The sequence below is a fragment of the Pseudochrobactrum lubricantis genome (assembly GCF_041929865.1).
GTDB classification, from domain to species: domain Bacteria; phylum Pseudomonadota; class Alphaproteobacteria; order Rhizobiales; family Rhizobiaceae; genus Pseudochrobactrum; species Pseudochrobactrum saccharolyticum.
Window position 1 is genome coordinate 692,058 of record NZ_JBHEEE010000001.1, and the last position, 57,671, is coordinate 749,728.

Annotated in this window: 52 protein-coding genes, 1 tRNA gene, 1 other RNA gene and 1 pseudogene (2 of these 55 cut by a window edge); 28 read left to right on the top strand and 27 right to left on the bottom strand. The window is 51.9% G+C overall.

Translation table 11 applies throughout. The annotated features are described in order from the left end of the window. Nucleotides 1-1,046: the beginning of a DNA translocase FtsK gene (locus tag JNC80_RS02940; RefSeq protein WP_445482804.1), read on the bottom strand. It extends 1,531 nt beyond the left edge of the window; 1,046 of the gene's 2,577 nt are visible here — the first part of the coding sequence; the start codon lies at nt 1,044-1,046; the stop codon falls past the left edge of the window. Nucleotides 1,047-2,286: 1,240 nt separating this feature from the next. On the opposite strand from JNC80_RS02940, the gene JNC80_RS02945 reads away from it, so the two are divergent. Beyond that, nucleotides 2,287-3,936 (top strand): FMN-binding glutamate synthase family protein, encoded by a 1,650-nt coding sequence (locus JNC80_RS02945; protein WP_116087131.1) that lies wholly within the window; start codon nt 2,287-2,289, stop codon nt 3,934-3,936. Between the two features lie 143 nt (nt 3,937-4,079). Here the strand turns inward: JNC80_RS02945 and JNC80_RS02950 are convergent, their stop codons facing one another. Next, nucleotides 4,080-5,345, bottom strand: a complete 1,266-nt coding sequence (locus JNC80_RS02950; RefSeq protein ID WP_376709460.1) for an NAD(P)/FAD-dependent oxidoreductase — start codon at nt 5,343-5,345, stop codon at nt 4,080-4,082. A 151-nt stretch (nt 5,346-5,496) separates the two neighbouring features. Between JNC80_RS02950 and JNC80_RS02955 the strand changes: the two genes are divergently transcribed. Then, the gene (locus JNC80_RS02955; RefSeq protein WP_376709461.1) at nt 5,497-5,709 is read left to right on the top strand and encodes a hypothetical protein; all 213 of its coding nucleotides are present in this window, start codon (nt 5,497-5,499) and stop codon (nt 5,707-5,709) included. A gap of 153 nt (nt 5,710-5,862) precedes the next feature. On the opposite strand, the gene JNC80_RS02960 is transcribed toward JNC80_RS02955, so the two are convergent. Together JNC80_RS02960 and JNC80_RS02965 are read right to left on the bottom strand one after the other, a co-directional pair. Then, nucleotides 5,863-5,938 (bottom strand) — tRNA-Ala (locus JNC80_RS02960). 265 nt (nt 5,939-6,203) lie between these two features. Continuing rightward, nucleotides 6,204-6,596, bottom strand: a complete 393-nt coding sequence (locus JNC80_RS02965) for a TIGR02300 family protein (protein WP_028233465.1) — start codon at nt 6,594-6,596, stop codon at nt 6,204-6,206. Between the two features lie 349 nt (nt 6,597-6,945). On the opposite strand from JNC80_RS02965, the gene aroA reads away from it, so the two are divergent. From aroA to JNC80_RS02985, 4 genes are all read left to right on the top strand, one after another. Beyond that, nucleotides 6,946-8,298: a 3-phosphoshikimate 1-carboxyvinyltransferase gene (gene aroA / locus JNC80_RS02970; RefSeq protein ID WP_376709464.1), complete on the top strand. Its 1,353-nt coding sequence runs from the start codon at nt 6,946-6,948 to the stop codon at nt 8,296-8,298. Between the two features lie 5 nt (nt 8,299-8,303). After that, entirely contained in the window at nt 8,304-8,945 is a 642-nt protein-coding gene (gene cmk, locus JNC80_RS02975; RefSeq protein ID WP_376709466.1) for a (d)CMP kinase, read from the top strand. 176 nt (nt 8,946-9,121) lie between these two features. Next, nucleotides 9,122-10,822 carry a 30S ribosomal protein S1 gene (gene rpsA, locus JNC80_RS02980; RefSeq protein ID WP_022710244.1) on the top strand — a complete coding sequence of 567 codons (1,701 nt, stop codon included), beginning with the start codon at nt 9,122-9,124 and terminating at the stop codon, nt 10,820-10,822. A 274-nt stretch (nt 10,823-11,096) separates the two neighbouring features. Next, nucleotides 11,097-11,840, top strand: coding sequence for a glycoside hydrolase family 108 protein (locus JNC80_RS02985; protein WP_376709468.1), 744 nt, complete (start codon nt 11,097-11,099; stop codon nt 11,838-11,840). Between the two features lie 141 nt (nt 11,841-11,981). Here the strand turns inward: JNC80_RS02985 and JNC80_RS02990 are convergent, their stop codons facing one another. After that, nucleotides 11,982-12,998 (bottom strand): YeiH family protein, encoded by a 1,017-nt coding sequence (locus JNC80_RS02990; RefSeq protein ID WP_376709469.1) that lies wholly within the window; start codon nt 12,996-12,998, stop codon nt 11,982-11,984. A gap of 105 nt (nt 12,999-13,103) precedes the next feature. Between JNC80_RS02990 and JNC80_RS02995 the strand changes: the two genes are divergently transcribed. Further along, nucleotides 13,104-13,991: a LysR family transcriptional regulator gene (locus JNC80_RS02995; RefSeq protein ID WP_376709470.1), complete on the top strand. Its 888-nt coding sequence runs from the start codon at nt 13,104-13,106 to the stop codon at nt 13,989-13,991. Here JNC80_RS02995 and JNC80_RS03000 read toward each other — a convergent pair. The 5 genes from JNC80_RS03000 to ffs form a co-directional block, all read right to left on the bottom strand. Beyond that, complete coding sequence (locus JNC80_RS03000; protein WP_376709471.1) at nt 13,975-15,252, bottom strand: lytic murein transglycosylase; 1,278 nt, start codon at nt 15,250-15,252, stop codon at nt 13,975-13,977. The two genes, JNC80_RS02995 and JNC80_RS03000, sit on opposite strands and share 17 nt — an antisense overlap. A gap of 60 nt (nt 15,253-15,312) precedes the next feature. Next, a complete protein-coding gene (gene recR, locus JNC80_RS03005) occupies nt 15,313-15,918 on the bottom strand; it encodes a recombination mediator RecR (protein WP_075654014.1) in 606 nt (201 codons plus the stop codon). Between the two features lie 81 nt (nt 15,919-15,999). Then, a complete protein-coding gene (locus JNC80_RS03010) occupies nt 16,000-16,323 on the bottom strand; it encodes a YbaB/EbfC family nucleoid-associated protein (protein ID WP_022711615.1) in 324 nt (107 codons plus the stop codon). A 73-nt stretch (nt 16,324-16,396) separates the two neighbouring features. Continuing rightward, nucleotides 16,397-18,241: a DNA polymerase III subunit gamma/tau gene (locus tag JNC80_RS03015; protein ID WP_376709633.1), complete on the bottom strand. Its 1,845-nt coding sequence runs from the start codon at nt 18,239-18,241 to the stop codon at nt 16,397-16,399. Between the two features lie 221 nt (nt 18,242-18,462). Continuing rightward, an RNA gene (gene ffs / locus JNC80_RS03020) (signal recognition particle sRNA small type) lies at nt 18,463-18,559 on the bottom strand. A gap of 158 nt (nt 18,560-18,717) precedes the next feature. Between ffs and JNC80_RS03025 the strand changes: the two genes are divergently transcribed. Both JNC80_RS03025 and nudC read left to right on the top strand, forming a co-directional pair. After that, nucleotides 18,718-19,128: an HIT domain-containing protein gene (locus tag JNC80_RS03025; protein ID WP_028233805.1), complete on the top strand. Its 411-nt coding sequence runs from the start codon at nt 18,718-18,720 to the stop codon at nt 19,126-19,128. A gap of 23 nt (nt 19,129-19,151) precedes the next feature. After that, the gene (gene nudC / locus JNC80_RS03030) at nt 19,152-20,099 is read left to right on the top strand and encodes an NAD(+) diphosphatase (protein ID WP_376709472.1); all 948 of its coding nucleotides are present in this window, start codon (nt 19,152-19,154) and stop codon (nt 20,097-20,099) included. A gap of 49 nt (nt 20,100-20,148) precedes the next feature. Here nudC and JNC80_RS03035 read toward each other — a convergent pair whose 3' ends face one another. Both JNC80_RS03035 and JNC80_RS03040 read right to left on the bottom strand, forming a co-directional pair. After that, nucleotides 20,149-21,015: a prephenate dehydratase gene (locus tag JNC80_RS03035; protein WP_376709473.1), complete on the bottom strand. Its 867-nt coding sequence runs from the start codon at nt 21,013-21,015 to the stop codon at nt 20,149-20,151. Between the two features lie 49 nt (nt 21,016-21,064). Continuing rightward, nucleotides 21,065-21,808, bottom strand: coding sequence for a 3-deoxy-manno-octulosonate cytidylyltransferase (locus JNC80_RS03040; RefSeq protein WP_376709474.1), 744 nt, complete (start codon nt 21,806-21,808; stop codon nt 21,065-21,067). A gap of 181 nt (nt 21,809-21,989) precedes the next feature. On the opposite strand from JNC80_RS03040, the gene JNC80_RS03045 reads away from it, so the two are divergent. The 8 genes from JNC80_RS03045 to JNC80_RS03080 all read left to right on the top strand — a co-directional run bounded on the left by JNC80_RS03045 (nt 21,990) and on the right by JNC80_RS03080 (nt 31,811). After that, on the top strand, nt 21,990-22,670 hold the full coding sequence (locus tag JNC80_RS03045) for a c-type cytochrome (protein WP_116088717.1): 681 nt from the start codon (nt 21,990-21,992) through the stop codon (nt 22,668-22,670). A 69-nt stretch (nt 22,671-22,739) separates the two neighbouring features. Continuing rightward, complete coding sequence (locus JNC80_RS03050) at nt 22,740-22,964, top strand: alkylphosphonate utilization protein (protein WP_028233806.1); 225 nt, start codon at nt 22,740-22,742, stop codon at nt 22,962-22,964. A 146-nt stretch (nt 22,965-23,110) separates the two neighbouring features. Beyond that, nucleotides 23,111-24,922: an extracellular solute-binding protein gene (locus JNC80_RS03055; protein ID WP_376709634.1), complete on the top strand. Its 1,812-nt coding sequence runs from the start codon at nt 23,111-23,113 to the stop codon at nt 24,920-24,922. Between the two features lie 91 nt (nt 24,923-25,013). Then, nucleotides 25,014-26,915 carry an extracellular solute-binding protein gene (locus tag JNC80_RS03060; RefSeq protein ID WP_376709475.1) on the top strand — a complete coding sequence of 634 codons (1,902 nt, stop codon included), beginning with the start codon at nt 25,014-25,016 and terminating at the stop codon, nt 26,913-26,915. A gap of 60 nt (nt 26,916-26,975) precedes the next feature. Further along, entirely contained in the window at nt 26,976-28,070 is a 1,095-nt protein-coding gene (locus JNC80_RS03065) for a microcin C ABC transporter permease YejB (RefSeq protein ID WP_022711624.1), read from the top strand. After that, nucleotides 28,070-29,206 carry an ABC transporter permease gene (locus JNC80_RS03070; RefSeq protein WP_022711625.1) on the top strand — a complete coding sequence of 379 codons (1,137 nt, stop codon included), beginning with the start codon at nt 28,070-28,072 and terminating at the stop codon, nt 29,204-29,206. The genes JNC80_RS03065 and JNC80_RS03070 overlap by 1 nt, the downstream gene beginning before the upstream one ends. Beyond that, nucleotides 29,203-30,846: an ABC transporter ATP-binding protein gene (locus tag JNC80_RS03075; protein WP_376709476.1), complete on the top strand. Its 1,644-nt coding sequence runs from the start codon at nt 29,203-29,205 to the stop codon at nt 30,844-30,846. Before JNC80_RS03070 ends, JNC80_RS03075 begins: the two co-directional genes overlap by 4 nt. Further along, nucleotides 30,843-31,811: a 2-hydroxyacid dehydrogenase gene (locus JNC80_RS03080; protein WP_376709477.1), complete on the top strand. Its 969-nt coding sequence runs from the start codon at nt 30,843-30,845 to the stop codon at nt 31,809-31,811. The genes JNC80_RS03075 and JNC80_RS03080 overlap by 4 nt, the downstream gene beginning before the upstream one ends. A 35-nt stretch (nt 31,812-31,846) precedes the next feature. Here the strand turns inward: JNC80_RS03080 and JNC80_RS03085 are convergent, their stop codons facing one another. The 14 genes and pseudogenes from JNC80_RS03085 to JNC80_RS03150 all read right to left on the bottom strand — a co-directional run bounded on the left by JNC80_RS03085 (nt 31,847) and on the right by JNC80_RS03150 (nt 45,412). Continuing rightward, a complete protein-coding gene (locus tag JNC80_RS03085; RefSeq protein ID WP_376709478.1) occupies nt 31,847-32,275 on the bottom strand; it encodes an aconitase X swivel domain-containing protein in 429 nt (142 codons plus the stop codon). After that, nucleotides 32,275-33,534 carry an aconitase X gene (locus JNC80_RS03090; protein ID WP_376709479.1) on the bottom strand — a complete coding sequence of 420 codons (1,260 nt, stop codon included), beginning with the start codon at nt 33,532-33,534 and terminating at the stop codon, nt 32,275-32,277. Before JNC80_RS03090 ends, JNC80_RS03085 begins: the two co-directional genes overlap by 1 nt. A gap of 109 nt (nt 33,535-33,643) precedes the next feature. Then, nucleotides 33,644-34,135 (bottom strand): GNAT family N-acetyltransferase, encoded by a 492-nt coding sequence (locus tag JNC80_RS03095; protein WP_376709480.1) that lies wholly within the window; start codon nt 34,133-34,135, stop codon nt 33,644-33,646. Then, a complete protein-coding gene (locus tag JNC80_RS03100) occupies nt 34,132-34,908 on the bottom strand; it encodes a molybdopterin-synthase adenylyltransferase MoeB (RefSeq protein ID WP_376709481.1) in 777 nt (258 codons plus the stop codon). The genes JNC80_RS03095 and JNC80_RS03100 overlap by 4 nt, the downstream gene beginning before the upstream one ends. Before the next feature lie 91 nt (nt 34,909-34,999). After that, nucleotides 35,000-36,163, bottom strand: a complete 1,164-nt coding sequence (recF, locus tag JNC80_RS03105; RefSeq protein ID WP_376709636.1) for a DNA replication/repair protein RecF — start codon at nt 36,161-36,163, stop codon at nt 35,000-35,002. A gap of 20 nt (nt 36,164-36,183) precedes the next feature. Then, nucleotides 36,184-37,302: a DNA polymerase III subunit beta gene (gene dnaN / locus JNC80_RS03110; RefSeq protein ID WP_022711632.1), complete on the bottom strand. Its 1,119-nt coding sequence runs from the start codon at nt 37,300-37,302 to the stop codon at nt 36,184-36,186. Nucleotides 37,303-37,548: 246 nt separating this feature from the next. Further along, nucleotides 37,549-39,009, bottom strand: a pseudogene (gene dnaA / locus JNC80_RS03115) (chromosomal replication initiator protein DnaA); the annotation flags it as partial. A gap of 1,183 nt (nt 39,010-40,192) precedes the next feature. Beyond that, nucleotides 40,193-40,459 carry a 30S ribosomal protein S20 gene (rpsT, locus tag JNC80_RS03120; protein WP_075654002.1) on the bottom strand — a complete coding sequence of 89 codons (267 nt, stop codon included), beginning with the start codon at nt 40,457-40,459 and terminating at the stop codon, nt 40,193-40,195. A gap of 261 nt (nt 40,460-40,720) precedes the next feature. Further along, entirely contained in the window at nt 40,721-41,494 is a 774-nt protein-coding gene (locus JNC80_RS03125; protein WP_376709482.1) for an enoyl-CoA hydratase, read from the bottom strand. A gap of 47 nt (nt 41,495-41,541) precedes the next feature. Then, the gene (gene mutM, locus JNC80_RS03130; RefSeq protein WP_376709483.1) at nt 41,542-42,429 is read right to left on the bottom strand and encodes a bifunctional DNA-formamidopyrimidine glycosylase/DNA-(apurinic or apyrimidinic site) lyase; all 888 of its coding nucleotides are present in this window, start codon (nt 42,427-42,429) and stop codon (nt 41,542-41,544) included. After that, nucleotides 42,422-43,660 (bottom strand): phosphopentomutase, encoded by a 1,239-nt coding sequence (locus tag JNC80_RS03135; RefSeq protein WP_376709637.1) that lies wholly within the window; start codon nt 43,658-43,660, stop codon nt 42,422-42,424. The genes mutM and JNC80_RS03135 overlap by 8 nt, the downstream gene beginning before the upstream one ends. Before the next feature lie 86 nt (nt 43,661-43,746). Further along, nucleotides 43,747-44,382 carry a TadE/TadG family type IV pilus assembly protein gene (locus tag JNC80_RS03140; RefSeq protein ID WP_022709196.1) on the bottom strand — a complete coding sequence of 212 codons (636 nt, stop codon included), beginning with the start codon at nt 44,380-44,382 and terminating at the stop codon, nt 43,747-43,749. Then, entirely contained in the window at nt 44,379-44,942 is a 564-nt protein-coding gene (locus tag JNC80_RS03145; RefSeq protein ID WP_376709484.1) for a TadE/TadG family type IV pilus assembly protein, read from the bottom strand. Before JNC80_RS03145 ends, JNC80_RS03140 begins: the two co-directional genes overlap by 4 nt. Nucleotides 44,943-44,995: 53 nt before the next feature. Beyond that, on the bottom strand, nt 44,996-45,412 hold the full coding sequence (locus JNC80_RS03150) for a pilus assembly protein N-terminal domain-containing protein (RefSeq protein ID WP_022709198.1): 417 nt from the start codon (nt 45,410-45,412) through the stop codon (nt 44,996-44,998). 205 nt (nt 45,413-45,617) lie between these two features. Here JNC80_RS03150 and JNC80_RS03155 point away from each other — a divergent pair, with 205 nt between their 5' ends. From JNC80_RS03155 to JNC80_RS03190, 8 genes are all read left to right on the top strand, one after another. Continuing rightward, nucleotides 45,618-46,115: an A24 family peptidase gene (locus JNC80_RS03155; RefSeq protein WP_376709485.1), complete on the top strand. Its 498-nt coding sequence runs from the start codon at nt 45,618-45,620 to the stop codon at nt 46,113-46,115. A gap of 147 nt (nt 46,116-46,262) precedes the next feature. Further along, on the top strand, nt 46,263-47,072 hold the full coding sequence (cpaB, locus tag JNC80_RS03160; protein ID WP_376709486.1) for a Flp pilus assembly protein CpaB: 810 nt from the start codon (nt 46,263-46,265) through the stop codon (nt 47,070-47,072). After that, nucleotides 47,072-48,598, top strand: coding sequence for a type II and III secretion system protein family protein (locus tag JNC80_RS03165; protein WP_376709488.1), 1,527 nt, complete (start codon nt 47,072-47,074; stop codon nt 48,596-48,598). Before cpaB ends, JNC80_RS03165 begins: the two co-directional genes overlap by 1 nt. A 13-nt stretch (nt 48,599-48,611) precedes the next feature. Beyond that, nucleotides 48,612-49,328 (top strand): CpaD family pilus assembly protein, encoded by a 717-nt coding sequence (locus JNC80_RS03170; protein WP_376709489.1) that lies wholly within the window; start codon nt 48,612-48,614, stop codon nt 49,326-49,328. A 91-nt stretch (nt 49,329-49,419) separates the two neighbouring features. Next, on the top strand, nt 49,420-50,697 hold the full coding sequence (locus JNC80_RS03175; RefSeq protein WP_376709490.1) for a CpaE/TadZ family protein: 1,278 nt from the start codon (nt 49,420-49,422) through the stop codon (nt 50,695-50,697). A 22-nt stretch (nt 50,698-50,719) separates the two neighbouring features. Further along, the gene (locus tag JNC80_RS03180; RefSeq protein WP_022709204.1) at nt 50,720-52,183 is read left to right on the top strand and encodes a TadA family conjugal transfer-associated ATPase; all 1,464 of its coding nucleotides are present in this window, start codon (nt 50,720-50,722) and stop codon (nt 52,181-52,183) included. A gap of 93 nt (nt 52,184-52,276) precedes the next feature. After that, nucleotides 52,277-53,281: a type II secretion system F family protein gene (locus JNC80_RS03185; protein WP_376709491.1), complete on the top strand. Its 1,005-nt coding sequence runs from the start codon at nt 52,277-52,279 to the stop codon at nt 53,279-53,281. A gap of 12 nt (nt 53,282-53,293) precedes the next feature. After that, nucleotides 53,294-54,292, top strand: coding sequence for a type II secretion system F family protein (locus tag JNC80_RS03190; protein ID WP_220158792.1), 999 nt, complete (start codon nt 53,294-53,296; stop codon nt 54,290-54,292). A gap of 65 nt (nt 54,293-54,357) precedes the next feature. Here JNC80_RS03190 and JNC80_RS03195 read toward each other — a convergent pair whose 3' ends face one another. Then, nucleotides 54,358-55,197, bottom strand: a complete 840-nt coding sequence (locus JNC80_RS03195; RefSeq protein ID WP_376709492.1) for a tetratricopeptide repeat protein — start codon at nt 55,195-55,197, stop codon at nt 54,358-54,360. A gap of 178 nt (nt 55,198-55,375) precedes the next feature. Here JNC80_RS03195 and JNC80_RS03200 point away from each other — a divergent pair, with 178 nt between their 5' ends. The 3 genes from JNC80_RS03200 to JNC80_RS03210 all read left to right on the top strand — a co-directional run. Then, nucleotides 55,376-56,794, top strand: a complete 1,419-nt coding sequence (locus tag JNC80_RS03200) for a leucyl aminopeptidase family protein (protein ID WP_376709493.1) — start codon at nt 55,376-55,378, stop codon at nt 56,792-56,794. 108 nt (nt 56,795-56,902) lie between these two features. Beyond that, nucleotides 56,903-57,253 (top strand): MarR family transcriptional regulator, encoded by a 351-nt coding sequence (locus tag JNC80_RS03205; protein WP_116088694.1) that lies wholly within the window; start codon nt 56,903-56,905, stop codon nt 57,251-57,253. Next, nucleotides 57,250-57,671, top strand: the beginning of a protein-coding gene (locus tag JNC80_RS03210; RefSeq protein ID WP_376709494.1) for a C40 family peptidase. 439 nt of this gene lie beyond the right edge of the window; only the first 422 of its 861 coding nucleotides appear in the window; its start codon is at nt 57,250-57,252; its stop codon lies beyond the right edge, outside the window. Before JNC80_RS03205 ends, JNC80_RS03210 begins: the two co-directional genes overlap by 4 nt.

Below are 57,671 nucleotides of genomic sequence, written 5' to 3' on the forward strand. Positions count from 1 at the left end.
ATTACAGTTCCGGTTTCAATCGCTGTTGGCGAGAAAATCGACAAGTTGATCGAGGCCGACGGATTGCGCGGCGCAGGAGCGGCAGCGAATGTTACCGGTGCAACAGTTGGTGCGACAGGCGTTTCTTCCTGTTCTGCCACAGTTTCCTGCACCAGATCACAATCTTCCACCACAGTTTCAGCAACTGCTTCAGCAATTGTTTCAGCAACTATTTCGGCTGGCATTTCTGCAAGCGGCTCGGCAGCAACACCCACAGCTTCTTCTGCTACCGGTACGGACACTGCATTCAGCGGCGGCTGCATATTCAATGCCTGTGTGGCAATTGAATAGACCGGCATCTGATAACCGGACAGACCAAAACTAAAGGATGGCAGGAACGGATTGCTGACAGTCTGTGCAGGCTCCGCCGCAACAGCAACAGTTTCTGCAAGCTCAGCCACGGCTTCCGCAATCGGTGCCGGTGTTTCAGCTTCAATCTCAACTGCGGCTTCTGCAACAGTTTCCGCTACGGTTTCAGCAATCTGTGCTTCTTCATGCGCCGGCCGCCATTCAACGGTGCGGAACATGCTCAGAATTGATTTTTCTTCCGCAACCGGTGCCGCTTCCGCAACAGGCATCACGGCTACAGGTGCCAATACAGGTGCAGGCATTTCTGCCGGTTCTGTCACTGCCTCAACAACAGCTTCCGCTGCAGGGGCAATTTCCGGCAATCCGGCAAATTCCCAGAAGGCAAAATCAGACAAATGGCTCAGCTGCAAACCGCCCTGCTCTGTCTCAGTAACCGGAGCAACAGGTTCAGCAAACACAGGCTGCTGCAGCTCAGGCAGATACGAAACCACAGCATTGACCACTTCGGCTTCCGGCACGATTGAGACCACCGGCGTCGGCACGGTACCGGCCAGAGGTGTCGCAGCTTCAACATGCGGTGCAACCGGAACAACCGGCAGGCGCAAACGCGCAGCAACAATCATGCTTGAAGGCCCGCGCAAAACCGGCGCAGTACGAACAGGCTGGGCAGTCACAGGAGCGGCGGCGGCAGTCTGCATGACAGGCGTTACGACCGCTTCTTTCTGCACAGGGGCAGATGGCTGCACTTCTTCTTCCGCACCGAATTCTTCAATCAGCTTGGCGCGCAAACGCTGCAATTCATTTTCAGGTGTGCGGGTAAAACGCACATTCTCGGCCAAAGCAAAAGCATTTTTCCAGACCTTTTCGCCGGAGCCGAATTGCTCACGTACAGACAAGCCCTGATAGGCCACATGCGGATTAGGCACGGTCATTGTCGGATTGGCCGGTTTCGGATGCACAGGAGCAGATACGGCCTGCGGCGCGGCAGGCACAGCTGCTGCAACAGGTTCCTGCGCAGCAGGCTGCGCGACCGCAGTCTGTTCTTCTGCCTTTACGGATCTGTCCTGATCCATCCAATGCTTAACCGCAAAATTGTTGCTCATCTGCTTACTCCTAAGCGGGTATGACGGGGTAACGGGCACAGGGGCGGCAGTCGATGCTGCCGGTGCGACTTCTGTCACAACCGCCGGAGCATAGCTGAGAGGGGCAACGGAGATTATTTCCGCCACCTCTGATTCTGTAACGACATGTTCCGCTTGCGGCTGTGATACGGGTGCAGGAGCGCCAGAAGCAGATTGTTCCGGCCTCTGTATTTCCTGCGGCTGGGATACCGGTTCACGCATGTCAGCGGAAACCGCAAAGCGGTCAGTCGTTGCAATGGAGAAATTGGATCGGGGAATACGCATGGACCTGAAAAACCAAAAATACGCTACTGAGTTCTGTCCACAAAGTAATAAAAAATGAAGGTTAATAAGTTCCTTCCAAATCGCATTTGTGATCGACCGGAAAAGACGAAAATCAGCCGTCTCTCTTGCGTGAAATGTTAAATTTATAAAATACTTTCAAATATATAGCGGATGAGTAACGCAGGATTTCGATGCGCAACAATATTTCTGCACTGCCTTCACACGCGTAAACCACAAGCAAAGGCGCAGCAGTCAGGCATTATGAGCCGGCCGGTATAATTTGCAGCTTCTCACAGCAACCGATTATGGAAGAAAATACTCCGCAAAGACCAGTGTTAAGCAGAAAACAGAGCTGTTTTCTGCTTAATCACAATGAATTGCTCAAATTTTCCCTCAAATCCCTGCACATCAAAGCAATAATCCCTCTCGCAATCGCTGAACGGGTGGGCTAAGGAGACGCCAACCGGTCGGGCAACCGACTCTTTCCCGTGAAGAGCGCCCCGTTCAGGCTCATATAAAGATGGTGACAATCATGCTCTCTTATCAGCGTTATGCAGTTCTCACTTGTGTTGCGCTCCTGACCATTGCCTCTTTTATCGGGGCAGTCTTTTACAGCGAATGGCTCCTTATCATCACTGCCGTCTCAAGCTCACTGCTTGGGCTGGGCGTCTATGATATTTTTCAGTCCAAACACGCAATTCTGCGCAATTACCCGATCATCGGGCATATGCGCTTTATTCTCGAAAGTATCCGTCCGGAACTGCGCCAGTATATTATTGAAGGCGACCGCGATGAGGAACCGTTCAGCCGCGAAATCCGCGGTCTAGTTTATCAGCGCGCCAAAGGCGTTGAGGACAAACGTCCGTTCGGCACGATCGAAAATGTCTATAGTTCCGGCTATGCATGGCTGACCCATTCTGCTGTTCCCATGGTGATTAAGGATACGGATTTCCGTGTCCGTATCGGCGGCTCTGCCTGCAAACAGCCTTATGATGCCAGCCTGTATAATATTTCGGCCATGAGCTTCGGTGCGCTTTCTGCCAATGCCATTCTTGCTTTGAACAAAGGTGCGAAAATTGGTGGTTTTGCCCATGATACCGGCGAAGGCAGTATCAGCCGTTACCACCGCGAAGGCGGTGGCGATCTGATCTATCAGGTTGCATCCGGTTATTTTGGCTGCCGTAATGATGACGGCACATTCTCACCGGAGAAATTTGCCGTTCAGGCCGCTGATCCTCAGGTCAAAATGATCGAGCTGAAAATCAGTCAGGGCGCAAAACCCGGTCATGGCGGTATGCTGCCAGCCAAGAAAATCTCACCGGAAATTGCTGAGGCACGCGGCATTCCGATGGGCAAGGATTGCATCTCACCGCCTGCCCATAATACTTTCTCCACACCGATCGGCATGATGAAATTTATCGGTCAGCTGCGTGAACTCTCCGGCGGCAAGCCTGTCGGCTTCAAACTGTGTATCGGTCACCGCCGTGAATTCATGTCGATGGTCAAGGCCATGCTGAAAACCGGTATTTATCCTGATTTCATCGTCGTTGACGGTAAAGAAGGCGGCACCGGCGCGGCTCCGCTGGAATTTGCCAACCGTGTTGGTATGCCGATGCTTGAAGGTCTGACCTTTGTCCATAATACGTTGCGCGGTGCAGGTATCCGTCACGAGATCAAAATCGGTGCGGCCGGTAAAATCGTCTCGGCCTTTGATATTGCCCGTACTTTTGCTCTGGGCGCTGACTGGTGTAATTCGGCACGCGGCTTCATGTTTGCTGTCGGCTGCATTCAGGCACAGTCCTGTCACACCAATACCTGCCCTGTCGGTATTGCCACGCAGGATCCGTTACGTCAGCGTGCGATCGATGTCGGCGATAAGAGCAACCGTGTTGCACGTTTCCACCGCAATACGATGCATGCTCTGGGTGAGCTTGCCGGTGCGGCTGGTCTTAGTGATCCGCGTGACTTCATGCCTTATCATTTCATGTTCCGTCAAAAGGACAATGAATTCCTCGACGGTAATGAAGTCTATCCGTATCTGCCAAACGGCTTTCTGGTCTCCGGCCCTGAAATTGAGGAGCTGTCTGACTGGTACAGCCGCTGGGATCGCGCTTCTGCAGAAACTTTTGCGCCGCCGGAAATCCCGCATGGACCGTTTATGCGCCGAAAAATCGCTGCCTGATATTAAAAATCCCGCCCATCTTTTGCTTTCACGCATTGTCCGACGCATCACAGCAGGAAAAGAAATCAGTCCGGCGAACTGATTTCCCTGCGGAGGCGCTTCGCACTTTTGCTGGAAATGCTTGGGGCGGGATTTTTATATCTTCAAACTTCAGGATCACGCATGGTTTCTTTTTGCGTGATGAGACGGGCGCTTTGTAATCCGCTCAGATAAATCCAGAGCCAACTCCACGCGACTGCAAGTCGTGAACGCGTTCCGATCAGAAAATAGATATGGGCAAGCCCCCATATCCACCACGCCAGAATGCCTTTCAGCTTGAATTTTCCGAATTCGATAACAGCAACTTTTCGGCCGATTGTCGCCAGATTGCCCTGATGGCGATATGTGAATATTTCAGGTGCAGGCGCGCCTTTCAGCATGGCACGAATGCATTTTGCAACAAAGCTACCCTGTTGTTTGGCAGCGGGAGCAATGCCGGGCACGGATTGATCCTCACCCCATTTGACCAAGGCCGTATCACCGATCACAAAAATTGACGGATCATCCGCAAGCCGCAAATCCTTAGTGACAACCACCCTGCCCGCACGATCCGATTCTGCTCCAAGCCACTGCGCAGCAGGCGACGCCTGCACACCGGCCGCCCACACGATTGTACGACAGGCAATCGGCTCCTCACCGATTGTAATACCACTCTCATCACAGGCTGTGACCGGCACACCGGTACGAACGGTGACACCGAGCTTTGTCAGTGCATTGCGGACATAACCGGATAGATCTTCGCTGAAGCTCGGCAAAACACGCGCTCCGGCTTCTACCAGCAGAACTTTAGCCTGACGTGTATCAATACGGCGAAACTCGCGCGGCAGCGTGTGATGGGCAAGTTCTGCAATCATACCGGCCATTTCAACACCTGTCGGCCCCGCACCGATCACCGCGAATGTCAGCAATGCTTCACGCTTGGCCGGATCCGCCTCCAGTTCCGCCTGCTCAAAAGCCAGCAACATGCGCCTGCGGATTGTCGTTGCATCTTCCAGTGTTTTCAGACCCGGCGCAAAGGCTTCCCATTTATCTTTACCGAAATAGGCGTGGCGTGCACCCGTTGCCAGAACGAGTATGTCATAAGGCAATTCAGCACTGTTGCGCAGGCGCACTGTTTTATGAACACGGTCAATACCGACAACCTCATCAAGCAAAGTTGTCACTTCCGGGCGATCACGGAAAAGATGCCGGATCGGCCATGCTATTTCAGATGTTGCAAGCACGGTGGTTGCAACCTGATAGAGCAAAGGCTGGAAAAGATGATGATTGCGGCGATCCACCAAAGTAATGTCAATATCAGCATTTTTCAGCCCGTGAACGACCTGCAGGCCAGCAAAACCCGCACCAATAACCACAAGCTTCTTTTTCATAACGCATCCCGTTCTGCATGAGATCTGTTCGGCTGAAAACATACCACCTATTTTGCCACTATGCTGCATTAACCATGCCTAAGGCATAGCTAAATGAGCAGGAAGTTCCTAAAAGCAGGTCTGAGCAACAAGGATGACTGGAAGCAAGCCAATGAATTTGAGCCTTTTTAAGAATCTATGCAAAGACGGTAAATTCAAAGAAGCACTCGCCTTGGCGACAACCGGCTACGAGGACGACAGGCTTGCCCCTACCCGTTTCTCCATGGATAAAAAAAACGGAAATCCGATCTTCTACCGAGGCAACAAGCGCGTAGAACTGAACGCCGATAATGAATGGCAAATCTCAAAGAACCTGAATTTCTGATGAAGCTCTGATCTTAATCAGAAGGTTTTCATGTGACTGACGCCAGTTGGTTCCTTTTCAGACAAGGCAGAACCCTTGATCGGAATATGGAGAATCAAACAGAGCATCTTTTTCAAGACATTGTTTTATTGATAAATATGTTTTGTGATTTTTTGGTGGAGCCAAGCGGGATCGAACCGCTGACCTCTTGCATGCCATGCAAGCGCTCTCCCAGCTGAGCTATGGCCCCATTCCCGATCATGTTTTTGAAACATGCCGACCTGAGTGTCGGTTCCGGTGGTGCGAAGCAGATTGTGATCTGTTCGTGACGGCTACATAAATTGCCTTTTACGGAAGATCAAGAGCAAAAATCAAACTCTTTCAAAGTTATTCAAATTATTTGCAAATCCCGCAGCAAAACATCATTTCCGCAGTGCAAAGGCACTAAAAAACAAAATGCCCTGCACTGGTGTCAGTGCAGGGCATTTGCAATTCAGGTTCGGAATGACCGGCGATCAGCTTTCGTCGTCGTCGCCAACACCGCCGCCACCGCCGAGAAGACCGGACATATCATCATCGTCTTCGTCTTCGTCATCTGTGGTCAGGAACGGATCATCGTCATCGCCGAGATCCACATCATCGTCATCATCCAGATCAGGAATGTCGTCGCCTTTTGCTTCATCATCCGCATCTTCCAGAGATACGAATTCCGGTGCATCCAGTGCTGTATCCAGTTCTTCGGTTTCTGTCTCTTCTTCTTCCACGCGGGTATCAACGCTGGTTTCGAAATAAGACAGCGGATAGGATTTGCCTGTATAAGGAGAAACAATCGGGTCCTTATTCAGATCATAAAATTTCTTGCCCGTTTCCGGATCGATACGTTTTGTGCCAAGTTCAGATTTTGCCACGTCAAGCCTCATAAGTTGTGCCGGCTGCGGCATCCGCACATCTCCTGAAACAAGAGATAAAACCGGAAAGCCTTTTCGGTGTTTTTTGGTGCATAAACGGATTTCGATGCCTTTGTCAAAGCTAAAGACACATGTTTTGCTGAATCATGCTGCTTTGCGGTATTTCGTGGCGAAAATACGCCGCTTTTTCCGCACAATGCCGCACAGGCTTCCGCCCGCATAAATTCCGCTCAGTTTGCAGGATGACCTGCGGCTAAACCTATGCTAGACCTTTGCCACCTCGATTGACCGCGCTGTCTGAAACGCGCTTAAAGCTTAAAAAACGGCAGCATAAACTGACTGTAATATTATGTCTCACTCTCAAGTTTCCAAACCCGCAACCTCCCGTCGCTCACGCGACCTGAAGGGCGATATCCGTATTCCGGGCGATAAATCGATTTCTCACCGTTCTTTCATGTTCGGCGGCCTTGCATCGGGTGAAACCCGCATTTCCGGCCTGCTGGAAGGCGAAGATATTCTGGCCACCGGTAAAGCCATGCAGGCTATGGGTGCGCAAATCCGCAAGGACGGCGATATCTGGATCATCAACGGCACCGGCAATGGCTGCCTGCTGGAATCAGAAACCCCGCTGGATTTCGGCAATGCCGGTACCGGTGTACGCCTGACCATGGGACTGGTCGGCACCTATGATATGAAAACTTCATTTCTGGGCGATGCATCCCTCACCTCACGTCCGATGGCACGTGTGCTCAATCCGCTGCGTGAAATGGGCGTACAGGTTGAAGCCGCTGAAGGCGACCGTCTGCCGCTGACATTACGCGGCCCCCGTACCGCCAATCCGATCCGTTACCGTGTACCAATGGCCTCGGCTCAGGTAAAATCGGCCGTTCTGCTGGCCGGTCTCAACACGCCGGGCGTGACCACGGTTATTGAACCGGTGATGACCCGTGACCACACAGAAAAGATGCTACAGGGTTTCGGCGCGGATTTGAGCGTTGAAACTGACAAGGACGGCGTACGTCATATCCATATCACCGGTCAGGGCAAACTCACCGGCCAGATCATTGATGTGCCGGGCGATCCGTCCTCAACCGCTTTCCCGCTGGTTGCTGCGCTGATTACCGAAGGTTCGGATATTATCATCCGCAATGTGCTGATGAACCCGACCCGCACCGGCCTGATTACCACTTTGCAGGAAATGGGTGCCCAGATCGACATTCTCGATCCGCGCCTTGCAGGCGGTGAAGATGTGGCTGACCTGCGTGTGCGTTCGTCAAAACTAACGGGCATCACCGTGCCGGTTGAACGTGCACCGTCAATGATCGACGAATATCCGGTTCTGGCTATTGCCGCCGCATTTGCGGAAGGTGAAACCATTATGGATGGTCTGGATGAATTGCGTGTCAAAGAATCAGACCGTCTTGCAGCGGTTGCCCGTGGTCTTGAAGCCAATGGCGTGGACTGCACAGAAGGTGAGATGAGCCTGAGCGTTCGCGGCAATCCGTCCGGCAAGGGTTTTGGCGGCGGCACTGTTGCCACCCATCTCGATCACCGTATTGCCATGAGCTTCCTTGTGCTTGGTCTGGCCTCTCAAAAACCGGTAACGGTTGATGATGCCACAATGATCGCAACCAGCTTCCCTGAATTCATGGATCTGATGCGTGGTTTGGGTGCGGATATCAGCATGGCCGGAGCCAAATAACCGCAATGCAGGATAAAGCTTTTATCATCGCCATTGACGGGCCTGCAGCTTCCGGCAAAGGAACGCTGGCCCGCAATCTTGCCAAGCATTACGGTTTTCACCATCTGGATACCGGCCTCACCTATCGTGCAGTTGCGAAAGCCCTGATTGATCAGGGCTTACCGCTCGATGATGAGGCCATTGCTGCGCGCGCTGCACAGGAACTCGATCTCAAAGGGCTGGATCGCACTGTGTTGTCCGCCCATGAGATCGGGGAGGCAGCCTCGAAAGTGGCCATCATGCCGGAAGTGCGCCGTGCCCTTGTGGAAGCGCAGCGCAAATTCGCAGAAAACCTGCCCGGCACTGTGCTGGACGGCCGCGATATTGGCACGGTTGTCTGCCCTGATGCACCGGTGAAACTCTATATCACCGCTTCAGCGGAAGTGCGTGCAGAGCGCCGTTTTAATGAAATGCGTGCAAAAAACGCGGATGCGGATTATAATGAAGTTCTGGACGATCTGAAGCGCCGTGATGAGCGCGACATGAACCGCTCTGCTTCGCCTTTAAAACCTGCAAGCGATGCGCACTTGATCGATACCAGTAAAATGGATATAGAAGCGGCATTTCTAGAAGCTAAAAAGCTGATAGATGCTGCATTGCGCGCCTGACATTGGTCTGAATTTCAGAAAAATCGTCGAATTGTGCGTCTTTTATATAAAAATTGTCTGTTTTCAGGCCATGCGCCGGATTGTTCTTTTTAAGAACGGCTTGTCTTCAGACTTTCTCGAAACACCAACCCCCGGCGCCGTATCGCGTGAATTTCACGGATACATCAGGAGTCTACATGTCAGATTTTAACCCGACACGCGAAGATTTTGAAGCTCTGCTGGCTGAGTCCTTCGCCAATAATGACCTTGCAGAAGGTTATGTTGTTAAGGGCCGTATTGTTGCCATCGAAAAAGACATGGCAATCATCGATGCAGGTCTCAAAGTTGAAGGCCGCGTGCCGCTGAAGGAATTCGGCGCTAAGGGCAAAGACGGCTCGATGAAGCCGGGCGACGAAGTAGAAGTTTACGTTGAGCGTATCGAAAACGCGCTTGGCGAAGCTGTTCTGTCGCGCGAAAAAGCTCGCCGCGAAGAAAGCTGGGTTCGCCTCGAAGAGAAATTCGGCAAAGGTGAGCGCGTTGATGGCGTTATCTTCAATCAGGTTAAGGGTGGTTTCACCGTTGATCTCGATGGTGCCGTTGCGTTCCTGCCACGTTCACAGGTTGACATTCGTCCGATCCGCGACGTGACCCCTCTGATGCACAACCCGCAGCCGTTTGAAATCCTGAAAATGGACAAGCGTCGCGGCAACATCGTTGTGTCCCGCCGTACCGTACTGGAAGAATCCCGTGCGGAACAGCGTTCTGAAATCGTTCAGAACCTTGAAGAAGGTCAGGTTGTTGACGGCGTTGTTAAGAACATCACCGATTACGGTGCGTTCGTTGACCTCGGCGGCATCGACGGCCTGCTGCACGTTACCGACATGGCATGGCGCCGTGTAAACCATCCGTCCGAAATCCTGACCATCGGTCAGCAGGTTAAGGTTCAGATCATCCGCATCAACCAGGATACACATCGTATTTCCCTGGGCATGAAGCAGCTGGAAAATGATCCTTGGGATGGCATCGGTGCGAAATATCCGATCGGCAAAAAGATCACCGGTAACGTAACCAACATCACTGACTACGGTGCATTTGTTGAAATCGAACCAGGTATCGAAGGTCTGATCCACGTTTCTGAAATGTCCTGGACAAAGAAGAACGTACACCCAGGCAAAATCCTGTCGACCTCTCAGGAAGTCGAAGTTGTTGTGCTCGAAGTGGATCCGGTCAAGCGCCGTATTTCGCTCGGTCTCAAGCAGACCCTCGACAACCCATGGACAACCTTTGCTCAGAAATACCCAGCCAACAGCGTTGTTGAAGGCGAAGTCAAGAACAAGACCGAATTCGGCCTGTTCATTGGTCTCGACGGCGATGTAGACGGCATGGTTCACCTGTCGGATCTCGACTGGAACCGTCCGGGCGAACAGGTTATCGAAGAGTTCAACAAAGGTGACGTTGTTAAGGCAGTCGTTCTCGATGTAGACATCGAAAAAGAACGTATCTCCCTCGGCATCAAGCAGCTGACCGGCGACAGCGTTGGTGAAGCAGCTTCTTCCGGCGACCTGCGCAAAAACGCAGTTGTTTCCTGTGAAGTAACCGGCATCACCGATGGCGGCATCGAAGTTAAACTGGTTGACCACGACATCGAAAGCTTCATCAAGCGTTCGGATCTGTCCCGTGACCGTGACGAGCAGCGCCCAGAGCGTTTCTCCGTTGGCCAGAAAGTTGACGCACGCGTTATCTCCTTCGACAAGAAAACCCGCAAGCTGCAGGTTTCCATCAAGGCTCTCGAAATTGCTGAAGAAAAAGAAGCAGTTGCTCAGTACGGTTCCGCAGACAGCGGTGCATCGCTCGGCGACATTCTTGCAGCAGCAATGAAGAAGTCCGAAAACAACTAATATGGATTAAGCAGGACTTGTCCTTGTGATCTGAGTCCTGTTTCATTCCAGAGTTGAAAATCCCCCGCCGGAGCAATCCGGCGGGGGATTTTTTTATTACAACAATACAAATACAAAACAGCAATATTAAAATAACAACAAATGAAATAATTTCACACTTTAAATAAACAATTTCACACGCGTTTTAAATTGAGTTAATATACTTATCGTACTGCAGTATTTTTATATTTTATACATTGATTTTTAAAAATAAATTTCAACGAAAGGAAACACCATGGCAAAAGGGACATTTTTAAACGTCTTGCCATATGTCTTCGAAGAAGAAGGAGGATATGTTAATCATCCGGCAGATCCGGGTGGCCACACCAATATGGGGATCACTCTGGCTACCTTATCCGCATGGATGGGAACAAAGGCATCTGCTGCCGATATCCGCAATCTCAGTCAGAAGACAGCAGCCGACATTTATAAGAAAAATTATTGGGATAAAATCGCCGGCGATGTGCTGCCCGCCGGTATTGACTATGCAGTATTTGATTTTGCCATCAATTCCGGCCCTGCCCGTGCCGCGAAAGCACTGCAGAAAATTGCCGGAACCTCTCAGGACGGGATTATCGGCGATCAGACACTCAGCGCACTCAATCTTCGCGACCCTGCCTCTGTCATCAATAATCTCTGTGACCTGCGGCAGAACTGGCTGCAAACACTCTCTGCCTTCAAAACTTTTGGCAAAGGCTGGACCGCCCGTGTCAAACGCGTACGCAACCGTTCCCTTGCTCTGGCCAATGAAGCTTCCGGCCAGTCTAAAAAAACAAAACCAAATCAGCCGCGGGAAACAAAAATTTCAATCCCGCCAATCCTCAAGAAACCAGAAACGCTGGCACCGCTCAGCGGTGCAGTCACCGGCATCACCGCTATGGCCTCCGGCAATGGCCCCGTTCAGATTGCTGTCGCGGTTATTCTGGTTGTTCTGACCATTGCTGTTCTGTGGTATTTCCTCAGTCGCAGAAAGAACTGAAACGTGGGAACCGGTTTCGGAGAAGATACGCGAGAGAAGAAACAGAGCATTTCCAATGATTCAAGATAAACCGGAAATGCTCTGTTGCCCGCCCGTTTAAAAGCGGGCGGGCAATATGCGTTTAAGAATTTGATGCAAAAATCAGGCCACGCCCAGCAGAGCAATCAGTGACAGGCTGATTGCTCCCAAAGCCAGCAGGGAGAAGACAGCGGTCAGCGTGACACGGCCACCGGCCTTCATCACCGTACGCACATCCACACCCAATCCCAGACCGGCCATAGCAATTACTGTCAGCGCTGTACTTGCTTCATGCAGCGGTGGCAGCGCCGCTTGCGGGATCAGAGACAGGCTGCGCAGCGCCATCATTCCGAGAAAACCGAGAATAAACCATGGTACCATCTGCGACAGCTTCGGACGGGCACCACCTGACTTCGCGCCGATTACACCGATTGCCACAATAACCGGCCCCAGCATCAGCACACGCACCAGCTTGACCAATGTACCGATCTGCACACTCAATGCGGCCACAGGGGCTGTTGCGGCCAAGACCTGCGGCACCGCATAGACTGTCAGGCCTGCCAGAATACCATATTGCGCGGCAGACATATTCAGCAGCGGCACCAGCAAAGGCAGACACAAAACAACGACAACACCCAGCACAGCTGTAAAGGCAATCGACGAGGCCACATCATCACTATTTGCACCGATCACCGGTGCTGTGGCGGCGATTGCCGAGTTACCGCAGATAGAATTACCGCAAGCCACCAGCACAGCCATGCGATGCGACAGGCGCATCATCCGGCCGATTGAATAGCTGATACCAATCGACAGCATCACAACGCCGGCAATCCCGCCAATCAAAGCTGGCCCTGCCTGCATCACCGCTTCCGCACTGATGGATGCCCCGAGCAGCACAATCGCAATTTCCAGAACCATCTTGGATGAGAACTGGATGCCTGCATGATACCGGCCGGAAAGGCTGAACAGTGAACGCACTGCGGCGCCTATCAGAATAGCCAGCACGATTGATTCCAGCCATGCCCGCCCGAAATAGTGCGCCTCGATATATTCCAGAGTATAGGCAGCGATACTGACCAGAAGGCAGAGCATAAATCCGGGTAAAATGCGGGAGAAATTAGAACGAAGCTTGTGTGGCATGACTGCTATTCCGATAATTTTTCCAATTCTATCGCTTATTTCAACCATTCATTCCATTTGAAAATATGGTATATTTCATTCAGTAAAATCGAACGATTGAGCGCCATGACCCTTGAACAATTACGGATATTTGCGGAAGTCGCCCGTCAGCAGCACCTGACCCGAGCGGCCGAAAGCCTGCATCTGACACCATCAGCGGTCAGCGCAGCGATTAAAGCGCTGGAAGAGCGCTATGCAACGCAACTGTTCAACCGCATCGGCAGACGCATTGAGCTGAACGAAACGGGGCGTATTTTTCTGCATGAAGCCGAGGCCGTGCTTGCCCGTGCGCAGGCTGCCGAATTGACACTAACCGAAATTACCGGCCTGCAGCGTGGCAGCCTGCATATTTATGCCAGCCAGACTACGGCCAGCTACTGGCTGCCGCCACTGCTGGCACGGTTTCATACCGCCTATCCGCAGATTGAACTGAAGCTCTCCATCGGCAATAGCGAGCAGGTGGTTGAAGCTTTACGGGAGGGACTGGCAGATGCGGGATTTATTGAAGCAGAGACTAATGACGCGCTGCTGCATAAAGAACCGGTTGCCTATGACGAACTGATTACAGTCGTCAATCCCGCACATCCGTGGGCACAGCTTGAAACTTTGCCGGCAGAACAACTGAGCGAAAGTTTCTGGATTTTGCGCGAACAAGGCTCGGGCACCCGCGCCGTCTTTGAAACTTACTTGCGCGAGCAAGGCTGCGATCCGGCGAATTTACCGCTGGCGCTGGAACTGCCGTCCAACGAGGCAATCTGCTCCGCACTGACAGCAGGCAATTACGCTACTGTGTTGTCCGCCCTAGCAGCCCGCCCGCATCTGGCAGCAGGCACATTGAAACAAGTGCCGTTTACGCTGCCACCACGGCAATTCTGGCTTCTGAACCACCGCGAGCGCTACCAGAGCCATGCCTTTAAAGCGCTATATAAGATGATTATCAGCGGATTGCCTTGACCAGCGCCTTATCAGGAAAACAGGTGGCAGGCTGGCCGTTCTTTGCCTGCCAGACACCGATAGAGCGACGGGTTTTAAATCCGGCCAGACCATCCGGCTTGCCGACATCATAGCCCTGCTTTTGCAGACGTTTCTGCATATCAGCGACATCGGAGCGATAAAGTCCACCGACAGCACCCCAGCCTTGCTGAAAATCACCGGCACCATAGCTCATCCGGTCAGAGACATGACCGATGAACAGCGCATAGAGATCGCTCATATTATAGTTTTTCAGCACGTAGAAATTCTGCGTCACAATAAATGCAGGCCCGTGGCGACCGGCAGGCATCAGCAGAAAGCCCTCCTGCCCCATTTCCTGTGCAGGGAACGCCTTGCCATTCACACGAGTGACACCCAGTGCCGACCAGTCTTTGAAGCTCTTACCCTGATCCGGCCCTTCCAGTGAGCAGGAGACATTTTGCGGCACATTGACCTCAAAGCCCCAGTCGCGGCCTTTCTGCCAGCCGAAATGCTGCAAATAGGCAGCAATAGAAGCCAGTGTGTCCGGCACGGAGTTCCAGATATCGCGCCGTCCGTCACCGTCATAATCGACGGCATGTTTTAAGTAAGAGGTCGGCATGAATTGCGGCTGACCGAGCGCACCCGCCCAAGAGCTTTTCAGATGTGCACTATCCATATAGCCCTTCTGCACAATTTCGAGCGCTGCCAGTAATTCCGCACGGAACATATCCTTGCGGGTTGCCATAAAGGCTTTGGTCGCAAGCACTTCAAAACCGTTGTAAGGAATTTTTACCGAGCCGAAGGCTGATTCACGTCCCCAGACAGCGACAACAATACCGGCAGGCACGCCGAAATCACGCTCGATTTTCGCTAACAGGCTCTTATGGGCATTGAGCTTCACCTTGCCATTGCTGACAACGGAATCAACTGTGCCTTTGCGGAAATAATTGGCGGGTGAACCGAATTCAGACTGTGTCTGCTGTTTTGGTGTTTGCGGCTTGGTGCCGGGCGGTACCAGATCAGGCAGTTTCCAGTTCAGCTGCACACCGGATAAAGACTGATTGAACACGCTGCGGCTGATACCGCGCTGTTGCGCCTGCGGCCACAGATCATTCTCCAGCCATTGCTGAAAGGCCGCATTGGTTTTGGATTGGAGTGCAGCAGAATAAGTCTGCGCCTGCGCCACTGTCGTGGTGAGAGGTACGGCAGCACCAAACAGGCTGAACACCACAAGAGCCTGACGGAGGAAAGTCTTCTGCATGGCTGCTCCTGTTATACAAAATCCACCTGAAACTTGGATAAAAAATCGGTAGGTCAGGTTTTATAATGTTGTTCTGGCGCGCAAAGCCGCTGCCAATGTCCCCTCGTCAAGATAATCCAGCTCGCCACCGACCGGCACACCATGAGCAAGACGGGTGATTTTCACATCCATACCGTCGAGCTGATCGGTGATATAATGCGCTGTGGTCTGCCCTTCGACCGTGGCATTGACGGCAAGAATAATCTCTTTAATCTCACCGCCGGTGACGCGCTCGATCAGACCTTTAATATTGAGATCATCCGGCCCCACACCATCAAGCGGCGACAAACGGCCGCCCAGCACATGATAACGCACATTCATGGTGCCAGCGCGCTCCAGCGCCCAGAGGTCGGATACATCTTCAACAACGATCAGTGTGGAAGGATCACGGCGCGGATCTTCGCAGACTGTACAGGGATCACTGGTATCCACATTTCCGCAGCAGGAACAGATACGTACCTTTTCTGCAGCTTCCTGCATGGCAGAGCCAAGCGGCACCAGCAATGCATCTTTTTTCTTAATCAGATGCAGCGCGGCACGGCGTGCAGAACGGGGCCCGAGCCCCGGCACACGGGCAAGAAGCTGGATCAGACGTTCAATTTCAGGACCGGCGATTCGTTTTGACATAGTGAAGACTTAAAACATTTAACGCCCGAATAGAATCGGGCGTTAATTTATAATCACATGATGTATGGATAATCTGTCGCCTTAAAACGGCAGTTTCATGCCCGGAGGGATTGGCAGACCGGCGGTCAGCGCCTGTGTCTTTTCAGCCATCATTGCTTCCAGTTTGGCTTTTGCATCATTATGCGCAGCAATAATCAGGTCTTCCAGAATTTCGCCTTCGCCTTCTTTGAGCAGCGACGGATCAATTTTCAGGCTAGTCAATGTACCCTTGCCAAGCAGGGTCAGGCTGACCAGGCCACCACCGGAAGTAGCGCTGACTTCCATCTGCGCGATTTCTTCCTGCATAGCCTGCATTTTGGCCTGCATTTCTTTTGCTTTGCTCAGCATCCCCATCATGTCACGCATGTGGCAGAACTCCTCGAATTACTCTTTTTCAATAAATGGTTCATAGCTTTGGTCGTTTCAACCGCAGCTATAATTAATCGTCATCATCCAAATCGCCGCTATCCACGCCCGGATCCGGCATTTGCATTTCCAAATCCGTGTCGTCATCCGGCGTGGTAATACGCACGTCGATGATTTTAGCACCCGGAAATTTCGCAAGAATCGCCGCCACATCCGGATCAGCGCGGGCATCTGTCACCAGCTCTTCGCGTCTTGCGGTTTCTACCTCAGCCACGGTCTGGCCGCCACCATCACGGGCAACCGAAACCATCCAGCGCTCCCCCGTCCAGTCAAGCAAGCGCTGAGCCATATCTGTAGCCAGTGTTTTCGGCGCATGTTCAGTCAGCGCAATTTCCATACGATTCTGGCCGATGGAAACCAGCCGTACGAAATTTTTGACCAACACTTTGAACTGCAGATCACGCTTATTGCCTGCCAGATTGACGATGTCATTCAGGTCGCGGATGCGCACTGCCTGCGGAGCAGGTTCTGCTTTTGGCTGGGCAATGGCTTGCGGCTGCATCACCGGCTGTGCAGTTGGCTCTGCCAATCGAAGAGCGGCGCCACCATTATTTTGACGCTGCACCATCTGGCCGGAAACCGCATCAGCGGAAGCATAAGCAGTAGTCCCACCACCGGAGCCATTACCACCGCCGCCTTGCGGAGCCGATGGTGCAGAACTGCCGCCAGTGTGGCCATTGGCAATAGCTTTCAGCGCCTCGTCCAGTGTCGGCAGATCAGCAGAATGCGCCAAACGGATCAGCAACATTTCTGCCGCTTGCACCGGACGTGATGAGGTTTCCACCTCATGAATACCTTTGAGCAACATCTGCCAGCAGCGCGACAAGGCGCGGATCGACAATGTTTTGGCAAATTCAGCACCACGCACCCGCTCATCTTCCGATAGCGACATATCCTGCGCAACTTCCGGTGTGAAACGCAGGCGTGTGACCAGATGATTGAAATCCGCAAGATCGCTCAGCACAACGGAAGGATCAGCACCCACATCATATTGCGCGCGGAATTCTTTCAGCACACCCGCCACATCACCGCGCATCAGCATTTCAAACAGGTCAATAATGCGCGCACGGTCGGCAAGGCCGAGCATTTCACGCACAGTCTGGCTATCGACTGCGCCGTTGCCATGCGCAATCGCCTGATCAAGAATCGACAGGCTGTCGCGTGCAGAACCCTCTCCGGCACGGGCAATCATCGCCAGTGCTGTGTCGTCAGCCTGCACATTTTCAAGGCCGGTGATTTTGCGCAACAGACTGGTCAATGTGCCGGATTCAATGCGGCGCAGATCAAAACGCTGACAGCGCGACAGAACAGTAATCGGCACTTTGCGGATTTCTGTGGTCGCAAAAATAAACTTCACATGCGGCGGCGGCTCTTCCAATGTCTTCAGCAGGCCGTTGAAAGCCTGATTAGAGAGCATATGCACCTCATCGATGATATAGACTTTATAACGGGCAGAAACCGGACGGTAACGCACCTGCTCAATAATCTCACGAATATCATCAATACCGGTATGCGAGGCAGCATCCATCTCGATCACATCGACATGGCGGCCTTCCATAATCGCCTGACAGTGCTCACCCAATTCGGTCAGATGCACACTCGGCTGATCAATCGTATCGGTTTTATAATTCAGGCCGCGCGCCAGAATACGCGCCGTTGTGGTCTTACCCACCCCACGCACACCGGTCAGCATCCATGCCTGCGCAATACGTCCTGCTTCAAAAGCATTGGTCAGGGTGCGCACCATCGGCTCCTGACCATAAAGATCATCAAAATTCTGCGGGCGGTATTTACGGGCGAGAACGCGATAGGCGTTGTCTGCCGGTTTATTATCCATGGATTTCGCGCGCTCCTTCAGATCCCGTCTTTAAAGCATTTCCAGCAAAAGTGGGAACCGGTTTTGCTTGAGGCAAATGCGTAAAACAATAATTAGAGCGGTTCCAACAGTTCATCACAACTGGAACTGCTCCAAGCTTCACTGCTGTAGCACAGATCGTCAGCCGATTGAAAACAGAAAGCGGTCTCTCGGAAAACTTAGCTTTTCCGTGCACAACAATCTGATTTTCAGGGGAGAAAAAGGTGGGAGGCTGGCACGATGACCCGTGCCGAGCTCGTTAGGGCTGCTTCCTTCCGGACCTGACCCGGTTGGCGAGTGGTACGTCCACCACCAACCTCCCGCGCTTCATATCGGAAATTTGAACACAAAATGCAAGGCTCAAATAAGCTGAGATAAAAAAATATAGATTATTTTCATGCATTTTATGTTTGAATAGTTCCAGACTAACCGCAAAAACTGCCGGACAAGAACAATATCCCTCACAAAGGCACCGCATCATGCCAGATTTCGCCCTCGATCAACGCCTGCAAAATGACAGCTTTCCTATCGGCCCGCTTGGCCTGTGCCAGCTTTTACTGATGAATGACAAGCGTTGGCCATGGCTGATCCTTGTGCCGCAACGTGCGGATATGTCTGAAATTCACGAGCTGACCCCGCTCGATCAGACCATGCTCAGCTTTGAGACTTCTATGGTTGCCGAAGCCATGAAAACAGCGACCGGCTGCGAGAAAATCAACAGTGGTGCGCTCGGCAATATTGTGCGCCAGCTGCATATTCACATTGTTGCACGCAACAGCGGTGATGCGGCATGGCCGGGTCCGGTCTGGGGACATGGCACACGTGAACCTTATACGGACGAAGAAGCAAGCAAGCTCATCAGTGATTTGCGCGACCGTCTTTCTGCCTGATTTTGGCTGCCTGAGTTTATTACATGACAGATAATAACCATGGTCTTGGCTTTGCCGGCAGGACACTTGACCCGCAGGCCGAGAAACGGGACGAAACAAGTTTAGCCAAAGCATTGGCTGATCCGGATGCGCAATTTCTGCTTTTTGCCGGCAATAAGATTATTTTGAAGCAGGACGCACCGGAACAGCGTGCCTTGTTCAGCCATGCGGAGCGACGCGCCCTGCAAAATGGCGCGGATTTATCTGCCGGTGACAATCTGATTTTGCTGGGTGAAGCAGAGGGCATTGCCTATTTTGCACTCGACACCGGACTGGGCGCGGAGGCACTTCCTGCGCCTTATGAAGCCTCGGAATATCGCGCACTCTATACGCATCATCTTTTGCCACCTGCGCTGAGCGGTATGGTTGCGCAAGGGGCTGCGCTTCTTGCATGGCATAAAACCCATCGCTTTTGCGGGCGGTGCGGCAATCGGACAGAAATGCGGATCGGCGGTTTCAAACGGGTATGCACCTCCTGCAATGCCGAGCATTTTCCACGCACTGATCCAGTGGTGATTATGCTGGTCACCCGCAAAACCGACAATAGCGACGCTTGTCTGCTTGCACGAAGCCCGCATTTTGCTCCGCTGACCTATTCCTGCCTTGCCGGTTTTGTGGAACCGGGTGAGACGATTGAAAATGCTGTCCGGCGTGAAGTGCGCGAAGAATCAGGCCTGCCCGTCGGACAGGTCACTTATCATGCCAGCCAGCCATGGCCGTTTCCCTATTCCCTGATGATCGGCTGTTTTGCGCAAGGCTTGTCCGATCAGATCACGCTCGACTATGAGGAGCTGGAAGACGGACGCTGGTTTACCCGCGATGAGGCAAGAGCAATGCTGGATAATGTCCATGCTCAAGGCTTACGCACACCACCTGCCGGTGCCATCGCCAGCGCCCTGATCCGTCATTGGGTAGAGTGTTCAGACAAATAAAAAAGCGCCGGATCACTCCGGCGCTTTTTTCAAACTGTTTTACTTTCCGCTATTCAGCTGCAAGCAGTTGCTTGCGGTTTTCACTGCCCGGATAAACACCGACAATACGCACTTCCTTGGTGAAGAAGGCCAGTTCTTCCAGTGCCAGCTGCACGGATCGGTCATCCGGATGGCCTTCAATATCCGCATAGAACTGTGTTGCCATGAAAGTACCGCCGATCTGGTAGCTTTCCAGCTTGGTCATGTTGATGCCATTGGTCGCAAAACCGCCCATCGCCTTATAAAGCGCTGCTGGAACGTTGCGCACGCGGAATACAAAAGTCGTCACCATCAGCTCGTCCGGTGACTTGCGCGGTGCCCATTGCTCTTGTTTGGACAGCACAACAAAGCGCGTAATATTGTTTTCCGCGTCTTCGACATTATGCTGCAGGATTTCCAGCCCGTAGAGTTCTGCGGCCAGCAATGGTGCTAAGGCCGCCTTGCTCTTATCGACCAGATCCGCCACCTGACGGGCAGCGCCTGCGGTATCACCGGCAATCACCGGTTTCCAGCCATTGCCGCGAATGATTTTACGGCATTGTCCCAGCGCATGAATATGGCTGTGAACGCTTTTGATATCTTCCATTTTGGTGCCCGGCAGCACCATCAGCTGAAAATGGATCGGCAGGAAATATTCGCCGATAATATGCAGACGTGATTCCGGCAAAAGATGATGAATATCCGCAACACGTCCGGCCAGCGTATTCTCAATCGGAATCATCGCCAGATCGGCTTCGCCATTTTCCACGGCATTAAATGCATCTTCAAAAGTCGCACATGGCAGCGGCTCCATCGTCGGAAACATATTGCGGCAGGCCGTATCGGAATTTGCTCCCGGTTCACCCTGAAACGATATTTTATTGGTCTTCGCTGCCATTTTGGTGCCTTTGACTATTTATAAAATGCTTCTCTGTTTTCCCTGAATTTCAGCGGGACAGAAACTGACGCGCCTTTTCCAGATCATCCGGTGTATCCACACCGAGCGGGAAGGATTGAACCACTTCCACATCGATTCGCATACCCGCTTCCAGAGCCCGCAGCTGTTCCAGTTTTTCACGCAATTCCAGAACCGAAGGCCCGAGCGCGACAAATTTTTCCAGTGCCGCACGGCGATAGGCATAAAGACCGATATGATGGTAAAGCGGGCCATCGCCATAAGGCGCAGTGGCGCGGGTAAAATAAAGCGCGCGCAATTTATTGGCACCGGCCAGCGGCGAGCCGACGATCTTCACCACATTCGGATTGGTCTTCTCTTGGGGATCTGTGATCTCAACACCAAGGGTGGCGATATCCGCAGGCCCGTCAATCAGCGGCTGCAAAGCGGTTTTAATCAGTGCCGGATCAATCACTGGCAGGTCACCCTGAACATTGATAACCGCATCAAATTCTTTATTCGGATCAATAGTTTGCAAAGCCTCATAAATCCTGTCCGAACCGGATTCATGATCGCTGCGTGTCATCACTGCTTCAAGCCCGTGCGCCTCGACAGCCGTTTTAATCTCTGCACTATCCGTTGCAACAACTACGCGTCCCAGACCGGATGCGACTGCACGCTCGGCCACATGCACGATCATCGGCTTGCCGGCAATGTCGGCCAGCGGCTTGCCCGGAAGACGGGTTGAGGCCATGCGGGCGGGGATCAGGATCAGCGATTTAAACGGCTTAGACATGGCTATTCATCCGAAAGTGTCAAAAAGTCACGGGTACTGCAGTTCTTATAGGTGTTGCCAGCGCCAAGTAAAAGACCTAGTTTCCGGCGAAAGTCAGCAATGGAGGGCAACCCTCCCCTAAGACGTATCAATAATTACCGCCAAGCTAAAGGCGTTGGGGAAGAGGAGCGCTAGCGGCCACATGGAATCGTCTCAGTCCAACAAGTTTATCATGGCCTTTCTGGCCACAGTTTTTGTTGTAATGACTATTGGTATTTCATCCGATGCGATTTTCTCGACCTCGCATCCTGAAAAAGCCGGTTATGAAATTGCAGCTGCAGAAGGCGGCGCACCGGCAGCCGGTGGCAAGGAAGCAGCTGTTGCTGTTCCGATTGCAACCTTGCTGGCATCAGCTGATCCTGCACGCGGTGCAACAGTGTTCAAACGCTGTGCAGCCTGCCATACGAGTGAAAAAGGCGGCGCGAACAAAGTCGGTCCGCATCTCTGGGATGTTGTGAACCGTCCGATGGCGACCGTTGAAGGTTTCAGCTATTCCGCAGCCATGAAAGAATTTTCACAGGGCGGCAAAGAAGTCTGGGATTATGAGCATCTCAATAAGTTCCTGACCTCGCCTAAAGGCTATATCAAAGGCACAGCTATGGGCTTTGCCGGCGACAAAAAAGACAATGAACGCGCTGATCTGATTGCTTATCTGCGCTCGCTGTCTGACAATCCTGCGCCGTTGCCTGCACCGGAAGCTGCCGCACCTGCTGAAGCACCAAAACCGGCAGAAGAAAAGCCTGCTGAAGCTCCGGCTGCACCGGCAACAGAAACTCCGGCACCTGCCGCACCGGAAGCACCGGCAACGCAGCCCGCCAACTGATCTTAAGATCATTTGAATATTATCAAGCCGGGCTTAATGCCCGGCTTTTATTTTGAAGGAAAATGTCTCATGTCTGATGAACCAATTGTACGCGACAGCAACGGCACCCAGCTGCAGGACGGTGACTCTGTCACCCTCATCAAAGACCTCAAAGTCAAAGGCACATCTGAAACTATCAAGCGTGGCACCTTGGTGAAAAATGTCCGTCTCAACGGCCGCGACGGTGAAGTTGAATGCAACACCAAACAGGTCAAAGGTCTGGTTCTGAAAACCGAATTCGTCAAAAAAGCCTGATTATTACAAAGATTTAATCCGCCACTTCCGATTTTTGCTCTGCTTCTGCCCGCTTTCCCTTTTAATTCATACAGGGATCATTAAAGTGGAAGCGTATTTTTGTGAGCAAACTATCGGGTGGCGGAATGAAAACAGCATTGCGGATTATGCTTCTTGCAGGTTTGGGGCTGTATAGCAGCCTCGCTTCCGCTCAGGATTTGCCATGGCGCCATGCCAACAGCCTGACAGGTGAGCCTAAATATGCCGCAGGCTTTAAACATTACGACTACGTCAATCCTGATGCGCCTAAAGGCGGTACGCTCAATCAGGTTGCTGTCGGTTCATTTGATACGCTGAACCCCTATGTGGTGCAGGGTGTTGCGGCTGCCGGTCTCGCCAATTTCGGCGGCGGTATGCTTTATGACACGCTGATGGATCAGTCGATGGATCAGAGCTCGACATCCTACGGGATGATTGCCGAAGCCATGCAATATCCGGATGATTTTTCCTGGGTAAAATTCCGCATCAATCCGAAAGCAGCATGGCATGACAAGACCCCGATTACTGTGGAAGATGTGATCTGGTCTTTCGAGACGCTGAAGAAACAATCCCCGCTCTATAACCGCTATTATGCGGACGTCGTGAAAGCCGAGAAAACCGGCGACAATGAAGTCACCTTCACCTTTGACAAGAGCGGTAACCGCGAATTGCCGAACATTATGGGTGATCTCGTCGTACTGCCGAAACATTGGTGGCAAGGCAAAGATAAAAATGGCAAGCAGCGTGATATCAGCCGCTCCACTCTCGAAATTCCGCTCGGCTCCGGCGCCTATAAAATCGCCTCCGTTAATCCGGGTAAATCCATCATCTGGCAACGCGCAGAGGATTACTGGGGTAAAGACCAGCCGACCCATGTCGGACGCAATAATTTCGATCAGGTCAAATACGAATATTTTCTGAACAATGACGCGACATGGGAAGCCTTCAAAAAAGGCGGCATCTATGATTTCCGTCTGGAAAACATAGCTCAGCGCTGGAAAGAACAATATAATTTTCCGGCTGTGGAGCGCGGCGATGTTATCAAAGCCAGTTTCCCGTTTCATGCGGCAGGACGTATGCAGGGCGCGTTTCTGAATACCCGCAAAGCCAAATTTCAGGATGTACGGGTTCGTGAAGCACTCAACTGGGTGTTTGATTTTGAAAGCATGAACCGTCTGCTGTTTTTTAATCAGTATAAGCGGATTGAAAGCTATTTTGCCGGTATTGATCTGGCCTCATCCGGCATGCCCTCCCCTGAGGAGCTGAAAATTCTGGAAACCGTGCGCGGGGAAATTCCGGATGCTGTTTTCACCAAGCCGTATAAGCTGCCGGTCTTCGACACGCCGCAGGCCATGCGCACCAATCTGCGCCATGCCATTGATCTGTTTGCACAAGCCGGCTGGGCGGTGAAGGACGGCAAGCTCACCAATGACAAAGGCGAGGTGTTTACTCTCGAATTCCTGACCAATAATCCGAACGAAGAGCGCGTTGTAAATCCGTATATCAACAATCTGCGCCGCGTCGGCATCAATGCGTCACTACGCGTTGTTGATGATGCGCAATATCAGGCACGGGTGAATGACTTCGATTACGACATTATCTCCACGGTTGTGGCGCAGAGCCAGTCACCCGGCAATGAACAGCGGGAGATGTGGAGTACTCAGTCTGCTGATCTGAAAGGCAGCAAAAACTATGCCGGTATCAAAAATCCGGCCATCGACAAGCTGATCGACCGCGTTGTCTATGCCAAAGATCACGACGAGCTGGTGGCTGCCACCCGCGCCCTCGACCGCGTGCTGCTGTGGAATTATTACACCGTGCCGCAATGGTATTCCGATACAATCAATGTTGCCTATTGGAACAAATTCGGCCTTCCGGACAAGCAGCCTGATTATGCCGGGATTGATCCGTTCTCCTGGTGGGTAAAGCCTAAACCATAAAATGGTTCGCTCTGATTTGGTCCTGTATTTTGGTGTATAATTTTATGCCCGATACAAGACCGGATCACAGCTGCAAAGCGGGAGAAAAATCATGGCAGAGCATCATAAAAGCCTTATGAATCGGCGGCAGATTCTTGTGTTAAGCGGGGCAGCGGCACTGAGCTCCGCTCTCCCCTTTCAGCTCAGAGCGCAGGAAAACAAAAACACAGCCAGTCACGGGCTGGCCGTGTTTGATGATCTGAAATACCCTGCCGGTTTCAGCCATTTTGATTATATCAATCCGCAGGCACCCAAAGGCGGAAGCTTTAATTTCTCCGTCAATGAATGGACGCTGAATCAGGCTCCGAACACTTTCAACACGCTCAATACATTTTCCGCTTTGGGTGATGCGCCGCCACGGATGGAAATCTGTTTCGATACATTGATGACCCGTGCACTGGACGAACCCGATGCGGTTTACGGTCTGATCGCAGAAAGCGTGACTGCCAGCGATGACGGTAAAAGCTATCTGTTCAAACTGCGCGAACAGGCGCGTTTTCACGATAACACACCACTCACCGCGCATGATGCCGCTTTCAGCTATGATCTGCTGAAAGAAAAAGGTCATCCAGCGCTCCGCCTGCTGCTTGCAAAAATGGAAAGCGCGGTTGCCGAGGATGACTATCGCCTGAAGCTGACTCTCAAAGGTGAAACAGCAGCCCAAAACCGCCGTCTCATCACCAGCATGGTATTGCTGCCCGTGCTTTCCAAAACCTACTACACAGAGCATAGTTTTGACGGAAACAGCCTGACTATTCCGCTCGGTTCCGGTGCCTATAAAGTCGGCGCATTCTCTGCCGGACAATTTATCGAATATCAGCGCAATGAAGATTATTGGGCTAAAGATCTCAATGTGAATATCGGGCGCAATAATTTTGACCGTATCCGCATCGAGTTTTTCCGCGACAGACAACCGGCATTTGAGGCTTTCAAAAAAGGTATTCTGGACTGGCGTGCAGAAAGCGTCTCCAAATCATGGACCAATGATTATAATTTCAGCGCGGTAGAAACCGGCAAAGTCATCAAGAAACGCTTTCCTGCATGGAAATTTCCGTCCATGCAAAGCTGGGCGCTCAACCAGCGCCGCGAGCGTTTTCGTGACAAGCGGGTGCGCGAGGCGATAGGACTGTGCTTTGACTTCGAATGGAGCAACAGAAACCTGTTCAGCAATCTGTATCAGCGCCAGCAATCCAATTTCAGCAATTCTGACTTTGAAGCCAAGGGCAAAGCCTCCGCCGCTGAACAGGCAGTTATTACCCGCCATGCTGCACTGATTGATGAGGAAACCCGCACTGCTTTACTCGGTGATCCGGTGACAATGCCGGTAACGGACGGCAGCGGTCGCAATCGTGAACACTTGCGCCGCGCGGCAGACTTGCTGAAAGAAGCGGGATATCAACGCAAAGGCCAGTGGCTGGTTGGTACTGACGGTCAGATTTTCACGCTGGAAATTCTCAACGATTCCGACGGATTTAACCGCGTCTATAATCCGATGATTAAGAACCTTCAGGCCATCGGGATCAATGCGACAGTGCGCATGGCAGAAGCGGCGACTTATCAGAAGCGTCTGCTGGATTTTGATTATGATATGATGGGGCTTGCCTTCAGCACATCGCCGACTTTGGACAGAGCCACACTCGCTGTCATGTATGGCTCAGAGAGCGTCAACATGCCGGGTTCACAAAATCATACCGGCACCAGCAGCCCTTTGATTGATGCATTGCTGGATGATGTGGCACAGGCGGATAATCGCAAAGACCTGACCGCCGCTGTCCTTATTCTCGACCGGTTGTTACGTTACCGCAGAGACTGGATCCCCTGCTGGTCAGCAGGCGGAAAACTGATCGCCTATTGGGACAAATTTGGTATGACAGAATCGCCTCCCTATGGCGGCTATCCGGAATTTTACTGGTGGTATGATAAAGCGAAAGCCGGACAGCTTGGTAAAACATAATTCAGTTCTTTGCGCTAAATTCACAAAACACAATAAGAAACAAACAGGATTATTCATCTGATGGGCGCTTATATTCTCCGACGCCTGCTGCTCATGATTCCAACCATTTTCGGCATCATGGCCATTTCTTTTGCCGTCATCCAGTTTGCCCCCGGCGGCCCCGTAGAGCGTGTGATTGCGCAATTGCAGGGACAAGGCGGCGATGCCATGGACAGGCTTTCAGGCGGAGGCGCTGATGCAGGCGCAATATCAATGGACAGCGGCAGCTCCTCGAAATATCGCGGTGCGCAGGGGCTTGATCCTGAATTTATCGCCAGTCTGGAAAAGCAGTTCGGCTTTGATAAGCCGCCGCTGGAACGCTTCGGTCTGATGCTGTGGAACTATGCACGTTTTGACTTCGGCCATTCCTATTTCCGAGATATTGAAGTGATTGATCTGATCAAGGAAAAGCTGCCGGTTTCGATTTCACTCGGCCTGTGGCTTACCCTGATTTCCTATATGATCTCTATTCCGCTCGGGATTCTCAAAGCTGTGCGCGACGGTTCACGTTTTGACGTCTGGACCAGCGCGGTGATTATTGTCGGCTATGCAATTCCGAGTTTTCTTTTCGCCATCATGCTGATCGTGCTGTTTGCGGGCGGCTCATTCTTCGACTGGTTCCCGCTGCGCGGCCTGACTTCGCCGGATTTCGACCAGATGAGCCTGTGGGGCAAAATCACAGACTATATCTGGCATATGGCGCTGCCGGTGCTGGCGCTGGTGCTGTCGGCCTTTGCGACAACCACCCTGCTCACCAAAAACTCATTTCTGGAAGAAATCCGCAAACAATATGTCACCACTGCCCGCGCCAAAGGCCTGACAGAACGGCAGGTGTTGTACGGTCATGTGTTCCGTAATGCGATGCTGATTGTGATTGCCGGTTTTCCCGGTGCGTTCATCACCGCCTTCTTCACCGGCTCACTGTTGATTGAAACCATCTTCTCGCTCGACGGTCTCGGCCTGCTTGGCTATCAGTCCGTTCTCAACCGTGATTATCCTGTGGTCTTTGCCAATCTGTTCATCTTCTCGCTGATCGGCCTGCTGGTCGGTCTGCTCTCCGATCTCACTTATACATGGATTGATCCGCGTATTGATTTTGACCGGAGGGATGTGTGATGAGTGCTGTCACGGCTACCCCTCCTGCACGTGTGAAACGCCCGTTTCTGTCGCCGCTCAACCAGCGGCGCTGGCGCAATTTCAAGGCCAACCGGCGCGGCTGGTGGTCACTGTGGATTTTCCTGTTTCTGTTTGTGACCTCGCTCTTTGCTGAATTTATCGCCAATGACAAACCGATACTGGTTTCCTACAAAGGCGAAATTCTGATGCCGGTGCTGGTCGATTATCCGGAAGAGAAATTCGGCGGTTTCTATGCGGTCACCGATTACCGCGATCCGGTCATTCAGGACGAGATTAACCAGAACGGCTGGGCAATCTGGCCGCCGGTGCGCTATTCCTACCGCACCGTGAATAATGAAATTCCGGAAGCCGCACCGTCCAAACCGTTCTGGCTGATGTCGAAAGAACAGCGCTGCGCCCGCTATGCGGAAGGCGTGAATGATCCGAACTGCACCATCGGCAATATGAACTGGCTCGGTACCGACGATCAGGCGCGCGATGTGTTTGCCCGTGCACTCTACGGTTTCCGTATTTCCGTGCTGTTTGGCCTCATCCTTACTGCCTTTTCCGGTGTGATCGGTGTAACAGCCGGTGCGGTACAGGGCTATTTCGGCGGCTGGGTTGATCTTATTTTCCAGCGCTTCATCGAAATCTGGTCGTCGATACCGGTGCTCTATCTGCTGCTGATCATCGCTGCCATTCTGCCGCCGGGCTTCTGGGTACTGCTGTTTATTATGCTGCTGTTCTCATGGGTCGCCTTTGTCGGCGTTGTCCGTGCAGAATTCCTGCGCGCCCGTAACTTTGAATATGTGAATGCGGCACGTTCGCTGGGCGTCAATAACCGCACCATCATGTGGCGGCATTTGCTGCCCAATGCGATGGTTGCAACCCTGACCTTCCTGCCGTTTATTCTCAACGGCTCGATCACCACGCTGACCTCGCTCGACTTCCTCGGCTTTGGTCTGCCGCCGGGCTCGGCGTCGCTTGGTGAAATGCTGGCACAGGGTAAGAATAATCTTCAGGCACCATGGCTTGGTATAACCGGCTTTGTGGTTATCTCGCTGATGCTGTCGCTGCTGATCTTTGTCGGTGAAGCAGTGCGTGATGCCTTTGATCCGCGAAAGGCTTTTAAATGAGTTCCCATGAAAAAGCCGAAGTGCTGCTGAGTGTCCGCGATCTGTCGATTGCCTTTCATCAGGATGGTCAGGACAGGGTTGCTGTCGATCATATTTCCTTCGACATTCACAAAGGCGAAACCGTCGCTCTGGTGGGGGAATCCGGCTCGGGCAAATCTATCTCCGCTTTGTCGGTGCTGAAACTGCTGCCCTATCCTTCCGCCAGCCATCCGTCCGGTCAGATCCTCTTTGAGGGGCAAGACATGCTGACCATGCCGGAAAACAAACTGCGCGGTGTTCGCGGCAATGACATTGCCATGATCTTTCAGGAGCCTATGACCTCACTCAATCCGCTGCATGTGGTTGAACGTCAGATCAGTGAGATCTTGCGTCTGCATCAGGGCATGGGCGAAAAACAGGCGCGCGCACGGACACTAGAACTGCTCAATGAAGTCGGCATCCGCGAACCGGAAAAGCGCCTGCAATCCTATCCGCATCAGCTCTCCGGCGGGCAGCGCCAGCGCGTGATGATCGCTATGGCGCTCGCCAATAAGCCGAAACTGCTGATTGCCGATGAGCCGACCACTGCGCTCGATGTGACAGTGCAGGCGCAGATTCTACAATTGCTGGCCGAGTTAAAGCAATCACAGGATATGTCGATGCTGTTCATCACCCATGATCTGGGTGTGGTGCGTAAGATTGCCGACCGCGTTTGCGTCATGCATCACGGTAAAATCGTAGAAAGCGGCAAGACAGAAGATATTTTCACCAATCCGCAGCATGATTATACCAAGCATTTGCTGATTGCCGAGCCGAAAGGCGCACCGCTGCCTGCGGAAGAAAATGCACCGCTGGTCATGAGCGGCGAAGATATCAAAGTCTGGTTTCCGATCAAAAAAGGCTTTCTGCGCAAGACAGTCGATTATGTGAAGGCCGTTGACGGTATCAATGTGGAACTGCGTGCGGGTCAGACACTGGGTGTGGTTGGTGAATCCGGTTCCGGCAAAACCACCCTTGGCTTAGCGCTATCACGCATGATTTCCTCCAAAGGCGAAATCCGCTTTGGTGACAAAAATATCGACCGGTTTTCCTTCAAGGATATGCGCCCGCTGCGCCGTGAAATGCAGATTGTGTTTCAGGATCCGTTCGGCTCTCTCAGCCCGCGCATGTCGGTTGCGGAGATTATCGCCGAGGGATTGCAGGTGCATGAACCGAAACTCTCGGCCGACGAGCGCGATGATAAAGTCGTTGCCGCTTTGCATGAGGTTAATCTCGATCCGGAAAGCCGTTTCCGCTATCCGCATGAGTTTTCCGGCGGTCAGCGCCAGCGCATCGCCATTGCCCGTGCCATGGTGCTCAATCCGCGTTTTGTGATGCTGGATGAGCCGACTTCGGCCCTCGATATGAGTGTGCAGGCACAGGTTGTCGAATTGCTGCGCAATTTGCAGAAAAAACATGAATTAAGCTATCTTTTCATCAGTCACGACTTGCGCGTGGTCAAAGCCCTTGCCAATCATGTGCTGGTGATGCGCAATGGCAAAGCGGTGGAATATGGTCCGGCGGAGGAAATCTTCGGAGCGCCGAAAACCGATTACACCCGCGCATTGATGGCAGCAGCCTTCCGTTTGGAGACGGCTGAAAAGGGAGTGGTAAATCAATGAATGCAGCAGTAAAAAACACGGGTAAAATCTATTTTGCAGCGACCGGCTGGGATCCGGAAATCTGGATCAAAGCCTTTGCCAAAGCTGCGCCGGAGCGTGAAATCGTTACCGAGGTCAAAGCCGGTGAAGAAGCATCCATTGATTATGCACTGGTGTGGAAACAGAAACGCGGTTCGCTTGCCAATCTGCCCAATCTGAAAGTCATCTTCTCGCTCGGTGCCGGTGTGGATCATGTGTTCCATGATGATCAGGTGCCGGATCTGCCGATCGTGCGTACTGTTTCGCCTGATCTGACCATGCGCATGACCGAATATGTGGTTTGGCAGGTGCTGGATCACCATCGCCTCGGCCCTCAATATCGCGCCCAGCAGCTCAAAAAAATCTGGCGTGAAGACCGCCGCCAGCCTGCGGCCAATGAGGTCAATGTCGGGATCATGGGCTTAGGCGTTTTAGGACGTGATGCTGCCGACAAGCTGAAACATCTTGGTTTCAATGTCAGCGGCTGGAGTCGCCGCCCGCAGGATGTTGCCGGTGTGACCACCTATCACGGTAAAGACGGATTGTCCGAATTCCTCAAACAGGTTGATATTCTCGTCTGCCTGCTGCCGCTGACACCGGATACCAAAGGTATTCTGTCAATGTCAGTCTTTGGCCGCATGAAAGAGGACGGTCCGCTTGGCGCGCCCATTCTGATCAATGCAGGGCGTGGCGGTTTGCAGAATGAAGCCGATATTCAGGCAGCGCTTGAACGCGGTCTGCTTTCAGCTGCCTCGCTTGACGTATTTGAAACCGAGCCGCTGCCTGAAAACAGCCCGCTCTGGGGCAATCCGAAAATCACGATCACCCCCCATGCGGCGGCCAGTTCTTCGGCCAATGCTCTGGTGCCGGAGATTATTCGCATGATCCGCGATTATGAGCGCGACGGCACGCTGATCAATCTCGTTGACCGTGAGAAACAATATTAAGAACATAAAAAGAGCCGGAAATTCCGGCTCTTTTCTTATAGAATGCGGATCGTTCCTTGCTCGCTGATATGGAGCAGGTGTTGATCTAACAGCGCATAAGTTTCGCGATCCAACTGACAGGCAGGCGGGAATGTCAGTCCCATTTCTTCCGCAACAATCAGACCCAGCAACAGAATCGCATCCGGTTCATGCAAGAGAATCGCTGCCGGTGCGCGGTTACTGTGCACCAGTTCCAGCAGCACAGCAGCAGCCGAAGAAGACCCGACAGTTGCAGGCAGGCACAGAACCTTGCCTGAGACGGACTGGCCATATTGCGGATGGCGCACATTGGCGATCAGGCCGGTTTGCGGATCAACCCCACCCCAAAAACTGATCGGCGCTGTCAGCGCAAAAGCGGGTGCTTCCACCGCTGCGCCTGCGACCAGTATTTTAGCCTGAAATCTGTCTTGTAAAAGCGCCTCCATCACCATGCTTCCTCAGTAAACCGGACACGGCCGGTGATAGCGCTTTCAACACATTCCTGCAAAGAACCATAGACAACGCCATAACCGGTATTGCCCGGTGCATAATGGGCGAATTTTCCGGAATTTGTCATCAGCACCGCATTGTCTTTCTCCGGCAGAATCGGGGTGACAACCACACAAGTGTCAGCCACCACAATCACGCCGGCCTGTTCCAGTCTTTGCCGGCGCTGATTCTTGTCCAGCTCACGCAGCACATGCCGCCCTGTACAAGCATAAAGCGGCACAGTGAGACGCCGGTCTGAAATTGCCGTTTCAAGAAGACCAAACTCTTCGAGCGATAAATGCGGACTGCCGATTGCCACCGCATCGATTCTGTCTGCATCAATCGTGGACAGAGCTTTGCGCGCCTCCCGCAGCATTTGTGGTGTTACACGGATAATTTCCAGCGGCGCATGGCCTTGTAGTGCCGTTTCGGCATCCGGTGCCTCCGGTGTGCGCCCTGCAATATGAAAAAGCCCGACAGCACCGGATGAGGCAGACGCCGCGCCAAAAGCCTTCAGATCATCCTCTGTCAGCAGTTCCGGTGCAACACCTGTCACCACGCCGATAGAATCACCAATCAACCGCCCGTAAAGATTGCCTAGCACCGGCCATGCCACCGCCTGACTTAAGAGTGCAGAATCAAGAGCGCTCAGATCAACCACCACCGTGGCACGGCGATTCTCTGGTCTGTGTAATCCGTAATCCGGTGCGCGACCGGCAATAGCACAGGCAATATCGAGATAATCGCCGTAGCGATTCGTACGCGCGCCCAGAACCGAATTGCAAAACACCACGGCATTCGATTCGCCCCATGCCACATCCGCTCCCGTTTGCGGCCGGTGCCCTGCCTGATAGGGTGCGCAGGTCCATGACGGTTCGCAACCAAGTTTGAGATAGGCCTGCATCATGCGCTTTGCCATAGCCGCCTCATGGAGCGGCAAACGATTGCCGGAGCAACCGGTCAGATCCAGTGAACCGACATTCAGCGTCGAGCGAACGCGCACCTTCGCCTGCCCCTCCACCAGCTTCTCTGCAAAGTAGGTACCGCTGTCACCATGATAGAGCGCACCGTCAATATGTGCGGAAGCGATAGGGATCAGCCTCGGCGCGCCCATCAGTTCGGCAGTTCTGGCAACAATGCGCATGGCCATTGCCGCGCCTGCACCATCCCGCCCGTTGATAATGGCACGCTCCTCCGCGCTCAGTGACAACACCATAGGTTCCTCCTGAGCGTATCCCGAAAAGTGTGAAGCGGTTTTCGGATAAGATACGCGTAAAACAAATAGATAGAGCGGTTCCAATAATTCAATCGTAAACGGAACCGCTCTAGAGCAGACCTTTACGCATTGTCAGCGATGTCACGCGGGTAAAGCCCGGATGCATGGTTTCAGCAATGACTGCAAAGCCCAGTTTTTTGAATAGTTTTTGATTGTCAGTCAGTTCGACACGTACTTGCAGGTCAACATGCGACATGCCGCGCTCACGTCCCAGTTTTTCAGCCTGTTCCACCAGACGACGTGCAATACCAAGCCCGCGAAACGGAGCGGCAACAGCCAGTTTGCCTAAATAAAGATGATCGCCTTTATCCGCCAGAAACACGCATCCGGCCAATTGTCCGTCGCTCAGCACCCCATAGGCTGTTTCTGTGCCTGCTTTGCCGCGCAGAATCGCTGCATTCAGTAATCCGGCAGAACTCGGCGGATCAATCACACCGTCCATCGTGGCAAAGGCATCCTGAATGAGCAGCAACAGAGCGTCGAACCCGTCATAATCAGGTGTGATTGTAAAAACCTGACAGGACCGGTTCTGCTCGCTCATTGGTCTGCTGCCTTCCGCCGTTTATAGCGCATGGTCTCAAACCGCGCCGATAGAGAATCATAAAGCAACAAGCGTCCCAGCAAAGGCTCACCTATGCCGGTAATCAGTTTAATCACTTCCATCGCCTGCAGAGAGCCGAGAATCGCTGGTAAAGCGCCGATCACGCCTGCTTCTGCGCAGGAGGGAATCAATCCTTCCGGCGGCGGTTCAGGAAACAGATCACGGTAATGCGGCAGTGGATTGCCCTCAGAATCACTCTCATAGGGTTTCAGCACCGTCAGCGAGCCGTCAAACCGCCCCATGGCTGCGGTGACCAGCGCTTTTTCCAGCAAAGCCGCATGATCGGCCACCAGATAGCGGGTGCTGAAATTATCCGAACCGTCAACGATAATATCATAGGCCGAAAACAGCTCCGTCACATTCTCCGGTGTGAGCCGCAATGTATGACAGGCAATTTCAATATGCGGATTAATGCGGTGAATGGTGGCCGCAGCACTGTCGGTTTTATTCTCGCCGATACTGTCGGTGTGATGCACCACCTGACGCTGCAAATTCGACAGCGTGACCATATCATCATCGACAATGCCAAGATGGCCGACACCCGCAGCGGCGAGATAAAGCAGTGCCGGACTGCCAAGCCCGCCTGCACCGATCACCAGAACCCGCGCATTTTTAAGCTTCTGCTGCCCTGCCCCGCCAATTTCCGGCAGGATAATATGGCGCGCATAACGCTCGATTTCTAATCCGCTAAAGGGTTCAGCCTGTGTGTTCATAGAGAAAGTTTAGAGCGTATCCTGAAAAGTGTGAAGCGGTTTTCGGATAAGATACGCGTAAAATAAAAAGAGCTGCAGAAACCCTAGCGGTTCAAATATCATAAGCTGTCAGGTTTGCCCCGCTGACATTGAAAAATTGCGCTTCGCCCTTGAGGTCACGAAATAGCGCACGATCCGTGCCGGTCATAAAAGCCTGTGCACCCAGATCGTCAATAATATCGAACAAGGCGGCACGTCTGCCCTCGTCGAGATGAGCGGCAATTTCATCGAGCAGCAGCACTGGCGTCATATTGGCAAGATTGGCCGTCAGCCTTGCATGGGCAAGCACCAGACCGATCAGCAGCGCCTTCTGCTCGCCTGTAGAGCACAAAGCCGCCTGCATGCCTTTAGGCCGGTGATGCACGACCATATCCGTGCGGTGCGGCCCGTCCAGCGTGCGCCCTGCCGCGCGGTCACGGCCACGCATATCGCGCAAAGTGCGACGGAAATTCTCTTCCAGATCCAGCGCCGCCTCAAGACGGATACGCCCTTCCAGCTCGCCTTCCAGAAAGCAATCCACTTTCGGGAACGGACTGTCATCCGGCGTCTGCTCAATCATCGCGGCAATCAGGCTCATCAGCTCGGCACGTGCCGCGGCAATGGCCGTACCAAGCTCAGCCATTTGCGCTTCAATCGCATCCAGCCATTGGGCATCGCTGTTGTAATCCGAAATCAGCCGGTTGCGGCTGCGCATAGCTTTCTCATAATCCAGCACGCGCTTGCCGTGGCTGACATCAATCGCCAGCACCATACGGTCGAGAAAACGACGGCGGTCACCGGCGGAACCCGTAAACAGCCCGTCCATAGCCGGAATGAGCCAGATGATACGGGAATAATCGAGCAACTGATCGGCACTGGCTGGCGCGCCATTAATCCGCACCTTGCGCCCTGCCTCGCCATTGGTACCAGCTAAACCGGTGCCGATTTCAACCTCGCCATAGCTTGCCGACTCCAGCAGCGCATGAATGGCAAAACCATCAGGCGCTCCGCTGCGGCTGACATCAGCATAGGCAGCACGACGCATGCCGCGACCCGGCGACAGAAAGGAAACCGCTTCCAGAAGATTGGTTTTACCTGCACCATTTTCACCGGTGAGCACTACATGGCCGCCGCTCAGCGGCAGCGACAGGCTCTCATAATTGCGAAAATGCGCAAGCCGCAGACGACGGAAACTCACCCGTTCGCTGCGACCTGAAATTTGTGCATCAATGTTTATATTCGTGCTCACCCGTGCACTTATACACGCATCGGCATCAGAACATAGATCAGATGTTCATCGCCCTCATCGCGCACCAGCATTGGTGAACCGGCATCAGCCAGCATGAATACCGCTTCCTTGCCGGAAAGCTGCGATGTGATATCGAGCAGATATTTCGAGTTGAAGCCGATTTCCATCGGTTCACTGTCATAACCTGCCGGGACTTCATCGGTTGCGGAACCGGAATCAGGATTGTTCACGGTCAGCGTCAGAAGACCATCGGAAATGCTGAGCTTAACCGCACGGCCTTTCTCATTGGAAATGGTCGATACGCGGTCAACAGAAGCGGCAAAGCTCTGGCGGTCAATCACCAGCTTGCGGTCATTACCGGCCGGAATCACCCGCTTATATTCAGGGAATGTGCCGTCGATCAGTTTCGAGGTCAGAACGACTGTGCCGACTGTGAAACGGATTTTCACATCCGAGACTTCAATCGTCACCTGCATATCCGGTGCATCAACCAGTTTCTGCAATTCCGCAACGGTTTTGCGCGGAATGATGATCGCAGGCATGCCTTCAGCACCGCTTGGCGCTTCCATCGCTGCGCGTGCCAGACGGTGACCATCGGTCGCCACTGCACGCAGTTCCAAACGGCCGTCATCTTCACCGGCATAGAGGTGAATACCATTGAGGTAATAGCGGGTTTCTTCCGTCGAGATCGCAAAATTGGTGCGGTCGATCAGGCGTTTCAGCGCGCTCGCATCCATACGGAATGTATGGGTGAAACTGCCCGCTGTCAGTTCAGGGAAATCGGACTGCGGCAGGCACTGCAGACGAAAGGACGAGCGGCCGGATACGACCGACATGGCTGTGCCGTCTTCATTATTGGCCAGCATCACTTCAGCACCGTCCGGAAGCTTGCGCACGATGTCATAAAGCAGATGTGCCGGAACTGTTGTGGCTCCTGCCGTATCAATTGCCGCTTCGGTCGATTCGGTTACTTCCAGATCAAGGTCAGTAGCCTTGAGCTTCAGCACGCCGTCTTCTCCCTGCAACAGCACATTGGAGAGAATCGGAATCGTATTCCGGCGTTCAACCACGCGATGCACATGGTTGAGAGATTTCAGAAGATTTGAACGTTCAATAGTTACGCGCATGATGTACAGAACTCGCTAACATCTGTCCGGCAACAAACAGAGCTGCACCGGAGATCACGGCGCGACAGGCGCCTCTTGGACGGCTAAACTGCCAGAATTTCAGGGGGCTTTGCAAGTCCGCAGAACAGCACAGCAGCGATTTCTTCTGCATAATGACTGATGAACCCGCTCTTTGCCCCGATATTCCGCCTATGAACTGTATCGCGACCAGAGCCGCGATACAGAATCATCGGTATCTGTGACAGCTTATGCGGATTGTTCGTTGATCAGGCGCTTCAGCAGTTCCAGCTCCTGCGCCAGTTTAAGATCAGCACCGACCAGATCTTCGATCTTGCGGACAGCATGCAGAACTGTGGTGTGATCGCGTCCGCCAAAACGACGGCCGATTTCCGGCAATGAGCGCGGAGTCAGCATTTTCGCCAGATACATCGCAACCTGACGCGGCTTCACGATGGTGCGGGTACGGCGGTTGGACAGCAGATCCTGCTTCGACACATTGTAATGACGGGCAACAATGCGCTGAATTTCCTCAATACGGATGCGCTTTGGCTCACCGGCACGGGTCAGATGCCCTAGCAACTCATCAACGCGGTCGATCGACAGGTTCGGTTCAAAGGACTGACGGAACAACAGCTGGTTGAACGCGCCTTCCAGTTCACGGCCGGAGCCGGTCACGGTGCGTGCCACATGGGCCAGAATATCGTCAGCAATATCAATATTGCGTTCTTCTGCCTGCGCAGCGCTCAGGCGGCGCTTCAGCATTTCCACGCGCATTTCATAATCCGGTGCGGCCATTTCCAAGGCTACACCGCCCTGCAGACGGGAGCGCACGCGCACATCCAGCGATTCCAGCTCGGAAGGGGCGCGGTCTGCGGCCACAACAACCTGCTTGGCGCTGTCGAGCAGCGTGTTGATCAGATGACAGAATTCGTGCTGGATGGATTTACCCTGCAGGAACTGCATATCATCAATGATCAGAAGATCGATATCGCGCAGCTGTTCTTTGAAAGACAGCGCATTATTGTCACGGATTGCCGTTGCAAAGCGCCACATGAAATATTCAGCGGTCAGATAGACAACGCGCGGCTTATCCTGACGCTGCAAAGCACTGGCGGCAATAGCCTGCAAAAGATGGGTTTTACCAAGACCAACGGAAGCGTGGATGAAAAGCGGGTTGAAGCGTACGGCGCTGGAACCGGCTTCGGCAATGGTGCGGGCAGCAGCAAGTGCCACACGGTTGGAAGCACCGTCAACAAAGCTGTCGAAAGTATAGCGCGGATCGAGCGGAGAACCGAGTACGGCACCGGCAGCGGCGCTCTGAGCGGCCACTTCTGCCTGACTGGTGCGTTTTTCAGCCGAGAAGCTCTGGCCAACAGGGAAGACCGGCTTTTCGCGCTGCGGCGCAGCAAGCTGCGGGATTTCCGCCACGATATCAGCAACAGGTGCCACAGGACGGGCGGTACGGCTCATGCCGCGCACCACAACTTCAACTTTCAGAATCTGCGGATTTTCTTCCTGCCAGAGCATGGTCAGCATTTCAGCATAATGGTTGTTGATCCATGAGCGCAAAAATGCGGTCGGTACCGAAAAACGTACAACACTCTTGGAGACTTCATCCAGCTTCAGACGACCAAACCACGAAGAGAATATTTCACTGCCGACGCGTGCTTTCAGCTTGCTCAGCAGTCGTTCAAAGGCCTCATCCGGAGAAGCGGTTGTCAAAGTCATATTCTCTTTCTCACTCATAAAATCCGGCGCCGCATCAAACTGACCCTGCAGGCTGCGATTGATCGGCGGGACTGGCTGACCGGCTTCGCTCATCACGTCCAGTTTAGCCTCATTCTTTGCAATCATTTTCGCCTCACAATAGTGTTCAGTTTTTTGGTTGCGGCAGATCATTCCATCATACCGGATGCATCCTGTTCAGATGCTCGTTACTCAGCGGTTTGGCCGGGACTGTCCCTCAGCTTCCGCTCTGATTTTTTTGTTCGTTATAAAATTCTATTCGCTTCAGTCTTGCCGGTCTTTTGCAGCGTGTCTTTCTCCGGTCCTTTTTCCGTCGGCTCTTTTTCCGCCGGCTCTTTTACCGATTGTCCGGTGAGTATCCCGCAAGGAACGACTCATATTCCGGTCACTCCATGCTGATTGCCCGTATTGAACCATTCAACAACCTCTGTTTCCATCTGCAGCTGCGCAAAGCTTTTTTAGGGTTAATGACCGGTAAATGATGTCATTACTCATCATTTCAGAACGGCCTTACTCTTTCCGGCAACCGCAGGTCGGATCCTCATTCAGGATATTTCCCCCCGCAGTGCCGATCATTCGCAGACACACAGATACTCTTTCGCAGAACGGGAAATTCTGCGTCAGATCACTTTGCACGCCATGAAATTATAACCGGACGCCGAGAGCCTTTAGGCCAATGGTCCAGAGCACTGATCGGCTAACATTAGCGAAATCTTTGGCCTTAGGGCAAGACCGCCGTTAAGGGTTTTTTAATCATTTGATCTGTCTTTCGGTACGCATAACTATTCTGATACAGGGTCTGAAATTAATAAGACCTTTGGATTCAACATCTTTTTATCGGAGCAATTATTAACCCTTCCGGAATCTCCGGAGCGAAAAAAAATAATAATAATTCACTTGACTCAGGCTCCTCCGAGGCAATCCCCAGACTCAGTTCAGAACTGTGCATAAAGACGGGTTCTGCGCTTAAAATTTATTGCAAATATAAAAATATAGAAAAAGAGATTCTCCCAATATTTTAGAGATTCCTTCTAATATTGCTCCCGATTCTGATCTTCTGAATATTCAGGAGAAACATAAAATTCAGACACAAAAAAAACCCGGCACTGAGGCCGGGTTTTTTAAACTGAAAGACAGTCTGAAATCAGGCAGTCATGCCTTTAAGACGTGCAGCCAGACGCGATACTTTACGCGAAGCAGTGTTCTTATGAACAACGCCTTTAGAAGCAGCGCGCATCAGTTCAGGCTCAGCAATCTTGAAAGCAGCCTGTGCAGCAGCTTTATCACCGAGTGCTACAGCATCTTCGAACTTACGTACGAAAGTGCGCACGCGGGAACGACGGGATTTGTTGACCTCGGTGCGGGCTTCGATTTTACGAACCGCTTTCTTGGCCGAAGGTGTATTGGCCATAAATGCCTCTCTTTTTCTGTCAGCTTTCCAGCGGGCTTTTCAGCATCGATATTCATATCGAAGGGGCAGGCCACCGGGCAAAAATCTATCCGGACAGCCCGAAAGCCGTCTCACTGTTGCGCGCTTATAGATCAGCTTGTCCGCGCCGTCAATCTGGATTCTCTCTCCACAAAGGGCTGAAACCCGTAAAAGATGGTTTCCAGAACGTTTTCTGACAGGTGGCGCTGCGGTTTTACGGCCGGAGCGCCCCTATAAGACGACTCAGCGGTTGAAGAAAGACGGGCTGCGCTTATCGACAAATGCCGACATGCCTTCTTTCTGGTCTTCTGTAGCGAAAAGCGCATGGAAGGAACGGCGCTCATATTTCAGCCCTTCCTGCAATGTCGTCTCAAAAGCACGATTGACCGATTCTTTTGCCATCATCACTGAGAGCCGCGAGAAAGCAGCAATCCGTTCTGCCGCTTTCAGCGCTTCATCCAGCAGCACTTCCGGCGCTACTACGCGTGACACCAGTCCGCAACGCTCAGCCTCAGCCGCATCCATCATCCGGCCGGTCAGCACCATATCCATAGCTTTGGCTTTACCGACAAAACGCGCCAGACGCTGGGTGCCGCCCATACCCGGAATGATTCCAAGCGTAATTTCCGGCTGACCGAACTTGGCATTATCCGCAGCAATGATGAAATCACACATCATCGCCAGTTCGCAGCCGCCGCCCAGCGTATAGCTGCTGACCGCAGCAATTACCGGCTTACGAATGGCATTGATCCCTTCCCAGTCGCTCAAAAAATCCTGCCCGTAGGCATCGGCAAAACTGAGATTCTGCATTTCCTTAATATCGGCGCCGGCAGCAAAAGCCTTCTCGGAACCGGTCAGGACAATCGCACCAATCGCATCATCCCGGTCGAATGCCTGCAGCGCATCTGTCAGTTCGGTAATCAGCTGTGTGTTCAGTGCATTCAGCGCCTGCGGACGGTTGAGCCGGATCAGACCGGTTTTGCCGCGTGTTTCTGCAAGAATCGTTTCATAGGCCATCAAGATACTCCCCCCAAGGCAGTGATTATTTATGAACGGAAAAGAGATCAGGCGCTGCAGGCAGCGCAAAAGAAAGTTGAGCGTCCGTTCTGCACAATGCGCTGTATCGTTGCGCCACAACGCCGGCATGGCTCATCCTCGCGGTCATAGACCGCAAAACTATGCTGGAAATAGCCCAGCGTGCCATCAGCCTGACGATGATCACGCAGACTGGAGCCGCCTGCCACAATGGCTTCGGCAATCACCTCGCGGACAGAAGTCGCCAGCGATTCTGCCAGTTGCGGATCCTGCGCGACATCTCCGGCAGCACGCAAAGGTGAAAGGCCGGAGCGCCACAAAGCCTCGCAGACATAAATATTGCCAAGACCGGCAATCAACCGCTGATCCAGCAGTGCCGCTTTTAAAGTGATTTTCTTGTTGCGGAATAAATCTGCAAGCACCGCGCCTGACAGGCTGTTGCCTGTCGGCTCAATGCCAAGATCTTTCAGGGACGGATGCGTTTCCAGCTCTCCGGCACCGCATAACAGCAAAAACCCGAAACGACGCGGATCATTATAGATCACCTGACGCTGCCCGTAATTCTCTGTCTGCAAATGAAAAACCACATGATCATGGGCTGTATTCTTAGAACGCGGATAATGAAAATCATCTGCCAAGCGGTGTCCGGATGAAAAACGCAGATCAGGTTCAATCCTGTACGAGCCGGACATGCCCAGATGACTGATCAGACTGGCGCCGTCTTCAAATTCGATCAGCAGATATTTGGCGCGCCGCCCCAGCGAGATAATTTTTTGCCCCTGCAGACGCTCACGCAGCTTTTCAGGAAAAGGAAAACGCAGGTCAGGACGGTTTAAAACCAGTCCTTCAACAGTTGCGCCTTCCATAACCGGTTGCAAACCGCGACGAACCGTTTCCACCTCCGGTAATTCAGGCATCACTCTCTCCGCTGCGCTCTGACTGTCGGTCGGTATAAGCCGTCAGAAAATCTTCACCGGCAAGATCATTTTTCAACCCCAGATAGGCGGCTACAGATTTACCAATATCCGCAAAACTGTTGCGCATACCGATTGTGCCGCTTCCCGCACCGGCGATCAATACAGGCACACATTCACGGGTATGGTCACTCCCCTGCCAGCCCGGATCACAACCATGATCTGCGGTCAGAATTAGCACATCACCCTCGCGCATTTTGCCGAGAATTTCCGGCAGGCGCTTATCGAAGGCTTCAAGTGCGGCGGCATAACCGGCAATGTCGCGCCTGTGACCGTAGAGCATATCGAAATCCACCAGATTGGTGAAAATCAGATCGCCGTCACCGGCCTCATTCATTGCCTCCAGCGTGGCATCAACTAAGGCCTGATTGCCATGCGCTTTGCGCAATTGCGTCACGCCTGACCCGGCAAAAATATCACTGATTTTTCCGACCGCATAAACATCATGTCCGGATGCTTCGACAATATTCAGCAATGTAGGCTGCGGCGGCGGTACGGCAAAATCGCGCCGGTTGCCGGTGCGTTCAAAGCTCTCCTGCGTTTCCCCGATAAATGGCCGTGCAATGACACGGCCGATATTCAGCGGATCCACCAGCAGGCGCAAAGCGGCGCAAAGATCATAAAGCCGCTGCAAACCGAAATGTGTTTCATGGGCGGCTACCTGCAACACGGAATCAGACGATGTATAGAAAATCGGTTTTCCGGTTCGGATGTGCTCCTCACCATATTGCGCAATAATTTCAGTGCCCGAGGCATGGCAATTGCCCAATATTCCGCTCAAACCTTCCTGACGGATGATGGTATCCGTCAGGTCCTCAGGAAAGGCCGGAATACTATGCGGGAAATACCCCCAGTCAAAAGGTACCGGCAGACCTGCAATTTCCCAATGGCCTGAAGGTGTATCCTTGCCTTTCGAGACTTCACTCGCAGCACCCCACAGGCCATGAGGCAGCAAGGCAGAATTAAAAACGGCAGGAAAATGACTATCCGCGAGCTGCGCTGCCTGCCCTAATCCCAGTTCCAGCATATGCGGAATATGTAATGATGTCTGTTTATCCGCACAAAAGCGGGCAACTGTCCCCAGCGTATTGGCTCCCTGATCGCCAAAGGCGGACGCATCCGGTGCGCCGCCAATGCCGAAAGAATCAAGGACAATAAGGATAACCCGTCGCATGAGAATAATGCCTTCAGACCGCTTCATTGAGTATTTCATGAAAGGCATATCATGAAAACCACCTCAAGCGTCAAGCACGGAAATCATCAGCACTGAGGACAAGGAATAGTATCTGAATAGCGCGGACTGGCAAAATAGATTTCTTCCATGTCGATGTTCGGCAAAAGAAAAGAAAGCAACGGAGTGTAAGTATATTGCGTCTCAACACGAATATAATTCATCGGCTCCTGGCGCAGTTTTTCCGGCAGATAAACGCGCCTTGCCTCCTGTTCTGCTACAGTCCCTTTCTCAATGAACTTGGATGTTGTCCGTGACCAGTCCAGTCGGACAATCAATGTATTACTATTGTTTAATTTTTCTACTCTGAGAAACGAAATCCTGATTTGCGGTGCTGTTAAAGACGGTACCATAATCGTCGAGCCGATAATAAAAACATCATCAAGTTGTGTTGGCAACACACTGATCTGTCGACTCACCAGATCTCCGACAACACTGGAAACCCGGTTCACTTTGCGGTTTGCATCCACACCACGTGAAACATCGGCCACACCTGCATAGATCAGAATCAGAACCGGCAAAAGAAGCGCAAACTCCACGGCCGATACACCGCGTTCGTCTTTGCTAAACTTTCTTAAAAGTGCAAACTTATTCGCACCAAATTTTCGCAAGCTATCAGCTAAAGCCAACCGTGCTCCATTTGCTTTAAAATGAAATCCGATCATGAAAACGGCTCATTCTGCCAGGTCACTGTTGTAAAAAGAGGCAGTACCCTGTCTTCATTTTTTACTTTCGGATTTAAATAATAAAAAATATTGGTCAGAACCGGCCAGCGATATAATACATTAATCTGATTAATCGTTGATGGTCCGCCCAGATTAATCTGGGACGGAAGTCCAAGCTTCCCCTCACTTGTTACAAGATTTTTAACAGGAACTGCCGAAAAAGTACTGTAATTATCCAAATTGATATCAAGATTGTTGCAATTAACGACAGGCATAAATTGTATTTTCTGGCAAATACGATCTTTCACCACTTCCGGTGTTGTATTTTCTTTCGTATCTTGTCCTGTATAAAATCGCCGGCTCACATCTTCTGTCGCATGAGCCAGCATTTGCTGCACTGTAAAACTCAGTCCAAGTTCGATAATCGCAAAAATTAAAAACAAAAACGGAAAAGCGACCAGCGCAAACTCCACCGCTGTAACGCCTCGTTCATCCCGCCGGAACGAGCGAAGGAACTTTACAAAATGTCGGACAAAGTTTTTCTCAGCTCGGCTACTCATGATCACTTAAATTTTCCTGCAGTAGGACAGAAAATTGAAAACCTGAAATATAATCAGGATCTTGGCGGAGCCACAACTTTAACTTTCGGCTCACAAATCGGCGTGCAGGACAATACAATCATATTGGAGCCCCGGAAAACACGGGTCGTTGCCAGATCGTTTTGTCCAACCATGACTTTTTCATCCAGTAATGTATCCCCGCTCTGATCTATAACAACCAGATTGGTGACACCATTATTACGTCCGGTCAGAATAATGGTTTTGGCATCCTGCATAACGGCATCAGCAATAGCATCATTTCCAATAATGACTGACTTAACAGGCTTATCCAGTCGCAAAATATGCGCCTGATCTGTCTGAACCTGTATTGCCTGAATTTCTGTCGCCCCAGCCGGATAGGTTAAGACACCTGCCCCCAGCAAAGCTGCAACTATCAGTTTTTTCAGATCTGTCATCTTCATATCAGCCATAAAATATGCCCCGTAGCTCACCGCACTATGCGCAACAGGGATGAAAGAACAATTAATAGCTATATTTCAATTTTCGGCGATCTGTATGCTCTCAACAAAATGCCCGAATATCCAGCAGTATTAACCCGAATGTAAAAGGCTTAAAGTATCTCTGGCATCAACAGAATGATAATCCAACAATTCCTTTGCAAAACTCAGGCTGCTTATGCTCGCTTTTCTCACTGCTCTGATTTTTTGCGGCACTATGATTTATGCTGCAATTTCGGATCTTCTGTTTATGAAGATACACAATATTGCCTGCCTGTTTTTAGCCGCAGCATTTCTTGTTCTGGCACCGCTTTACGGACTTCCTACAAAAGATGTCTTTCTTCACATTGCAGCGGGCGCTATTGCCCTCGCCATCTGTTTTGCTTTGTTTTTCATCAATGCCATGGGTGGCGGAGATGCCAAACTAATCAGTGCCACAGCTCTCTGGACCGGATTTTCAGTCAGTCTTGCAGATTATTTACTGATAAGCGCAATTACAGGCGGTATTTTAACACTATGTATTCTCTTAATGCGCAAGCTTATCGACAGAAGTAAAATTGAACATATCGCTTTTCTTTACCGTCTGAGTGACCCCAAAAAAGGTATTCCCTATGGTATAGCTTTGGCCATTGCCGGTTTATGGATATATCCCGATCTTGCTTTGGTTAGGGCCTGAAAACCGGCATAACAAATCTTACCCCCACCAATTCAGCAATAACTGTTTTAATAAAATCAATAATAATAGTTCGTTAACCATAATTATACGATTCTTGCTGCATTTAGAGTATGTGCCAAAATCACACGCTCAATGCGGGGATATCAAATGAACACTTCACGCCTGATCATTCTGGCTGTTGCCGTGCTTGCCGCCGGTGCCGCAGGCTATATTGCTTTGACCATGACAGACGCCCCGCCGCAGGTCATTGAGGTCAGTGCTCCCGCACCGGTTTTGCCAGTGAAAGATGTTCTGACTGCTTCATCTAATCTGGCCGTCGGATCGTCATTATCCGGTCAACTACAATGGCAATCCTGGCCTACAGCTTCAATAACCGCAGATTACATAACGCGTGATTCACAACCGGACGCACTGGATGTCATGCAAAAATCCAGCCTGCGCCTTCCGGTTCTGGCCGGAGAACCTATCCGCAAAGTTAAACTAATCGGCGAAGGTGAACAATTCATGTCCTCTTTGCTGCCACAAGGTATGCGTGCCATCGCGACTAATATTGCTGCAGAAAGTTCTGCCGGTGGCTTCATTCTTCCCGGTGATCGCGTCGATGTAATTCTCACTCGTGCGGACCGGAATGCTGCCAATAAGAGTATGCCATTCTTAACGGAAACCATTTTAGAAAATGTTCGCGTGCTGGCCATCGATCAGACGATCAAAGAAGATGATGAAGGCAAAAAAGATATTATCGGCCGCACCGCAACTCTGGAAGTTACCCATGAACAGGCTGAGATCATGGCTGTTGCCCAATCAGTGGCGGACCGGATCAGCCTGACATTACGTTCTGTTCGCGATGCAAAACCGGAACCGTCCAGCTCATCAGATTATCTTGTTGTGTCACCTTCTAAAAACGGGCCGGTCAAAATGATTAAATCTGGCAATCTTACTGAAGTCGGGATCAACTAATGACACGTCCATATTTTTCCAAAATTCGCGGCAGTTCACAGTTGAAAACCCTGTTTCTCTCAACAGCTCTGATTATGCCGGTTCTCTGCTCCTATTCCGCGCAGGCACAGGACGTTCAGATTTCCAGCGCAGGTCGCTCACAACCGGTCAATCTCGGACTGGGAAAGTCAATCGTCGTTGATCTGCCGCAAGACGCCTATGATATTCTGGTTGCCAATCCGGCAACAGCTGATGCTGTCACTCGTACAGCGCGGCGCATTTACCTGTTCGGTAAATCCGTCGGACAAACCAATATTATTGTCTTCGGCAAAGACGGCGAACAGATAGCCAGTCTAGACCTGAAAATCGAGCGTGATGTCAGCAGCCTGTCTTCTTCATTGCGGAAATATATTCCGGGCTCTGATATTAAAATCGAACTCATCAATGACAATATTGTTCTGACCGGTTCTGTTCAAACACCACAGGATGCAGCACAGGCTGCAAAGCTTGCCGAATTACTTGTTTCAGGTGGTGAAGCAACAACAGGTCAGTATAACGACTCCTCCACCACATCCTCCGGTGACGGCAATAATATTACGATCACAAGTGGACTTGGTCAGGAGCGCCGCCGCTCCAGTAAAATCATCAATCTGATTACCATTGCCGGTGAAGATCAGGTAACACTGAAAGTAACTGTTGCTGAAGTCAGCCGCTCTGTGATGAAACAGCTCGGCGTTAATATGATGGGCAGCGCAAGCAGCAATGGTGTAACCTTTACCGGTGTGTCGGATCGTCTTTCCGGAGCAATTGGGCAGACCCTCTCAAATACAGGTTTCGGGTTACAGACCAAAAATTTCCGCGGCTACCTGCAGGCTATGGAAACAGCGGGCGCAATGAAAACGCTGGCTGAACCAACACTCACAGCTATTTCCGGTGAAAAAGCTGCTTTCAGAGTTGGCGGTGAATATAATGTTCTCAACAGCGTCACCACCGATGATGACGGCAAACGCACAGCCGAACTTGCCAAGATTGAATATGGTATCGGTCTTGAATTCATGCCGACTGTTCTGGGACCGGGACGTATCTCGCTGAAAGTCCGTACATCCGTTTCCGAACCAACAACCGAAGGTTCAGGCTCGCAAAATTCTGACGGTGTCGGTGCAAGCATTCTCTCTCTGCGTAAACGCGTGGCCGATACGACGGTTGAGATGCCTTCCGGCGGCTCCATGATGATTGGTGGTTTGATCCGCGATGAAACCCGTCAGTCGATTAACGGCACGCCCGGCCTGTCCAAGATTCCGGTACTCGGGGCTTTGTTCCGCAGTCGTGATTTTTTACGCAATGAATCCGAACTGGTCGTAATTGTTACCCCTTATCTGGTACGCCCGACAGCCAGAACAGAACTGGCTCGACCTGATGATAATCTGGCTCCGCCAAGTGATGCAGCCGGCTTTGTATTGGGCAAGGTCAATCGTGTTTATGGCTCTGCAAAAACCAACCTGCCAAACGGCCGCTATAACGGCGTTGTCGGCTTCATTTACAAATAAGAGGGCAGGCATTATGAGAAGAATTACCGTCCCCCACTCCCGTTCAGCCCTCATTGGCAGCAGCCTTTTTGTTACTCTGCTGCTGGCAGGATGTGCCAATACACATCATGTAACAGTCGGCGCCACGCCGGATGATTACCGTACCAATCATCCGATCACGATTCAGGAGCGTGAAAAAACAGCGGATATTCCTGTTAGCCGGAATGATCGCAAACTTAGTATCACACAGCGCAGCATTGTGCAGAATGCCGTTGACGGATATCGTCGCCAAGGTTCTGGCATGGTTTTCATCCTTTTACCTGAGGGCAGTGCCAATCAGTCTGCCGCCTACCGGATCAGTATGGATATTGCCAAAGTCTTAAGGCAAGGCGGTGTTCTGGCCAGCAATATTGCAACCCAGAGCTATCAGGTGAATAATCCGCAAATCTCCGCGCCTGTTCGTATCAGCTACTATGCGATGACAGCAGGGACAGGTCCGTGCGGAAGATGGCCTGCTGATATGCTGAGTACGGCTGAGAACAAGCATTATGCGAATTTTGGCTGTGCATCACAGGCGAATCTGGCAGCTCAGGTGGCAAATCCGGCTGATTTCCTCGGGCCTCGGGCCACATCGCCGCTGAAAGGTACGCGTAATGACCGCATTATCAGCGGAGACGAAGGCTATGAGGCTATGTCACCGACCGCAACAGGAGCTTGGCAGGATTCTCGCAGTCTAACAGCACAGTATTAAAGACGCATAATTTCTGCCGCCGGATCCAAAAACATCATCCGGCGCGTATCATCGAAATTTTGCTTTAAACGAATAAAAAAAGGTCGTGATCGTGGAAGACAGTGTCACATCAACAACTATGTTGCAGGATGCAGGTACGGATATAACCCATATCCGCCCGCTGCCGCGCCTGAATATTGATGCGTTCTGTGAAACAGAAGCTGGCCTGTCTGTTTTGCAGGCCTGCTCTCAAGACAGACGCCTGACGCGTACCCGCTGGCATATTCGCTCCGGTGGAGTCGATGTGGCACTGGAAGCCTATCAGAGCACTTCCACACCGCATCTTATTATTCTTGAAAGTGCTGCAGGACAGGATCAGCTGCTTGCAGATATTATGCAACTTGCCGAAGTCTGCGACAGCGGAACCCGCGTTCTGATTATCGGCCGCAGTAACGAAGTGCGCCTATATCGTGAATTGATCCGCAATGGCGTTTCCGATTACCTTGTTTCTCCTGCAAGCCTGACGGAAGTTATATCCGTACTGGATACATTATTCACGGATCCGGCAACTGCACCATCCGGCAGAAATGTTGCCGTTATTGGTGCAAAAGGTGGTGTTGGTTCATCAACACTGGCCCATAATATCAGCTGGAGTCTCGCCAACCAGTTCAAACATGAAGTTGTATTGGCGGATATGGATTTGCCATTCGGCACGGTCAATATTAATTTTGATCAGGATCCGACACTTGGTATCGCTGACGCAGTCTATGCACCGGAACGGGTGGATGAAGTCTATCTTGATCGCCTTCTGGCAGAGAGTTCGGAACATTTATCGCTGCTGGCAGCGCCGTCCACACTCGAAAAAACCTATGATTTTGACACGGAATCCTTTGTTTCCGTGATCGATGCTGCTCTTCGTACCACACAATTGCTGGTACTCGACATACCACATAGCTGGAACAGCTGGACACGTACAACACTGATGCGGGCTGATGAGATTGTCATCGTTGCCACACCGGATTTAGCCAGTTTGCGCAATACCAAGAATTTGCTGGATACGCTGATCCTGCTGCGACCGAATGACAAGCCGGCGCATCTCATTCTGAACCAGACCGGCGTACCGAAACGTCCTGAAATTTCTGCTGCGGATTTCTGCTCACCGCTGAATATTAAACCTTTGGCTGTGATTGAATTTGATCCGCAGTTTTTCGGTACGGCGGCCAATAATGCCCATATGCTCGCAGAAGCCGATCCGAACCACAAGATTTCACAAAAAATCACTGAAATCGCACGCGAACTGCTTGGCAAACATGATGTACCGGAACAGGGCAAAAAAGCTAAACCGCTGGCCGGGCTTCTCAGTAAGTTTAAACGCAAAAAATCTGCCTGACGGACAAGGATAAACAACAGCCATGTTTGGAAAAAGAGGTGCAGCCTCCCCAACCACCGGTACTGTAAAACCTGCTGCTGCGACAGCCGGTCAGACAGCGAATTTGACTCCGCCGTCACAGACCAACACGGCTGTATCTGCATCGGAAAAGCCTGCTGTGAAAGCACCAGCAGCACCGGTCGTCCGTGAAAAATCGCAGGCATATTACGATACAAAATCCCAGATATTTGCAGCGCTGATTGATACAATCGACCTGTCTCAATTATCAAGAATGGATGCCGATGCCGCGCGTGATGATATCCGCGAGATCGTCAATGATATTATCTCGATCAAGAATTTCGTTATGTCGATTGCCGAGCAGGAAGAACTGCTTGATGATATTTGCAACGATGTTCTGGGTTATGGTCCGTTAGAGCCACTGCTGGCGCGTGATGATATTGCCGATATCATGGTCAATAGTGCACGAAAAACCTATATTGAGGTCAATGGCCGTGTGCAGGAAACCAATGTCCGTTTCCGCGATAATCAGCAATTGCTGAATATCTGCCAGCGTATTGTTTCTCAGGTCGGCCGCCGTGTTGATGAATCCAGCCCGATCTGTGACGCCCGTCTTCCGGACGGCTCCCGTGTGAACGTTATCACTTCTCCGCTCGCCATTGACGGCACAGCCCTGACCATCCGTAAGTTTAAAAAAGACAAGCTGACACTGGATCAGCTGGTTCGTTTCGGCAGTATTTCGCAAATGGGTTCGGAACTGCTGCAAATTATCGGCCGCGTGCGCTGTAATATCATTATTTCAGGCGGTACAGGTTCCGGTAAAACCACGCTCCTTAACTGTCTGACACGCTATATTGATGAAACTGAGCGTATCATTACCTGCGAAGACTCGGCTGAACTGCAATTGCAGCAGCCGCATGTCGTTCGTCTGGAAACCCGCCCGCCCAATCTTGAAGGCGAAGGCGAAATTACCATGCGCGATTTGGTTAAAAACTGTCTGCGTATGCGTCCTGAACGAATTATCGTCGGTGAAGTCCGTGGCCCTGAAGTTTTCGACCTGCTTCAGGCCATGAATACCGGCCATGACGGCTCAATGGGCACAATCCACTCCAACAGCCCTCGCGAATGTCTGAACCGTATGGAAGCCATGATTGCCATGGGCGGCTACACATTGCCGCAACGTACCGTGCGTGAAATTATTGTCGGCTCCGTTGACGTGATTATTCAGGCGACACGTCTGCGCGATGGTACGCGCCGGATTACCCACATCACAGAAGTGGTGGGAATGGAAGGTGATATCATCATCACGCAGGATCTGATGAATTTTGAGTTCCTCGGTGAAGACATTAACGGTAATATTATCGGGCGGCATGTATCAAGCGGTATCGGCCGGCCGGCCTTCTGGGAGCGGGCGCGCTACTATAATGAAGATCAGCGGCTGGCGACCATTCTGGACACGATGGAGGTCGCCGGCAGTCCTCAGATATAGAGCTGTCAGAGTGATTTTACTTTAAAACAAACTCAGTTTCTTTGTTGGATATGATACCGAACGAACCGAAGCAGGCACTGAAAGGGCACTTCAATGAACGGCACAACAATTATGCTTGTTGTCCTGGCTGCAATTGCGGTCGGTGCCCTGCTCTATGCAATTTTTTTCGACCGTATTACGACTGAAAAAACCGGTCAGAAACGCCTTGATGCCATCAAAAAGACTACGGCAAGCCGTGCTGTTATGCGGTCAGAGCGTGAAAAAGCCAGTGAGGCACAAAAGCGCCGCCGAACATTGCAGGATAATCTGGACGAGCTTGACCGTCGCAACAAAACACAAAACAAAACTCAAAAAAACCCGCCGCTACGTATATTATTGGCTCAGGCAGGTCTGAGCTGGAGTGTCCGGCAGTTTTATCTCATCAGCACGGCGAGCGCCTTTATCTGTTTTCTGCTCGGGCTGATGGCTGGCATTCCTTTGATTATGGCGCCGCTGATTGCCCTGATTGGCTTTTTCGGGGTGCCTCGCTGGATCGTCATGCATTTTCGCAAGAAGCGAATGAAAGCTTTCTTGAATGATTTTCCGAATGCGCTGGATGTCATCACCCGCTCCTTGCGCTCCGGCCTTCCTTTGAATGACAGTCTGCGCTTGCTGGCAAATGATGCGCCTTCTCCGGTCAAGGAGGAATTTCGCCGGATTGTTGAGGCGCAACAAATGGGACTAACAATACCGGAAGCTGTCGCCAAAATGCCGGAAAACATGCCCTGCCCTGAAACAAACTTCTTTTCAATTGTGATACAAATTCAGTCGCAGGCCGGCGGCAATCTGTCTGAAGCATTGGGTAATTTGTCGCGTGTTTTGCGTGACCGTAAAAAAATGGCAGCCAAAGTCCAGGCCATGTCACAGGAAGCCAAAGCATCAGCTGCGATTATCGGCGCATTGCCATTTTTTGTTGCCGGAGCAATTTCTTTGATGAGTCCAGACTATATCACGCTATTGTTCACAACCTTCCCAGGAAATATACTATTAGTAATTGCTCTAATTATGTATTCACTCGGAATTTTTGTGATGAAAATCATGATTAATTTCAAAATGTAAGCGGGGCTGGTGATGCAGAATTTTTTTGAAACCACGCTCTTCCAGCGGCAAACGCTCATCAGCATTTTCATCATGTTTGCGATGTTCGCAACCATAATGACGCTTCTGCTGCCCTACTTTCAGCGTAACCCGCTGAAAAACCGTATGAAATCCGTAGCACTAGAGCGTGAGGCTCTTCGTGCCCGCGAAAGAGCGCGGATGGCTAATGATAAAGAACGCGGCATCAGTCTGCGCCATCAGCAAAAAGCCGGAATTCGTGACTTTGTTGAAAAACTGGATCTGCGCCGCGCTCTGGCCGATGAGAAGACCGTCGCATCATTGCGACAGGCAGGGTTTCGCGGACAAAATCCGCTCAATGTTTTTCTTTTCATGCGGTTTATTCTGCCCTTCGCATTTCTCGGTTTAGCAATATTCTGGATATTCGGTTTGGGTATGCTGGAACAGCAAAGTGCTTTTATGCGCTTTCTGATTTGCATTATTGCCGCTTATGCCGGTTTCTATGCACCCAATCTCTATGTCAGTAATATTGCAGCCAAGCGCCGTGAATCCATCACACTGGCCTGGCCTGATGCCCTCGACCTGATGCTGATTTGCGTCGAATCCGGCATGTCCACAGAAGCAGCCTTTCGCCGTGTTGCCGACGAAATCGGTATTCAGTCGGTGGATCTGGCTGAAGAGCTAATGCTGACCAATGCTGAACTGGCCTTTTTGCCGGAGCGCCGTCAGGCCTATGAGAACCTTGCCAACCGCACCGGTATGGAAGCCATTAAATCCATGACACAGGCGCTTATTCAGGCGGAACGTTATGGTACGCCGGTTGCAACCGCCATGCGTACACTCTCGCAGGAAAGTCGTGATATGCGCTTGCTGGCAGCTGAAAAGAAAGCCGCAGGGCTGCCGCCGAAACTCACGGTTCCGATGATCGTCTTTTTCCTGCCGGTCTTGTTCATGGTTATTCTCGGTCCCGCGATGATCCAGATTTTTGGTGCAGGTGGTATCGCCGGAAACTAAAACAAAAACGCCTGCCTGAATATTCTCTTCAGGCAGGCGTTTTGTTTATAAGCTTTACAGAAGATTTACGCCTGTTTTTTAACGCCCTGCTTCGCCAGCATTGCACGCAAATAATCGGTATTGGCTTTTGCCTGTTCCGGTGACAGTTCGCGGGAGGCAATGGTCTCTGCTTCCTGAAAACGCCCCTGAAGGCCGACGACCAGCGCCAGGTTTTGGCGGACACGGCTGTCACTGCCATTTGCGGTTGCCGCCTGACGCAGATATTTTTCAGCAGTTGGCAGATCACCGCTTAAGACATAAGACATTGCAAGATTGGAGAGGATTGAAGCCTCACCCGGCTTGATCTGCAGCGCTTTCTGATAGATTGCACGGGCATCCGCGGAATTGCCCTGCTGGTCGAGAATAGCCCCTTCCGCAGACAACAAACGCCAGTCCGGATAATCCGGTGTCTGTGCACGGCGAACTGCATCCAGCGCCGCATCCAGCTCACCTGCACCAGCCAGAGCTTTGCCATAAGCCGCCAGAACCTGCTTGTCCTTCGGCAATTGAATGGCGATTGCCCGCATTACAGCCAGCGACTGATCACTGCGGCCTGCCATGCTCAGCACAGTCGCATAATTCAGAGCGGCCACTTTGCTGGTCGGGTTCTTCTGATAATGCGCACCATAGGTCTGAGCGGCCTGTGCGAGCTGCTGCGCATTCATTTGCTCAATGGAACGCTCAGCCTTGGTGCCAGTGCCTTTAGCAACCGAGCCGGTTGTGGTGCGGTCCACGCTGTTGCAACCAGCGAGTGCCAGTCCAGTGATGAAAAGAGCAGTGGTGAGTGTCAGAAAACGGCTTTTTCCGTAACGCAGGCCACGGCATGATTTATCCGATTGTTCAAAAGCCAGCGCATTTTTCTGCATCAAACTGTCTCCATAAAATACGGTCGTTGAAAGCGCCTGAAATCAGTCCTCTGCATTAACCCGCGCTTCACCTGAATATGATAAAATCAATATTCCATTAACCCTAATAGAGAGTTAATTATTAAGCTAACATCAGCGACTCATGCCGCTCTCCTGAAAATAAATACCGGAAATCAATATGACCTCCCTGCCTCTTTCTGCGAACCGTGCTGCTCTTCTCGATCAACAGGCTGCGGACAGCCGCCCGATATGGCTGGTCACACCGGAGACACTGGCGAATGGTCAGTTTCCGCAAACTGTCCTCAACTGGGCAGCAGCCAATGCCTATAAAGGCAAAGCCGGACAATTACTGACACTGGCCAATGAACAAGGACAGATCAGCGGCGCTTTATTCGGCATTGAACCGGCGGACAAAGACAAGAGCGGCGAAGGTCGTCTGATCGGCGGCAAACTTGCCCGCCTCTTGCCTGCAGGCAACTGGCATATTGAAGGTAAAGCTGACCATGCGGAATTATTCGCGGTTAGCTTTTTGCTCGGCGGCTATCAGTTCAATCGCTATAAAAAAGACGCTTCTACAGAAGAGCAGGGCAGCGTTTCGCTGTATATTTCCGGCCTGTCCGATCTGGCGGAAACCCGTCGTCTTGCCGATGCCAGCGCCATGACCCGCGATCTGATCAACACACCGACCAGTGATATGGGGCCGGACGCACTGGAACTGGCAGCCCGTAACCTTGCAACGGCTTATGGCGCGAAATTCACTGCTGTTATCGGTGATGATCTGCTGAAGCAAAACTTCCCGATGATCCATGCTGTCGGCCGTGCCAGCGATACTGCACCGCGCCTGATTGACTTCACTTGGGGCAAAGACAGCGATCCGAAAGTCACTTTGGTTGGCAAGGGCGTATGCTTTGATACCGGCGGTCTCGACATCAAACCTGCCAGCGGCATGTTGCTGATGAAGAAAGATATGGGCGGTGCCGCCAATGTGCTGGGTCTGGCGCGTATGATTATGGATGCCAAACTGCCGGTGCGCCTGCGTGTGCTGATCCCAGCGGTTGAAAACTCCATTTCCGGTAATGCATTCCGCCCGAGCGATATTCTGACATCCCGTGAGGGACAGACCGTTGAAATCGGCAATACCGATGCGGAAGGCCGACTGGTTCTCGCTGATGCGCTGACCTTAGCCGACGAAGAAAACCCGGATTTGATCATTGATATGGCGACCCTGACCGGCGCTGCCCGCGTGGCACTGGGGCCAGATCTGCCGCCATTCTACAGCCATGATGAAGCTTTTGCTGCAAAAGTAGCAGAACAGGCGGCAGCACAGTCCGATCCGCTCTGGCGTATGCCGCTCTGGATACCATATGAGGCCAAACTCGCCTCGAAAGTTGCGGACATTAACAATGTGACCACCGACGGTTTTGCCGGTTCTGTTACAGCAGCACTGTTCCTCTCGCGCTTTGTCAAAAATGCCAAGGTCTGGGGTCACTTCGACATTTACGGCTGGACACCGGTTGAGAAATCCGCAGCCACTGTCGGCGGTGCTGCACAGGGTATCCGAGCGCTTTATCAGGTTATCAAACAACGCTATGTTTAAGCCTCTTGCAGGTTCAATTCAAAAGCAGTTGAATACGCTACACGTAAAGTAAACAAGCAGCCTGCCTGTACTCACGGGCAGGCCTTTCTCTTAAACAAGTGGCATTTCATGGCTGTCGAGTTAAAACCACTACAGGCGCTGACGCTGTTACAGACCGTTTCCCTGTCGCAGGTGCGTGACGAAACTCATGATCTGACATGGCGGCAAATGGCCATATTGCTGACAATCTATCTTGAAACACCGCCTCATACGGTACGTGCGCTGGCTGCGCGTCTTGGTGTGACTAAACCTGTTATTACCCGTGCGCTGGATACAATGGGCACGATGGGGCTGGTCAGCCGCCATCGCGATCCGCAGGACCTGCGTAATGTCCTGATTAAACGAACTGTCAGCGGCGCGCTCTATGTTGAAAGACTGGGCGACCGCGTTATCTCCAAGTCCAGGGAATTGCCTTTATGACCCAGCCTGACCGTCGTCTCCATGCCTATCGTCCTGATCTGGCGGATAGTGCTTTACGCGGAAAAGTCGATGCCGCCACCTTTACAGAAGGCAAGCGCAAACGTGTACTCGTTCCCGTCAGCGATCTGCGTAGCAAGCCTGAACTGACCAGCGGCCCGCAGAGTCAGATTCTCTATGGCGATGAAGTCACCGTTTTTGAGCAGGCCAATGGCTGGAGCTGGGTGCAAGCTGTGCGCGACGGCTATGTCGGCTATATGCCCGATAGCGAACTGGGTGCAATTAGTAATAAACCAACCCATCGTATCTGCGTACCGCGCACTTTCATCTATTCCGGAGCTGATCTGCGTTTCCGTCATATCAGTGCTCTGTCCCTCGGCTCAGTCGTTGAGATCACCGAATTCGTTGAAAACCGTGGTAG

Excerpts from the sequence above, each read along its gene's own strand:
- JNC80_RS02945 (WP_116087131.1), top strand. The coding sequence starts at position 2,287 with ATGCTCTCTTATCAGCGTTATGCAGTTCTCACTTGTGTTGCGCTCCTG.
- JNC80_RS02950 (WP_376709460.1), bottom strand. The coding sequence starts at position 5,345 with ATGAAAAAGAAGCTTGTGGTTATTGGTGCGGGTTTTGCTGGCCTGCAG.
- JNC80_RS02955 (WP_376709461.1), top strand. The coding sequence starts at position 5,497 with ATGAATTTGAGCCTTTTTAAGAATCTATGCAAAGACGGTAAATTCAAA.
- aroA (WP_376709464.1), top strand. The coding sequence starts at position 6,946 with ATGTCTCACTCTCAAGTTTCCAAACCCGCAACCTCCCGTCGCTCACGC.
- cmk (WP_376709466.1), top strand. The coding sequence starts at position 8,304 with ATGCAGGATAAAGCTTTTATCATCGCCATTGACGGGCCTGCAGCTTCC.
- rpsA (WP_022710244.1), top strand. The coding sequence starts at position 9,122 with ATGTCAGATTTTAACCCGACACGCGAAGATTTTGAAGCTCTGCTGGCT.
- JNC80_RS02985 (WP_376709468.1), top strand. The coding sequence starts at position 11,097 with ATGGCAAAAGGGACATTTTTAAACGTCTTGCCATATGTCTTCGAAGAA.
- JNC80_RS02990 (WP_376709469.1), bottom strand. The coding sequence starts at position 12,998 with ATGCCACACAAGCTTCGTTCTAATTTCTCCCGCATTTTACCCGGATTT.
- JNC80_RS02995 (WP_376709470.1), top strand. The coding sequence starts at position 13,104 with ATGACCCTTGAACAATTACGGATATTTGCGGAAGTCGCCCGTCAGCAG.
- JNC80_RS03000 (WP_376709471.1), bottom strand. The coding sequence starts at position 15,252 with ATGCAGAAGACTTTCCTCCGTCAGGCTCTTGTGGTGTTCAGCCTGTTT.
- recR (WP_075654014.1), bottom strand. The coding sequence starts at position 15,918 with ATGTCAAAACGAATCGCCGGTCCTGAAATTGAACGTCTGATCCAGCTT.
- JNC80_RS03010 (WP_022711615.1), bottom strand. The coding sequence starts at position 16,323 with ATGCGTGACATGATGGGGATGCTGAGCAAAGCAAAAGAAATGCAGGCC.
- JNC80_RS03025 (WP_028233805.1), top strand. The coding sequence starts at position 18,718 with ATGCCAGATTTCGCCCTCGATCAACGCCTGCAAAATGACAGCTTTCCT.
- nudC (WP_376709472.1), top strand. The coding sequence starts at position 19,152 with ATGACAGATAATAACCATGGTCTTGGCTTTGCCGGCAGGACACTTGAC.
- JNC80_RS03035 (WP_376709473.1), bottom strand. The coding sequence starts at position 21,015 with ATGGCAGCGAAGACCAATAAAATATCGTTTCAGGGTGAACCGGGAGCA.
- JNC80_RS03040 (WP_376709474.1), bottom strand. The coding sequence starts at position 21,808 with ATGTCTAAGCCGTTTAAATCGCTGATCCTGATCCCCGCCCGCATGGCC.
- JNC80_RS03045 (WP_116088717.1), top strand. The coding sequence starts at position 21,990 with ATGGAATCGTCTCAGTCCAACAAGTTTATCATGGCCTTTCTGGCCACA.
- JNC80_RS03050 (WP_028233806.1), top strand. The coding sequence starts at position 22,740 with ATGTCTGATGAACCAATTGTACGCGACAGCAACGGCACCCAGCTGCAG.
- JNC80_RS03055 (WP_376709634.1), top strand. The coding sequence starts at position 23,111 with ATGCTTCTTGCAGGTTTGGGGCTGTATAGCAGCCTCGCTTCCGCTCAG.
- JNC80_RS03060 (WP_376709475.1), top strand. The coding sequence starts at position 25,014 with ATGGCAGAGCATCATAAAAGCCTTATGAATCGGCGGCAGATTCTTGTG.
- JNC80_RS03065 (WP_022711624.1), top strand. The coding sequence starts at position 26,976 with ATGGGCGCTTATATTCTCCGACGCCTGCTGCTCATGATTCCAACCATT.
- JNC80_RS03070 (WP_022711625.1), top strand. The coding sequence starts at position 28,070 with ATGAGTGCTGTCACGGCTACCCCTCCTGCACGTGTGAAACGCCCGTTT.
- JNC80_RS03075 (WP_376709476.1), top strand. The coding sequence starts at position 29,203 with ATGAGTTCCCATGAAAAAGCCGAAGTGCTGCTGAGTGTCCGCGATCTG.
- JNC80_RS03080 (WP_376709477.1), top strand. The coding sequence starts at position 30,843 with ATGAATGCAGCAGTAAAAAACACGGGTAAAATCTATTTTGCAGCGACC.
- JNC80_RS03085 (WP_376709478.1), bottom strand. The coding sequence starts at position 32,275 with ATGGAGGCGCTTTTACAAGACAGATTTCAGGCTAAAATACTGGTCGCA.
- JNC80_RS03090 (WP_376709479.1), bottom strand. The coding sequence starts at position 33,534 with ATGGTGTTGTCACTGAGCGCGGAGGAGCGTGCCATTATCAACGGGCGG.
- JNC80_RS03095 (WP_376709480.1), bottom strand. The coding sequence starts at position 34,135 with ATGAGCGAGCAGAACCGGTCCTGTCAGGTTTTTACAATCACACCTGAT.
- JNC80_RS03100 (WP_376709481.1), bottom strand. The coding sequence starts at position 34,908 with ATGAACACACAGGCTGAACCCTTTAGCGGATTAGAAATCGAGCGTTAT.
- dnaN (WP_022711632.1), bottom strand. The coding sequence starts at position 37,302 with ATGCGCGTAACTATTGAACGTTCAAATCTTCTGAAATCTCTCAACCAT.
- rpsT (WP_075654002.1), bottom strand. The coding sequence starts at position 40,459 with ATGGCCAATACACCTTCGGCCAAGAAAGCGGTTCGTAAAATCGAAGCC.
- JNC80_RS03125 (WP_376709482.1), bottom strand. The coding sequence starts at position 41,494 with ATGGCCTATGAAACGATTCTTGCAGAAACACGCGGCAAAACCGGTCTG.
- mutM (WP_376709483.1), bottom strand. The coding sequence starts at position 42,429 with ATGCCTGAATTACCGGAGGTGGAAACGGTTCGTCGCGGTTTGCAACCG.
- JNC80_RS03135 (WP_376709637.1), bottom strand. The coding sequence starts at position 43,660 with ATGCGACGGGTTATCCTTATTGTCCTTGATTCTTTCGGCATTGGCGGC.
- JNC80_RS03140 (WP_022709196.1), bottom strand. The coding sequence starts at position 44,382 with ATGATCGGATTTCATTTTAAAGCAAATGGAGCACGGTTGGCTTTAGCT.
- JNC80_RS03145 (WP_376709484.1), bottom strand. The coding sequence starts at position 44,942 with ATGAGTAGCCGAGCTGAGAAAAACTTTGTCCGACATTTTGTAAAGTTC.
- JNC80_RS03150 (WP_022709198.1), bottom strand. The coding sequence starts at position 45,412 with ATGGCTGATATGAAGATGACAGATCTGAAAAAACTGATAGTTGCAGCT.
- JNC80_RS03155 (WP_376709485.1), top strand. The coding sequence starts at position 45,618 with ATGCTCGCTTTTCTCACTGCTCTGATTTTTTGCGGCACTATGATTTAT.
- cpaB (WP_376709486.1), top strand. The coding sequence starts at position 46,263 with ATGAACACTTCACGCCTGATCATTCTGGCTGTTGCCGTGCTTGCCGCC.
- JNC80_RS03165 (WP_376709488.1), top strand. The coding sequence starts at position 47,072 with ATGACACGTCCATATTTTTCCAAAATTCGCGGCAGTTCACAGTTGAAA.
- JNC80_RS03170 (WP_376709489.1), top strand. The coding sequence starts at position 48,612 with ATGAGAAGAATTACCGTCCCCCACTCCCGTTCAGCCCTCATTGGCAGC.
- JNC80_RS03180 (WP_022709204.1), top strand. The coding sequence starts at position 50,720 with ATGTTTGGAAAAAGAGGTGCAGCCTCCCCAACCACCGGTACTGTAAAA.
- JNC80_RS03185 (WP_376709491.1), top strand. The coding sequence starts at position 52,277 with ATGAACGGCACAACAATTATGCTTGTTGTCCTGGCTGCAATTGCGGTC.
- JNC80_RS03190 (WP_220158792.1), top strand. The coding sequence starts at position 53,294 with ATGCAGAATTTTTTTGAAACCACGCTCTTCCAGCGGCAAACGCTCATC.
- JNC80_RS03195 (WP_376709492.1), bottom strand. The coding sequence starts at position 55,197 with ATGCAGAAAAATGCGCTGGCTTTTGAACAATCGGATAAATCATGCCGT.
- JNC80_RS03200 (WP_376709493.1), top strand. The coding sequence starts at position 55,376 with ATGACCTCCCTGCCTCTTTCTGCGAACCGTGCTGCTCTTCTCGATCAA.
- JNC80_RS03205 (WP_116088694.1), top strand. The coding sequence starts at position 56,903 with ATGGCTGTCGAGTTAAAACCACTACAGGCGCTGACGCTGTTACAGACC.